Raw genomic sequence first — 48,283 nt, 5'->3', positions numbered from 1 at the left:
GCGACATCCGGAGGGGCGGGGTGGTTTCTGTGTTCCACGCTTTGTTCTTTCTGACCCGGCTGCCGCCCGCCGCCGCCCTCTGTTGAGCCCCCCCGCCCCCCCCCCCCGGTTCCCGGCCCCTGGGCCGCGGTCGTCCGTTCGGGCGTACGGTGATTGCGCTCTCGACGAAATCCGCACATTCGTACGCAGTCCCACCCCTCGCACGTGATGGAACAGACGTCCCACACCCCGGCCCGGCGTCCCGCCTCCGTCCGACAAGTGCGAAGATGGGTTCTCGGCAGGACAGGGCCCCCACCACAGGGCCGACCAAGAGCGGCCGGACACCAGCCGCCGCCCGGTCACTGGAGACCGGCGTACGGCGCACATGCATGGAGGACGTGACGTGGCGAACGACGCCAGCACCGTTTTCGACCTAGTGATCCTCGGCGGCGGTAGCGGCGGTTACGCCGCGGCCCTGCGCGGGGCGCAGCTGGGCCTGGACGTCGCCCTGATCGAGAAGGGCAAGGTCGGCGGCACCTGCCTGCACAACGGATGCATCCCCACCAAGGCTCTGCTGCACGCCGGTGAGATCGCCGACCAGGCACGCGAGAGCGAGCAGTTCGGTGTGAAGGCCACCTTCGAGGGCATCGACATCGAGGGCGTCCACAAGTACAAGGACGACGTGATCTCGGGCCTCTACAAGGGTCTGCAGGGTCTCATCGCCTCCCGCAAGGTGACGTACATCGAGGGCGAGGGGCGCCTCTCCTCCCCCACCTCCGTCGACGTCAACGGCCAGCGCGTCCAGGGCCGCCACGTGCTGCTCGCGACCGGCTCCGTGCCGAAGTCGCTGCCGGGCCTGGAGATCGACGGCGACCGCATCATCTCCTCGGACCACGCCCTGGTCCTGAACCGTGTCCCGCAGTCCGCGATCGTGCTCGGCGGCGGCGTCATCGGCGTCGAGTTCGCCTCGGCCTGGAAGTCCTTCGGCACCGACGTGACGGTGATCGAGGGCCTCAAGCACCTGGTGCCGGTCGAGGACGAGAACTCCTCCAAGCTGCTGGAGCGCGCGTTCCGCAAGCGGGGCATCAAGTTCAACCTGGGCACCTTCTTCTCGAAGGCCGAGTACACCCAGAACGGCGTCAAGGTCACCCTGGCCGACGGCAAGGAGTTCGAGGCCGAGGTCCTCCTCGTTGCCGTCGGACGCGGCCCGGTGTCGCAGGGCCTCGGCTACGAGGAGCAGGGCGTCGCGATGGACCGCGGCTACGTCCTGGTCGACGAGTACATGCGCACGAACGTGCCGACCATCTCCGCCGTCGGTGACCTGGTCCCGACCCTCCAGCTCGCGCACGTCGGCTTCGCCGAGGGCATCCTGGTGGCGGAGCGGCTGGCCGGTCTGAAGACCGTGCCGATCGACTACGACGGCGTGCCCCGGGTGACCTACTGCCACCCCGAGGTCGCCTCCGTGGGCATCACCGAGGCCAAGGCCAAGGAGATCTACGGCGCGGACAAGGTCGTCGCTCTGAAGTACAACCTCGCGGGCAACGGCAAGAGCAAGATCCTCAAGACCGCGGGCGAGATCAAGCTCGTCCAGGTCAAGGACGGTGCCGTGGTCGGCGTCCACATGGTCGGCGACCGGATGGGCGAGCAGGTCGGCGAGGCCCAGCTGATCTACAACTGGGAGGCGCTGCCCGCCGAGGTCGCCCAACTGGTCCACGCCCACCCGACGCAGAACGAGGCGCTCGGCGAGGCCCACCTGGCCCTCGCGGGCAAGCCGCTGCACTCCCACGACTGATCTTCCCGGGAGCCCGTCTCCCGGCTGATCCGTCACTGCGTCGCACCAGGGCGCGACGACCACAGACTTCCGCACATTCGTAAGGAGCAACAGAAACCATGCCGGTTTCCGTAACCCTTCCGGCGCTCGGCGAGAGCGTCACCGAGGGCACCGTCACCCGCTGGCTGAAGGCCGAGGGCGAGCGCGTCGAGGCCGACGAGCCGCTGCTGGAGGTGTCCACCGACAAGGTGGACACCGAGATCCCCTCGCCCGCCGCCGGTGTACTCGCCTCCATCAAGGTCGCCGAGGACGAGACCGTCGAGGTCGGCGCCGAGCTGGCCGTCATCGACGACGGCACGGGCGCGCCCGCCGCCGAGCCGGCCGCGGAGCCCGCCCCCGAGCCGGCCGCCGAGGCCGCTCCCGAGCCCGCCCCGCAGACCACCCCGTCCACCGACCAGGCCGCCCCCGCGCCGGCCCCGACCGCCGAGGCCGCCTCCGGCGGCGGCAGCGCCGAGGGCACCGACGTGGTCCTGCCCGCGCTGGGCGAGTCGGTCACCGAGGGCACCGTCACCCGCTGGCTGAAGGAGGTCGGCGAGGAGGTCTCCGAGGACGAGCCGCTGCTCGAGGTCTCCACGGACAAGGTCGACACCGAGATCCCGTCGCCCGCCTCCGGCGTGCTGCTCGAGATCGTGGTCGGCGAGGACGAGACCGCCGAGGTCGGCGCCAAGCTCGCCGTCATCGGTGCGCCCGGTGCCGCCCCCGCGCAGGCCCCGGCCGCCCCGGCCGAGGAGCCCGCCCAGGCCCAGAAGCCGGCCCCGGCCCAGGAGCCCGCTCCGGCTCCGGCTCCGGCCGCCCCCGCCGAGCCCGCTCCGGCCCCGGCCGCCCCGCAGGCGCCGTCGGCCCCCGCGCCGCAGCAGCAGACCGCGCCCGCGCCCGACCCGGCGCCCGCGGCGCCCGCCCCGGCACCGGCTCCCGCCACCCAGGCCCCGGCGCCCGCCGCGACCTCCGGTGACGACGGCGCGTACGTGACCCCGCTGGTGCGCAAGCTCGCCGCCGAGAACAACGTCGACCTGTCCTCCGTCAAGGGCACCGGCGTCGGCGGCCGCATCCGCAAGCAGGACGTCATCGCCGCCGCCGAGGCCGCGAAGGCCGCCGCCCCGGCTCCGGCCGCGGCTGCCGCCCCCGCCGCCGCCAAGGCTCCGGCGCTGGAGGCCTCCCCGCTGCGCGGCCAGACCGTCAAGATGCCCCGCATCCGCAAGGTCATCGGCGACAACATGGTCAAGGCCCTGCACGAGCAGGCCCAGCTGTCCTCGGTCGTCGAGGTCGACGTCACCCGGCTGATGCGGCTGCGCGCGCAGGCGAAGGACTCCTTCGCCGCCCGCGAGGGCGTCAAGCTCTCCCCGATGCCGTTCTTCGTGAAGGCGGCGGCCCAGGCGCTGAAGGCCCACCCGGCCGTCAACGCCCGGATCAACGTCGAGGACGGCACGATCACCTACTTCGACACCGAGAACGTCGGTATCGCGGTGGACTCCGAGAAGGGCCTGATGACCCCGGTCATCAAGCACGCGGGCGACCTCAACATCGCCGGTATCGCCAAGGCCACCGCCGACCTGGCGGGCAAGGTCCGGGCGAACAAGATCACCCCGGACGAGCTGTCCGGCGCGACCTTCACGATCAGCAACACCGGCTCGCGCGGTGCGCTGTTCGACACGATCATCGTGCCGCCGAACCAGGTCGCCATCCTGGGCATCGGCGCGACGGTCAAGCGCCCGGCCGTCATCGAGACCGCCGAGGGCACCGTCATCGGCGTCCGCGACATGACGTACCTGACGCTCTCCTACGACCACCGTCTGGTGGACGGCGCCGACGCGGCCCGTTACCTGACCGCGGTCAAGGCGATCCTGGAGGCGGGCGAGTTCGAGGTCGAGCTCGGCCTGTAGTCCGCATCCCCCTGCAGGCGCCCCCGTCCGGAGCTCTCCGGGCGGGGGCGCCGTGCTGCCGCCCCCGGGTCCCAGGACCTCGCCGGACCCGCGAGGCGGGCCGCCGGTGACCGCGTGTAAGTCTCGTCTCACCTGCGCGAAAGCGCCCCCGTGCGCCTCTCCCCCGCAGCGGCACGGCCTTATTGTCTAGACGTCAACGCCCTCGGGGCCCGCGCGTTCCAAAGGAGCTCTCATGACCGCGCCCGTCGTCCACTCGCTGCGCGAACAGATCCGCGAGCACATCGTGGAGGGGATCGTCAGCGGGCGCTGGAAGCCGGGCGAGCGGATCGTCGAGCGGCGGATCGCCACGGAGCTGGAGGTCAGCCAGACACCGGTCCGGGAGGCGCTGCGCGAGCTGGAGTCGCTCCGGCTGATCGAGTCGGCCCCCAACAAGGGCGTCCGGGTCCGGAACCTGACCGCGGCCGACCTGGAGGAGAGCTACCCGGTGCGCGCCGGCCTGGAGGCCATCGCCGCGGAGCTGGCGGCCGGACGGCTGGCCGAGGACTGCTCGGCCCTGGAGCCCCACGTCAGCGCGCTCTACGAGGCGGACCGCAACGCCGACGGCACCGCTCAGGTCCGGCACACGGTGGGGTTCCACCGCGAGCTGGTGCGCGCCGCGGGCAACTCCGTGCTGCTGCACACCTGGGAGGGCCTCGGCATCGAGGTGTTCACGGCCCTGTCGATCCGCTGGCTGGGCACCGTCCAGCAGTCCTACGCCGAGGAGCACGAGGCCCTCGTGGACGCCTTCCGCCGCCGGGACCCGATGATCGCGGACCTGGTGAAGGCCCATGTGCTGGGCTGCGCACCGCGGCCCTGACGTATGTGCGTCCCCCTGCTCAGACGTGCTCCCACCTGCGGGAACCTTCGATTTCAAGGCACCCGGTGCCTGCGCTGAAGGCACCGGGTGCCGACTTTGTCGATCTGAAGAGGTTTTCTCCTTCAACCCTTTGATCGATCATCGATCAGGGAGTTACAGTCACCGACGGGCTTCCACCGAGGCCTCAAGCCCTGTCCTGCCAAAGACCTAGGGCACCCCCGAACCCTTGCCGATGAGGGAACCCCCTTCGACTGAGGAAGGCGGCGTAATGACCGACCCCACCGCAATCCAGCCGAGCGAGCTCGACCAGCTCCCGGACCGCGACCCGGAGGAGACCGCCGAATGGCAGGCCTCCCTGGATGCCGTCACCGAGGCGGCCGGGCCGCATCGTGCCGCGTACCTGATGCGCCGCACGCTGGAGCGCGCCGAGGGCAACGGCCTCGCGCTGCCCAAGCTGCTCGAGACCGACTACGTCAACACCATCCCCACCTCCGCCGAGCCCGCCGTGGACGGCGACGAGGAGATGGAACGCCGCATCACCGCGTGGAACCGCTGGAACGCGGCCGCCATGGTGACGCGCGGCTCGAAATACGGGGTCGGCGGCCACATCGCCACCTTCGCCTCCGCCGCCTGGCTCTACGAGACGGGCTTCAACCACTTCTTCAAGGGCAAGGAGGGTGACGGGTCCGGCGACCAGCTCTACATCCAGGGCCACGCCTCCCCCGGCATCTACGCCCGCGCCTTCCTCGACGGCCGGCTGACCGAGCACCACCTCGACCGCTTCCGCCAGGAGTCCGCCGGCGACGGCCTGCCGTCCTACCCGCACCCGCGGCGCCTGCCCTGGCTGTGGGAGTTCCCCACCGTCTCCATGGGCCTCGGCCCGCTCTCCGCGATCTATCAGGCGCGCTTCAACCGCTACCTGACCAACCGCGGCATCAAGGACGTCTCGCAGTCCCACGTGTGGGCCTTCCTCGGCGACGGCGAGATGGACGAGCCCGAGTCGACGGCGGCACTCGCACTCGCCAGCCGCGAGGGTCTGGACAACCTCACCTTCGTCATCAACTGCAACCTGCAGCGTCTCGACGGCCCGGTCCGCGCCAACTTCAAGATCGTGCAGGAGCTGGAGGCCCAGTTCCGCGGCGCCGGCTGGAACGTCGTGAAGTCGCTGTGGGGCAACGCCTGGGACGAGCTCTTCCGGCTCGACACCACGGGCGCGCTGGTCCGCCGTCTGCGCGAGGTACCCGACGCGCAGGTGCAGACGTACCAGACGCGCGACGCCGCCTACATCCGCCAGGACTTCTTCGGCGCCGACCCGGCGCTCGTCGAGATGGCCAAGCTGCTGTCCGACGACAAGATCCTGGAGTGCTTCCACCTCTCCCGCGGCGGCCACGAGGCGCGCAAGGTGTACGCCGCGTACAAGGCCGCCCTGTCGCACAAGGGCGCGCCGACGGTGATCCTGGCCCAGACGGTCAAGGGCCACACCCTCGGCCCGGGCTTCGCCTCGAAGAACGCCAACCACCAGATGAAGAAGCTGTCGACGGACGAGTTCAAGCAGATGCGCGACCTGCTCGAACTGCCCATCTCCGACGCCCAGTTCGTCGACGGCGTGGTGCCCTACGGCCACCCCGGCGCCGACTCCCCCGAGGTCCGCTACCTCCAGGAGCGCCGCGCCGCCCTCGGCGGTCCGGCCCCGGCCCGCCGCACCCACGCGCTCGCGCCGCTGCCCGCCCCCGCCGACAAGGCGTTCACGTCCTTCGACAAGGGCTCCGGCACGCAGAACGTGGCGACGACCATGGCCTTCGTCCGCCTCGTCAAGGACCTGGTCCGCGACAAGGAGACCGGGAAGCGCTGGGTGCCGATCGTCCCCGACGAGGCCCGTACCTTCGGTATGGAGTCGCTCTTCCCCTCCCTCGGCATCTACTCGCCGAAGGGCCAGACGTACGAGCCGGTCGACCGCGACCAGCTGATGTACTACAAGGAGGCCACGAACGGCCAGATCCTCAACGAGGGGATCACCGAGGCCGGCTCGATGGCGGACTTCATCGCCGCGTCCACCGCGTACTCCACGCACGGCGAAGCGATGATCCCCTTCTACATCTTCTACTCGATGTTCGGCTGGCAGCGCACGGCCGACCAGATGTGGCAGCTCGGCGACCAGCTCGGCCGCGGCTTCCTGGTCGGCGCCACGGCCGGCCGCACGACGCTGACCGGTGAGGGCCTCCAGCACGCGGACGGGCACTCCCCCGTCATCGCGGCGACCAACCCGGCGGCGCTGACGTACGACCCGGCGTTCGCGTACGAGGTCGCGGCGATCGTCAAGGACGGTCTGCGCCGGATGTACGGCGACGCGGCTCCGGGCGAGGACCCGAACGTCTTCTACTACCTGACGGTCTACAACGAGCCGATGCCCCAGCCCGCCAAGCCCGCGGGCCTCGGTATCGACGAGGGCATCGTCAAGGGCCTCTACCGCTTCAACACGGCCGAGTCCGCGGGCCTCTCGCCCGCCGCCAACGCCGTGCGCATCCAGCTCCTCGGTTCCGGTACGGCCATCCACTGGGCGCTCAAGGCCCAGCGGCTGCTCGCCGAGGAGTGGGGCGTGGCCGCCGACGTGTGGTCCGCGACCTCCTGGACCGAGCTGCGGCGCGACGCGCTGGAGGCCGACGCGGCGCTGCTGCGCGGCGAGGAGCGGGTGCCGTACGTCCGCCAGGCGCTGCACGCCGCCGAGGGCCCGGTGCTGGCCGTCAGCGACTACATGCGCCAGGTCCCGGACCAGATCGCCCAGTGGGTCGAGCAGGACTACTCCTCCCTCGGCGCCGACGGCTTCGGTCTCTCCGACACCCGCGAGGCGGCCCGCCGCCACTTCGGGGTGGACGCCGAGTCGATCGTCGTCGCCGCGCTGGCCCAGCTCGCCCGCCGCGGCGAGGTCAAGGCCTCCGCGGTGAAGGAGGCGCGGGAGCGCTACGGCCTGTAGGAGCCGTGTACGGACGGAGGGGCACGGCGATCGCCGTGCCCCTCCGCTGTCGGTGCCGCCCGGCATCATGAACCCATGCGCGCTGCCCGCCTGATCAAGATGGTGCTGCTGCTTCAGTCCCGGCCGTCGATGACCGCCGCCGAGCTGGCACGGGAGCTGGAGGTGTCCGAGCGGACCGTCACGCGGGACGCCCAGGCGCTCTCCGAGGCGGGGGTCCCGGTGTACGCGGACCGGGGGCGGACCGGCGGATACCGGTTGATCGGCGGGTACCGGACGCGGCTGACGGGGCTGGCGCGGAGCGAGGCGGAGGCGCTGTTCCTCTCCGGGGTGCCCGGGGCGCTGCGCGAGATGGGCCTCGGCGACGCCGCCTCGGCGGCCCGGCTGAAGGTGTCCGCCGCGCTGCTGCCCTCGCTGCGGGACGCCTCGCGGACGGCCGGGCAGCGCTTCCATCTCGACGCGCCCGCCTGGTTCAGCGAACCGGAGACCCCCGAGCTGCTGCCGGCGGTCGCGGATGCGGTGTGGGACGACCGCCGCATCGGGGCGCGCTACCGGCGCGGCGAGGAGGAGGTGCAGCGCTCCCTGGAGCCGTACGGGCTCGTGCTGAAGGCGGGCGTCTGGTACCTGTGCGCCCGGGAGCCGGGATCGGGCTCCTACCGGGTCTACCGGATCGACCGGTTCACCGCGGTCGCCGCGGTCGCCGCGGACGCGGAGCGCTTCGTCCGGGACGACGACTTCGACCTGCCCGGATTCTGGGCGGAACGGGCCGCCCAGTTCGCGCGGTCGATCCTGCGCGCCCGAGTCGTCCTGCGGCTCTCGGCCCCGGGGGCGCGACGGCTGCCGTACGTCGTCGATGCGGCGTCCGCGCGGGAGGCGCTGAGCGCTCCGGAAGGGCCCGACGAGGACGGCTGGGTGACCGTCGCGCTGGCGGTCGAATCCGAGGAGGTGGCGTACGGCCAGCTCATGACGCTGGGACCGGAGGTCGAGGTGCTGTCCCCCGCCGCCCTGCGGGAGCGCTTCGCCCGGGACGCGCTGCGGCTCGCGGCGCTCTACCGCTGAACGCCGGGGCCCGTCCCGCCCCCTGGCACCGGGAAGATCTTCGTCCGCGGCCGCCCCGTCCCGCCCGAGCGCGAAAAGCCCCAGGTACCCGGCGGTTTTACCGTGGGCATGTGCACGCATAACAATCTGCGGCACTCCACGTGCGTCCCTCCCTTCCAGGCCCGATGCTGGACCCGTGATGGACGAGACGGAGTTCTGGGAGCTGGTGGACGCGACCCGCGAGGCCGCCGAGGGTGACCCCGAGGAGCAGGCCGACCTGCTCGTCGAACGGCTCCTGCGGCTGGATCCGGACTCCGTCCTGGATTTCGCCCGGCACTTCGAGTCCCGCTACAACCGCGCGTACCGCTGGGACCTGTGGGGAGCCGCGTGGATGCTGCTCGACGGGGCCAGCGACGACGCCTTCGACTTCTTCCGGTGCTGGTTGATCGGCCAGGGCCGGGAGGTCTTCGAGGGCGCGGTGCACGACCCGGACTCGCTCGCCGATCTCCTGGACGACTTCGACGAGGAGGTGGACGGAGACGGCGAGGAGCTGGGGTACGCGGCGGACGAGGCGTACGAGCAGCTCACCGGCGTCGTCGCCCCCGATCTGGGGATTCCGCCCGCGCCAGCCGAGCCCGAGGGCACGCCGCTCGACTTCGAGAACGAGGGCCTGCTCGCCGAGCGGTACCCCCGGCTGTGGGAGCGCTTCAAGGACTGAGGCCCCCTGTCCGGCCCGTCCGCCGTCGGCGGCCGGCCGGTCGGCCTCGGCCGCGGCCTGCGGCGGTGGCGCCGCGTCGGCCCGGTCCGGGGCGGACGCCGTGGCCGCCGACGGTCCGAGCACGACCGTCACGACCGCGCACGCCACCGTCCACGGACTGCGCGGGGCCCCACTCCACCGGCCGGTGCCCCGCGGACGACTGCTGCTCGTCTTCCCCCTCCCCCACCTCCGTCGGCTGTACGGAGAGGCTGGGGATGCGGGCTCTGCTGAGCCCTGGGCCCGCTGTGGGGCGGCTGGGGACCTCACCGCCCCTGGAGCCGCGCCGCCAGCTCCCGCATGGCCGGCAGCCGGGCGGTCAGGGCGGCCCCCGGGCAACTCGTCTGGAAGCCCGCGTTGTGGCCGGCCAGCGCCGGCAGCGAGGCGGGGGTGCCCGCCTCGTAGCGGCTGAGGTCGTTGCTGGACACCAGGCGCACCCTGGTCCGCGGGTCGACGTTGCCGAGGCCGAGTTTCCACGCGGCGACCGCGGCGATCGCGTCCGTCATCGCCTTGGGGACCGGGGTGCCCGCGGTGAAGGTGCCGATGGCCGCGATGCCCACCGTGCGGTGGTTGAAGCCCTGGGTGTGGGCGCCGGTGACGGGCCGGTCGACGCCGCCGGCCCGGCCCTCGTAGATCGTGCCGCAGCGGTCGACCAGGAAGTTGTAGCCGATGTCGTCCCACTGGCGGGCGCCGGTCTGGCCCGCGTACAGGTAGCGGATGATGCGGGGCGTGTCGGCGCAGTCGTACCCGTTGGGCGAGTCGGTGTGATGCACGAAGACCGCGGCGATGCGGTCGTCGTAGCGCGGCGGCGGCTGTCCGGGGGCGCGGGGGTCGATCCAGCGCGTACGCGGCACGATGGCGGGGCGCGGCGCCTGGTGCTCCACGGCGGGCCGCGCCGCGACGGGCCGGTCCGCTCCGGAGTCCCCGCCGCCCAGCCCCACGGTGACGAGCACCAGGGCCAGCACGACGGCGAGCCCCGGCAGGAAGAGCAGGGCCACCCGGGCGGGCGTGGGCAGCCGCGCCGGGTCGAAGCGACGCGGGGGCCTCGCCGGGGGCGCGGATGCGGCTGCGCCCCCGGATGCGGGCGGGGGTGTGCCGTCAGGGGGCGCGGACGCGCCGTCGGCCGCAGGTACGGCTCCGCCCTCCGATACGGGCGTGGACGTGCCGCCCGGCGGGGGCGTGGGTGTCCCGTGCGGCGGAGGCGTGGACGTGCCGTGCGGCGCGGGCCCCGTGCGCGGGGGCTCGGCCGGGAGCGGGCGTGCGGCGGTCACCGGGCGTTCGGCGCGGGGAATGCGCAGGCGGCGTACCGCGGCCCGGAGGCGCGCCGCTCGTGGCTCCCGCGTCTCGGCGGTCCGCGCGTGCCGCGCGGTCCGCCGCGGCGCGGCGCCGGGTATTCGTGCCCCCCGCGCTCTGGGGAAGACACGCATTCCTCCACCCTCGCCCCGGTCCGCTCCGTCCGCGACGTGTGCTGTGCCACCCGGTGGAACCATCGTCCCGGTCCGGGACGTTTTTACAGGTCCACGCACGTGTGCCGGTTTCCGGGCCGCACGCGCGCGTGCCTGATCAGTGGGCCCTCCCCACGCGTACTAGGGGGCCCGAGAGAAAGGCGGCTCCGTGGACCTGCTCGACTTGCTGCTGTTGCTGGTGATCCTGGCCTACGCGGCGTCCGGCTACCGGCGTGGCCTGGTCGCCGGCTGCGTCTCGCTGGCCGGTTTCGTGGGCGGTGCCGTCGTCGGGGTGTGGCTTCTGCCGTGGGTGATGGACCTGGTCGCCGCGGGGACACCGGCGGCCACGGTGACCGCCGTGCTGACCGTGCTGATGCCGGCCGTGGTCGGGCACGAGCTGGCGGGACGGCTGGCACTGAAGCTCCGCCGCGAGCTGGACGCCGGCCCGCTGCGGGTGGCCGACGGAGTGGGCGGCGCCGCCGCGAACACTTTGGCGGTGCTGCTGGTGGCCTGGGTCGCCGCCAGCGTCCTGGGCGCGTCCTCGTCCACCGTGGTCACCCAGTCGATACGCAATTCCGCCCTGCTGGGCGCCGTGCAGGACGCGATGCCGGACGCCACCCCCGCCTGGTTCTCGCGGGCCACGTCGGCCCTGACGGAGGCGGGCTTCCCGCAGGTGTTCAACCCGTTCGAGAACGAGCCCGCGGCCGGCGTGGCCAAGCCCTCCGGGGACAGCGTGACGCCGAGTGCGACGAACGCGGCCAAGCGCAGCACCGTGAAGGTCGAGGGCGCCTCCGGGGGCCAGGGCCGCGAGGGCAGCGGCTTCGTGTACGCGTCCCGGCACGTGCTCACCAACGCCCACGTGGTGGCGGGCATCGACCGGCCGACGGTCCGGGTCGGCGGCGTGGGGCGCGCCCTCGACGCGCGGGTCGTGCTCTTCGACCCCGAGAAGGACGTCGCCGTCCTGTACGTGCCGGGTCTGCAGGCGCCCGCCCTGCGGTTCGACGACCGTGCGGAGCGGGGCGACTCGGCGGTCGTCGCCGGTTACCCGCAGGACGGCGGCCTGGACCTGCAGGCGGCGACGGTCGCGAACCGCATCGACGCGACGGGGCAGAACATCTACAACACGGACACGGTGACCCGCGAGATCTACTCCATCCGCTCCACCGTCCGCCCGGGCAACTCCGGCGGCCCCCTGCTGACCACCGACGGGAAGGTCTTCGGCGTCGTCTTCGCCCGCTCGACCTCGGACAGCGAGACGGGGTACGTCCTGACGGTGGACGAGGTCGCGGGCGACGCCGGACGGGCGGCGAGGGCCACGGCACCGGTGGACACGGGCGATCTGGTCACCTCGTGACGGACCGTCCGCGACCGCCGTCGCGGTGGACGGAGCGGCCTGCGGGAGCGGCGGGACGGCCGCGGTCCCCCGTGCCGTCCGTCAGAGCCGACGCCCCATCATGACGTCGTCCACATAGGCGCCTTCGAGCAGGAACTCCTCGGGCAGGACGCCCTCGACCACGAACCCCTCGGACTCGTAGAGCTTCCGGGCCGGCGTGTTGTGGCCGAGCACGCGGAGGGTGAGCCGCCGCGCGCCCAGGCGCCGGGCCTCGTCCTGCGCGGCCCGCAGCAGCGCCCGCCCGACGCCGGTCCCCCGCGCCTCGTCGGCGACCACGAGTCCCTGGATCTGCCGGACGTGCGCGTTGCAGGCGAGGGGGGTCGGGAATCCCAGCCGGATGTAGCCGACGACCTTCCCGGCGAGTTCGGCGACCAGGTGGTCCCGCGGGCCGAACCGCTCGCTGTAGAAGGGCTCGTACGGCGGCCGGGGACGCGGCTGGACGGCGTGCACCGGCGACCAGGTGTCGCGGTCGAGTCGGCCGAGGGCCTCCTCGTCGTCGAGGGTGGCGTGGCGTATGTACGGAACCGGCATGCCGATCACTGTACGACGGGGGCGCGACGGGCCGGACCCGGTGTTTTCCCGGGGCACCCGGCAGGATGGATCCATGAACTCACCGCTTGCAACCGGCTCCCGCATCGCGATCGCCGGCGCCTCCGGACTGCTCGGCTCGGCACTCGCGCGCTCCCTCACCGCGGACGGCCACGAGGTGGTCCGCCTGGTGCGCCGCGCGCCCCGGGCGAAGGACGAGGTCCGCTGGGACCCCCGCGCCCAGCGGGTCGACGCGGCCGGGCTCGCCGGATGCGCGGCGGTGGTCAACCTCGCCGGAGCCGGGATCGCCTCGCGGCGGTGGACGGAGGACTACAAGCGGGAGATCCGCGACAGCCGGGTGCTCGGGACGGCCGCGCTCGCCGAGGCGGTGGCGTCGCTCGACACTCCGCCGCGCGTCCTGGTCAACGGGAGCGCGATCGGCTTCTACGGGGACACGGGCGACCGTGCGGTGGACGAGACGGCGCCGCCCGGGGACGGTTTTCTGCCGTCCGTGTGCGTGGAGTGGGAGGAGGCGACGAGCGCCGCGCAGGAGGCGGGCGTCCGCACCGTGTTCGCGCGCACCGGGCTGGTGGTGGCCCGGGACGGCGGGGCCTGGGGAAAGCTCTTCCCGATCTTCAAGGCCGGGCTCGGGGGGCGAATGGGGGACGGGCGCCAGTACTGGAGCTACATCGCCCTGCACGACGAGGTGGCCGCGCTGCGCCATCTCATCGACACCGAGTCGCTGTCCGGGCCGGTCAATCTGACGGCACCGGAGCCGCTCACCAACGCCGAGGTGACGGCGGCGATGGGGCGGGTGCTGCGGCGGCCCACCCTCTTCCCCGTGCCGGCGCCGGTGTTGCGGACCGCCCTCGGCGGGATGGCCGACGACGTCCTGGGCAGCCAGCGGATCCTGCCCACCCGGCTGCTCGACACCGGCTTCGCGTTCGCGTTCCCGTCGATCGACGCGGCCCTGCGCTCCGCGCTGCGCTGACCGGCGGCTCACGCCGGGCGGGAAAGGCGGCCGTCCCGACCGGCGCTGCGCTCCGCGCCGCGCCGACCGGCGGGCCCGCGCCGGCCGGGAGGGTGGCCGGCCCGACCGGCGTTCGCGGACGAGCGCGCCCGCGCGGCACGAAGATCCGGGGCGAAGCCTCCGGGGGCCAGGCCTCCGGGGGCGCGGAAAGTGCTCCCCCCGTGCGACCGTGCGAGGCCTCCGTGCCCCTTGTCTCGACCGGCGGTCGACTTAACCTCGACCGGAACTCGGGTATTCCGGGCCCCTGTTGGGGGCATGACGTCCCCACAGCCGCGCGACCTCCAGGAGGAGCACGTGCTAGAGCCGGCACGCGAAGCGCACATCTCGCAGGACGTGGACGTCGTGATCGTGGGGGCCGGAGTCGCAGGACTCGCGGCCGCCCACCACCTCACCGCGGCGGGTCTCACCACCGCCGTTCTGGAAGCCGCCCCTCATGTGGGGGGACGCATGTCGACGGAGAAGGTGGACGGGTTCCGGCTCGACCGGCTGGGCCGGCCGCTGTCCACCTCGTATCCCGAACTGCGCCGCACCCCGGGCCTGGAGGCGCTGGCCCTGCGATCGTTCTCACCGGGCGTTCTGCTGCACAGCGACGGCCGGCACCACCGGGTGCACGCCCCCCACGGCCCCCGGAGCGCAAGGGGCGCACTCACCGTCGTGCGCGCCCTGGCGAGCGCCCCCCGGCTGCCGGGCACGGCGCCCCGTCCCGGCGGGCACACCGGGCCCTCGGGGCGGCCCACGGGTCCCCTCGGCCGGCCCGTGGACCAGGCCCGCCTCGGCGCCGCCCTGGCGCGGCTGGCGGCCACCCCGCCCGTCGAACTGCTGGGCCGTCCGGAACTCCCGGCGGCCGAGGCGCTGTCGGCCCGCGGGTTCCCGCCCCGCACGGTCGGCGGCGTCCTGCGGCCCCTGCTCGCCGCCCTGTTGTGCGATCCGTCCCTGACGACGTCCAGCCGCTGCGCGGACCTGGCCCTGCACTCCTTCGCAACCGGACGGCTGTGCCTTCCGGAGGGGGGCTCCGACGCCCTGCCCGAACTCCTCGCCGCCACCCTGCCCGCGGGCACCGTCCGCACCGGAGTGCACGTGACCGCGGTCTCCACGACGTCGGTCACCACCCGGGAGCAGGGCGAACTCCCCTGCCGTGCACTGGTATTGGCGACGGGAGCCCGCGCCGCGGCCGGCCTCCTGCCCGGACTGCGGGTCCCCGCCTTCCATCCCGTGACCGTCGTCCACCACACGGCGGACGAGCCGCCGCTCGCCGACCCGGCGCTGCTGCTGGACGCCGACCGGAGCGGCCCGGTGACGCACACCGCGGTGATCAGCCAGGTCGACCCGACCCGGGCGCCCGCGGGCCGCGCCCTCATCTCCTCGACGGTGCTGGGCACTCCGCCGGACCCGGCCCACCTGGACGCGGCGGTCCGTGCCCAACTGGCCCGTCTCTACGGGACGTCGACCGGCCGGTGGGAACTCCTCGCGGTGCACCACGACCCCGAGGCGGTCCCCGCGACGCCCGCGCCGTACGACCGGTGCCGCCCGGTCCGCCTGCTGGCCGGGCTGTACGTGTGCGGCGACCACCGCGACACCGGTACGGTCCAGGGCGCGCTGCACTCCGGTCGCCGGGCCGCCCGGGCCCTGCTCAAGGACCTGGGCGTCGCACCGGCCGCGGCGTCCCGGCCGCTCCGGAGGGCCGCGTAGCGCGACTCACCCCAGGGCCGACACCCGGTCCCGGTAGGTCCGCACGGGCGCGGCGTCCCGGTACGGCTCCAGCCGGCGTTCGAAGTCGCGCACGTACTCGACCGCCCGCACCGACCGCATCTCCGCGGCCTGTCCGGCGGCCTCGGCCCCCAGCTGGCAGGCCTGGTCGAGTTCGCCGAGCGCCAGTCGCGAGGTGGCCAGCACGACCCGGCAGAACAGCCTGCTGCGCGCGTACACGGGCGCCCGCAGCTGCAGCGACCGCTCGGCGTGCTGGGCGGCGGCGCGGTACTGCTGCAGATCCCGGTGGCAGTGCCCGAACTCGTCGGCGAGCTGCGCCTCGTCGAAGAACCGCGCCCAGTGCGGGACATCGTCGGCGGGCCGGGCCGCCTCCAGGGCCCGCTCCGCCCGCACCAGCGAGGCGGTGCAGGCCCGCACCTCGCCCAGCACGCCGTGTCCGCGCGCCTCGACGGAGTGCAGCATCGCCTGCATCACGGGCGGGGCGGACGAGCCGACGCCCTGCTGCGCCACCCGCGCCAGCTGGACGGCCTCGCGTCCGTGGCCCAGGTAGACGGCCTGCCGGCTCATCGTCACCAGCACGTAGGACCCGTACGCCCGGTCGCCGGCCGCCTGGGCGAGACGCAGCGCCTGGACGAAGTAGCGCTGGGCGAGCCCGTGGGCGGCGATGTCGTACGAGGTCCAGCCGGCGAGGCGGGTGAGGTCGGCTGCGGCCGCGAAGAGGCGGCGGCCGGTCTGCTCGCCGTAGCTGCCGCGCAGCATCGGTTCGGCCTCGTGCTCCAGATACCGCACGAGGGCCTGCCGGGCGTGGCCGCCGCCGTACGCGTGATCGAGCGACCGGAACAACTCGCCGACCGAGCGCAGGGCGGCGATGTCGCCCCCGGTGACCCGCTGGCCGGGTCCGCGCTCGGACTGGCCGCGCTGGCGGGGCACCGCGGGGCGGCCCTGCACGGGCACCCGGAGGCCGACCGGTTCGCCGCGGCCGACGCGGTCGTCGGCGCGCCCGATGAGCCAGTCCCGGCTGGGGACGACCAGTCCCGCGGGAGTGAAGGCGATCTTGCGGAGCTCGGCGTGGCTGCCGGAGTCCTTGCGCCAGAGACCGCTGACGATGTCGACGGCCTCCTCGGGGCTCGCGGCGAACTCCAGGCCCGCGTACACCGGGGCGCAGGCGTCGAGGCCGAGGTCCTGGGCGGTGAGGCGGCGGCCGAGGCGGCGGGTGAAGACCTCGGCGATGAGGGCGGGTGTGGTGCCCCGGGGCTGCTGACCTCGCAGCCAGCGGGTGACGGATGTCTTGTCGTATCTGAGGTCGAGGCCGTGTTCGAGGCCGAGCTGGTCCACGCGACGGGCGAGACCTGCATTGGAGAACCCCGCTTCTGCGATGAGCGCGGCGAGCTGTCGGTTGGGGGTGCGCTGCGCGGGTCGTTCCGTCATCTGCGGTGCGGTCTCCTGCCTTCCGGGCACGTCAAGTGCCCGGATTGCCTGTGAGCAGCCCTTATGGCCTCGTGAACGGCGCGAATGTAGCGGTCTGTAAGCACCCGATCGCACATTTCGACGTTCATTCATCCGATCGTGTGAGGATTGGTCCCGGGGCTGACGGAGGTCGGCCGGACGTACAGTGGCGTAGGCGTGCTTCGTGCCTTACGGGTCCGCCCCGCGTGTCGCGCGGGAGGGTCCCGGGGCCGGTGCCCCGTGCCCTGCGCGCCACCAGTTCGTGCCCGTGGGAGCTTCTAGAAAGGCGCTTGCCGTGAGTGAGTTGCGGTTCGTCCGGATGGGATTCGGTGCGGAGGCCGTCGAGTACCAGGAGGCCTGGGACGAGCAGCGTCGCGTGCACGCCGCCCGTTTCCTGGACGAGGTCCCCGACACCTGCCTGCTGCTGGAGCACCCGCCCGTCTACACGGCCGGCCGGCGCACGGCCGACAGCGAGCGCCCCCTCGACGGCACCCCCGTCGTCGACGTGGACCGCGGCGGCAAGATCACCTGGCACGGCCCGGGCCAGCTGGTGGGCTACCCGATCCAGAAGCTGCCGCGCCCGGTGGACGTGGTGGCGCACCTGCGCCGGCTGGAGGACGCGATGATCCGCGTCTGCGCCGAGTTCGGCGTCGAGACCAGCAGGGTCGAGGGCCGGGCGGGTGTCTGGGTCCTCGGCGACCCGGTGGAGCAGCGCCCCTCCCCCGGCGGCCTCTCCCTCGACTTCGACCCGCGGCTTACCGACGACGAGTTCGACCCCCGCCTGGACGGACCGGAGTACGCGCCCTCCAACGCCGGACAGCGGCGCGAGGACCGCAAGATCTGCGCGGTGGGCATCCGGGTCGCCAAGGGCGTGACCATGCACGGCTTCGCCCTGAACGTGAACCCGGACACCTCCTCCTTCGACAAGATCATTCCGTGTGGCATCCGCGACGCGGGCGTGACGTCCCTCGCCTACGAGCTGGGCCGGGACCTGACCATCGCCGACGTCCTGCCGGTGGCCGAGAAGCACCTGCGGGACATCCTGGAGAACGCGGAGCTCAAGCCGCGCGAGGTGGAGCGGGCCTCGGCCTAGGGAGCTCGGGCCCCGGGAATGCACCCCCGGACCCGAAGGTTGCCCAGACGCAGGGCCGAAAACAGCACGGGCGTACCCTGGTGTACGCCGACGAATCGAAGTTGTAGGGAGCCGGACGTGTCCGCAGTCGCACCCGACGGACGCAAGATGCTGCGCCTGGAGGTCCGGAACAGCCAGACCCCCATCGAGCGCAAGCCCGAGTGGATCAAGACCCGGGCGAAAATGGGTCCCGAGTACAACGCGCTGCAGAAGCTCGTGAAGAGCGAGGGCCTGCACACGGTCTGCCAGGAGGCGGGCTGTCCCAACATCTACGAGTGCTGGGAGGACCGCGAGGCCACGTTCCTCATCGGCGGCGACCAGTGCACCCGGCGCTGCGACTTCTGCCAGATCGACACCGGCAAGCCCGAGGCGCTGGACCGCGACGAGCCGCGCCGTGTCGGCGAGTCCGTCGTCACGATGGACCTGAACTACGCCACCATCACCGGCGTCGCGCGTGACGACCTGGAGGACGGCGGCGCCTGGCTGTACGCCGAGACGGTCCGCCAGATCCACGCCCAGACCGCGGACCGCGAGGCCGGCCGCACCAAGGTCGAGCTGCTCGCCCCGGACTTCAACGCCGAGCCGGACCAGCTCGCCGAGGTCTTCTCCTCGCGCCCCGAGGTCTTCGCGCACAACGTCGAGACGGTCCCCCGGATCTTCAAGCGCATCCGCCCCGGCTTCCGCTACGAGCGCTCGCTGAAGGTCATCACCGAGGCCCGCGACTACGGCCTGGTCACCAAGTCGAACCTGATTCTCGGCATGGGCGAGACCCGCGAGGAGGTCAGCGAGGCGCTCCGGCAGCTGCACGAGGCCGGCTGCGAGCTGATCACCATCACGCAGTACCTGCGCCCGTCCGTGCGCCACCACCCCGTGGAGCGCTGGGTCAAGCCGCACGAGTTCGTGGAGCTGAAGGACGAGGCCGAGCAGATCGGATTCTCCGGCGTCATGTCGGGCCCGCTCGTGCGCTCCTCGTACCGGGCCGGCCGGCTCTACCAGATGGCCGTCGAGAAGCGGGGCACGTACATCGCCTCGCAGGCGGTCTGACAGACGCACGACGGCAGCGACGGCACGGCGTGCCACCCGCGCGTGTGAATCCGCGCACAAGGAACTACCGCCAGGTAATGGCTCATACGGCGCGGTCCCGACCGTCCCCGCAGATGGGGGCATTCGTCGGGGCCGCGTCGGCGTACGGGGCTTCCGCATCGAGGCTTCATGGGCGTTTGACCGGCCGGTCATGCCCTGGTAACACCAATCAGTGACCCTGGTCTTACGCCACGTACAGACTCCGCTTGAGCCGCCGTCCCGAGGGGGGACCTCCATCATGCAGGCCGCGCCCGTTCGCGCCACCGCCATCCCGTCGTTCACCGATGCACTGCGTGCCGTCGAGTCGCTGCTCATGAGCAGCGGACAGCGCACCGCGCGCCGCAACGCCTGGACCTCCGTGCTGGAGGACCGCCGTCGCGCCAAGGACCGGGTCGAGGCACAGCGCGTCCTCGAGGAGGCCGTGGGACCCCGCCTGTCGTAGCGGCGGCACCGCCGTCGTCGGCGCTTCCCGGGCCACGTAGACTCGTGGGCATGGCGAGGAAGGAAACCGCAGCGGACGCTGCGAACCCCGGGCGACTCAAGCAGATCGCCCTGACCTACAAGATGACCCGCAAGGCCGACTCCAAGATCGGTCTTGTACTCGCGGCTGTCGGAATCGTCACCCTCGGTGTCTTCCTCGCGATCGGCTTCTTGATCGGCCACCCGGTCTATCTCGGCATTCTCGGCCTCCTGCTCGCCTTCCTCGCGTCGGCGATCGTCTTCGGACGCCGGGCCGAGCGTGCCGCCTTCGGGCAGATGGAAGGACAGCCGGGCGCTGCGGCGGCCGTGCTGGACAACATCGGCCGGGGCTGGACGACGACCCCGGCCGTGGCGATGAACCGCAGCCAGGACGTGGTGCACCGCGCCGTGGGCAAGGCGGGCATCGTGCTGGTGGCCGAGGGCAACCCGAACCGGGTGAAGAGCCTGCTGGCCGCCGAGAAGCGGAAGATGGCGCGGATCGTCTCCGACGTCCCGGTGCACGACGTGCTCGTGGGCAACGGCGAGGGCCAGGTGGAGCTGAAGAGGCTCCGCACGACCATGCTGAAGCTGCCGCGGGTGCTCACCGGTCCGCAGGTCACGACGACCAACGACCGGCTGCGCGCGATGGGCGACCTGATGAGCAACATGCCGCTGCCGAAGGGGCCGATGCCCAGGGGCATGCGGATGCCGCGTGGCGGAAAGGCCCGCTGACACCCTCACTTCGTGAAAAAGGGGCGCCCGGATCACTCCGGGCGCCCCTTCGTCTTTCGCCGGGTCCGCGCTGTACGCGTGCGTCCACCCGCGAAGCGTCAGATGCGGACCTCGACCGTGCGGGCGAGGCGGTCGTGCAGGCCCCGGCCGTCGCGGTCCCAGATCAGGGCGGGGACGGCCACGCACAGCAGCGCCGTCCGCAGCAGGGCGCGCAGCGGGTTCAGCCGGCCGCCGCTCTCGGGGACGATCCGCAGCCCGAAGAGGCGCTTGCCCGGGGTGAAGCCCACGGTGCCGACGGTGAGCACGCCCAGCACGAAGAAGACGAGGAGGGCCCAGTTGCCCGTCGCCTGGTCGTAGCCCTGGGTGAGCAGCCCGTATGCGATCAACAGGCACAGGGCCCAGTCGACGGCGAGGGCGCCCAGGCGGCGGCCGGGACGGGCGATGGAGCCGGGCCCCTCCTCCGGCAGACCGAGCTGCTCGCCGCGGTATCCGAAATCGGCACCGGCTTCTTCCGCGGCCGCGCGGGGGCCGGACAGCCACGATCCGATTGCTTGCCTGTTGTCCACCCGTCCACGGTACTGCGCCCGGGTATGTGCCTCAGCGGCCGGGGTGTGCGTAGGCTGCAGGTGAACCCGGGCCGGTTAACTTCCGCGAAACAAATGGGTCACGCTTGAGAAATCCCCCGTCCCTATGGTCGGGTCCAGCGTGTGCCACCGCACTGGCCGCACGAACGAACTACCACCCCGGTCCTAGTGGGCGGGAGTAGGAGGAGCTGGATGTTCCAGAACGCCGACGAGGCCAAGAAGTTCATCGCGGACGAGGACGTCAAGTTCGTCGATGTCCGCTTCTGCGACCTGCCGGGTGTGATGCAGCACTTCACGATCCCGGCCCAGGCCTTCGACCCGGCCGAGGAGCTGGCCTTCGACGGCTCCTCGATCCGCGGCTTCCAGGCCATCCACGAGTCCGACATGGCGCTCCGCGCCGACCTGTCCACCGCGCGCGTCGACCCCTTCCGCCGCGACAAGACGGTCAACATCAACTTCTTCATCCACGACCCGATCACGGGCGAGCAGTACTCCCGCGACCCGCGCAACGTGGCGAAGAAGGCAGAGGCCTACCTCGCCTCCACCGGCATCGCCGACACCGCCTTCTTCGGTCCCGAGGCCGAGTTCTACGTCTTCGACAGCGTGCGCTTCAAGACCGCGGAGAACGAGAGCTTCTACCACATCGACTCCGAGGCGGGCGCCTGGAACACCGGTGCGGTCGAGGACAACCGCGGTTACAAGGTCCGCTACAAGGGCGGCTACTTCCCGGCCCCGCCGGTCGACCACTTCGCCGACCTGCGTGCCGAGATCTCCCTGGAGCTGGAGGCCGCGGGCCTCCAGGTCGAGCGCCAGCACCACGAGGTGGGCACCGCCGGCCAGGCCGAGATCAACTACAAGTTCAACACGCTGCTCGCCGCTGCCGACGACCTCCAGCTCTTCAAGTACATCGTGAAGAACGTCGCATGGCGCAACGGCAAGACCGCGACCTTCATGCCGAAGCCGATCTTCGGCGACAACGGCTCGGGCATGCACGTCCACCAGTCGCTGTGGGCCAACGGCGACCCGCTGTTCTACGACGAGGCCGGTTACGCGGGCCTGTCGGACACCGCCCGCTTCTACATCGGCGGCATCCTCAAGCACGCCCCGTCGCTGCTCGCCTTCACCAACCCGACGGTGAACTCGTACCACCGCCTGGTCCCGGGCTTCGAGGCGCCGGTCAACATGGTCTACTCGCAGCGCAACCGCTCCGCCGCGATGCGCATCCCGATCACGGGCTCGAACCCGAAGGCCAAGCGCGTCGAGTTCCGTGCCCCGGACTCCTCCGGCAACCCGTACCTCGCCTTCTCGGCGCTGCTGCTCGCCGGTCTCGACGGCATCAAGAACAAGATCGAGCCGGCCGAGCCGATCGACAAGGACCTCTACGAGCTGGCTCCCGAGGAGCACGCGAACGTGGCGCAGGTCCCGACCTCGCTCCCGGCCGTCCTCGACGCCCTCGAGCGGGACCACGAGTTCCTCCTCCAGGGCGACGTCTTCACGTCCGACCTGATCGAGACGTGGATCGACTACAAGCGCACGCACGAGATCGCGCCGCTCCAGCTGCGTCCGCACCCGCACGAGTTCGAGCTCTACTTCGACGTGTAAACCGTCACGGTGCTCGGCCGGAGCCCCGTCGTCGCCTCCGGGCGGCGGCGGGGCTCCGTCGTGCCGCGGGCGGGTGCCGGAGCACAATGGAGAGCGGGACGGGTGTCCCGATGCGGGGTGATCCAGATGCGGAGCCGATTCCGGAGCGACCCGCGGCTGACCGTGCGGATGACGGTCACGCTGTTCCTGCTCGGACTGCTGTACGTGGCCTTCGTCGCCGCGCTGATCGTGCTGCTGAAGTCCTGGGTGCTGGTCGTGGTCGTCGCCGCCGCGCTGCTGGGCGCGCAGTACTGGTTCTCCGACCGGATCGCGCTCTACGCGCTGCGCGGCCGGATCGTGGAGCCCGCGGAGTATCCGCGCCTGCACGGGACCGTCGACCGGTTGAGCGCCCTCGCCGACATGCCCAAGCCGCTCGTGGCCGTCTCCGAGCTGGACATGCCGAACGCCTTCGCCACCGGACGGAACGCCGACCACGCCGTGCTGTGCGTGACCACGGGGCTGCTGCGGCGCCTGGAACCGGACGAGCTGGAGGGGGTCCTCGCGCACGAGCTGTCGCACGTGGCGCACAAGGACGTCGCCGTGATCACGGTCGCGTCCTTCCTCGGGGTGATCGCGGGGCTGATCGTACGGTTCGCCTTCTACTCGCAGGTTCTCGGTGCGGGCCGGCGGGACCAGAACACCGCGGCCATGTTCGTGATCGTGATGACGGTCGCCGCGGCCGTGTACGCGGTCAGCTTCCTGCTCGTCCGCGCGCTGTCCCGGTACCGGGAGCTGGCGGCGGACCGGGCCGCGGCCCTGCTCACCGGGCGGCCCTCGGCCCTGGCGTCCGCGCTGACCAAGGTGACCGGGGACATCGCCCGGATCCCGACCAAGGACCTGCGCACGGCCCAGGCCTTCAACGCCTTCTACTTCACCCCCGCCCTCGGCTCCGCGCCCGGTCTGCAGCGCATCTTCTCCACCCACCCGAGCCTGGAGCAGCGGCTGGAACAGCTCGGACGCATCTCCGCCGAGCTGGGCGGGGTCGCGGCGCCCGGGAAGGCGGACTGAGCATGGGGTTCCTGGACGTGCTGCTCGGCCGTACCCGGGCGGTGGACCCCGACCTCGACCGGCTGTTCGGCCTGCCGTCCGCGGCCGTGACCCTGCAGGCGGCCACCGGATTCGTGCCGACGGGGACCGGCGCGGTGTGCTGCGCGGCCGTCGAGGGCGCCGCGTTCGGCGCGGCTCAGGGCGAGGCGCGGGCGCTGCTGGACGCGGAGGCGGGACGGATGCCGGTGGAGCTCGACCGGGACGACTACGGGTACGCGTGGCTGGTCTCCCGGCGGTCGCCCGAGGACCTGCCCGCCCTGGTGAACGATCTGCACGCGGTCAACGGCGCGCTGGAGAGCGCCGGCTTCGGACCCCAACTGCTCTGTTCGGTGGCCGGGTTCGAGGAGGCCGGCGGACGACGGCTCGGCCTGGTCTACCTCTACAAGCGCGGCAGCTTCTACCCCTTCGCGCCGCTGCCCGGCGCGGAGCAGCGGCGCGACAACGCGCTGGAGCTGCAGATCAGGGCGGTGCTCGCCGGTGATCTGCGGATCGAACGGGATCTGGGCCGGTGGTTCCCGGTCTGGGGCGCCCCGGGGCTGGGTTAGTTCCCCGGGGTGATCCCGGACCGGGCCCCGCCCCGGTGGGGTGGCCGGTGCCGTGCCGCTCGGCCGGCGGGAGGCCGGCCGGGGATCAGCCGCCTTTCCCGCGCTCCTGACGGCGCGCTTCGAGCGGACGTTCGCGGCGGTAGCGGCGCTCCCACCTGGCCTGCCGGTCACGGCGGTCACGGTAGGCGCGGTAGCTGGAGTCCGCGCGGCCCGCGGACCCTCCCGGGGCTCCGGCAGCGGGTGCGCCCGGCGAGGAGGCGGTGGTCGCGCCTCCTCCGGCGCCCCCGTACCTGACGTACAGGAAGAGCAGGGCGATCGCGGCCAGCCACAGGACGTGGTGGGAGAAACCTAGGACGACCAGGATCATGGTCGCCGAAATGATCAAGGTGCCCATGACGGGACTCCTTGGGGGCGTGGGTTCACTGGATCGTGACGGGTGCTCCGACAGGGCGCCGGGAACGGGCGGCCGTCCGTCGGTGCGTAGAGACTAGCCCCGAGTCCGCGCCCTGATGCCGGTCCGGCGGGAAGCGGTGTTCGGCGGCTCCGGAATGCTTGCCCAGCGTAGGGAAGCGGTCCCGGGGCGTGCATCCTCATTTCCTCCGGGCGGGCCGCGGGGCACCGGTGTCAGACGCCGGGGGCCGCCCTGACCACGCCGGCGGCCACGGCCGCGCACAGGGTCCCGTGGTCCAGGGCGTTCTGGTCCGCGTAGTGCAGGGCGAAGTCCGCGACGGCCCGTTCGAAGGTGTCGGCGCCGCCGAGGTAGCCGGCGATGGCGACGCGGTCGCCGGAACGCGCGTGGCCGCGGGCGAGTACCGTCCCGCACAGCCGGGCGTAGTCGCGGAGTTCGTCCGGACTCATCCCCGCGACGTCCGCGGCGCCCTTCATGTCGCGGAGCAGACGCCAGTAGTACGGCCGTCCCTGCGGACCCGACATCCAGCCGAGGAAGAGGTCGCCGGACGCCTGGAGCAGCCGTTGGCCGGCAACGACGCGGTGGCCCGGGTGGTCGTAGGGCCCGTTGGGCAGGTGCTCCTCCAGCACGGACCGGCCGGCCTCCTTGATCTGCAGGAGCAGCGGGTCGTCCGCGTCCCGCCCGACGAGCAGGACGACGAAGCAGCGGACTCCGACGCTGCCGACGCCGACGACCTTGCGGGCGGCGTCCGCGAAGCGGTAGCGGTCCAGGAGCAACCGTCGCTCCCCGGAGAGCGTGGAGCGGTAGTCGCTGAAGATCTTGCGGAGTGCGGCCGTGTCGGAGGGTCCCGCCGGTTCCAGCAGAGGCGGGTCCTGGACCAGGCGCGGCACGCCGTCGACGGTCTCGGTGAGTCTGCCGAGCGCCTGCAGGCTGGTCCGGCGGCGGGCGCGGGCGAGGCTGGCCTCGATGCGTCCGCGGTGGTCGGCGGAGCGGACCAGCGGCAGCAGCAGGTCGGTGTCGATGCGTTCGTACCAGACGGCCAGCTCGCCCCGGCCGGCGAGCCGGCGGACGGCGTGGCGGTACTCGGCGGCGCAGGCGTGTGCGGCGCGGCGGGCCCGGGCCTCGCTGTGCCCGTTCTCGCGGGCGGCCACCACGAGGCTGACGGCCAGCCGCTTCACGTCCCACTCGAAGGGCCCGGGGAAGGTCTCGTCGAAGTCGTTCAGGTCGAAGAGCAGCGCGTGTTCCGGTGAGGTGTACAGGCCGAAGTTGAGCAGGTGCGCGTCGCCGCAGAGCTGGACGATGAGGCCGGTGTGCGGCCGGGCGGCGAGGTCCGCGGCCATCACGGCCGCGCCGCCGCGCAGGAACGCGAACGGGGATGCCGACATCCGCCCGTACCGGATCGGGAGCAGCTCCTGGAGGCGGTCGCGGCCCTGGCGTTCGAGTACGCCGACCGGGTCGGGGCGGTCCACGGCGGCCAGCCATTCGCCGTGCGCGGAGCGCGGGATGCGTTTGCGGACCGCCCTGCCCTTCTCGGCGCGGTCGGCGGGCGCGGTCATGAGCCGCGGCGTGCGGCCACGGAGGCCGTCACGACGAGCTTTCGTCCACGCTGACCGGCCATCGCCGCCGCCTTTCCCCGCTCCTGCCCGCTCTGCCCCGGTCGCCCCAGTGAAGGCCGCCTGAGGGGGCGGGCGCATGCCGGGTACGGCAATCGGGTGACGTGTCCGCCGGGGCGGCCGCTTGTTCGACAGGATGGGGAAGGGCCGGGGCGCGGTACCCGGGTGGCGGAACGGTTGGAGGCGACGTGGGAGCACGGCTGCGGCACATCCCGGCGGCGGAGCGGCGGGCCCGGCTGGCGCTGCGGCACCGGCTGGCGGGCCCGGCGCGCGCGGCCGCTCCCGAGGAGGTCGCGGGGTCGCTGGTCGCCCTGCACGGGACCGATCCGGCCACGGTGTACCTCGCGGTGGGCGCCCGGCTCGCCGAGTCCGGCGGCACCGTGGGCGAGGTGGAGCGGGCGCTGTACGAGGACCGCACGCTGGTGCGGATGCACGGCATGCGGCACACGGTGTTCGTGTTCCCCACGGCGCTGGCGCCCGTGGTGCACGCCTCGACGGGACTCGCCCTCGCCGCGAAGGCGCGGGCGGGACTGGTGAAGGACCTGGGGAACGGCAGCGACGGGCGGCTGACCGGGGAGTGGCTCGCCGAGGTCGAGGCCTCCGCGCTCGCCGCCCTGGCCCGGCGCGGCCAGGCCACGGTGAACGAACTCGCCGCGGACGAGCCGCGGTTGAGGGAGCGGTTCACCTACGGGGCGGGCCGGAGCTACGAGAGTCCGCAGACCGTGTCGTCGCGGCTGATGCGGGTCCTCGGCGTCGAGGGGCGGGTGGTGCGGGGGCGTCCGCTCGGCGCGTGGACATCGAGCCAGTTCCGGTGGGCCGTGGCTCCGCCGCATCCCGAACTGGCGCCCGCCGAGGCCCGGTCGGAGCTGCTGCGGTGCTGGCTGCCCGCATGCGGACCCGCCTCGGAGGCGGATCTGAAGTGGTGGACGGGATGGAAGGTCACGGACGTGCGCCGGGCGCTGGCGGCGGTCGGCGCGGTGGCCGTCTCGCTCGACGACGGAACCACCGGGTACGTGGCGGCCGGTGACGAGGGGCCGGTGGACGGGCCCGGGGAGCCGTGGGCCGCGCTGCTGCCCGGCCTCGATCCGACGGCCATGGGGTGGCAGCAGCGCGACTGGTTCCTGGCGCCGGACCTGCGGCCCGCCCTCTTCGACCGGAGCGGGAACGTGGGACCGACGGTGTGGTGGAACGGACAAGTCGTCGGGGGCTGGGCCCAGCGGCCCGACGGGGAGGTCGTGTGGCGGGTGCCGGAGACGGAAGGGCTCGGCCGGGAGGGCCGTGACGCCGTCGCCGCGGAGGCCGCCCGGCTGTCCGCGTGGCTGGGCACGGCCCGGGTCACGCCCCGGTTCCGGACGCCGCTGGAGCGGGAACTGGCGGCGGGGTGAGGCCTCTTCGCCCCGCCGCCCCTTCCCGTCCCGCAGCGGGACGCCGCGCTGGGATCAGCGGGCGTACCGCATCAGCGCCCTGACCATGTGGCACGTGGTGTCCGACGGCGGGTGGACGCCGATGAGCGCCGCGGCGCCGCGGATCGTCTCGTTGCGGGCCTGGTTCGGCACGTAGACACCGGAGTCGAGCAGGGCGATCGCCAGACGCATCGCCTTCAGCCGGCGGTTGTGGGTGACGTACCAGTCGCGGGGGCGGCCCGGCGGCAGCGGGCGCTTCTCCACGGGCTCGTACGGCGAGTCGAGCGGGACCGCCCTCCGGGCGGTGGACTGGGTGGGCTTCGGCTTCAGTGCGGCAGCGGGCACGGGCATCCTCCTGTCGCGGTCAGGGCCTCGCCGGAACCTCCGGCGGCACCCTCGAACACTGCTTCTATTCTACTGCGCGGCACTGACAAAAGCCGCTGGCCACAAGGGCTTTGACGGAAGCTGTGACGCAGGTGGGAGGGGGTGTTCCGGGTACCGTGTGAGCATGGAGATCTGGATCAACCCGGCCTGTTCGAAGTGCCGCAGCGCCGTCGGCCTGCTCGACGCCGAGGGCGCCGACTACACCGTGCGCCGCTACCTGGAGGACGTGCCCGCCGAGGACGAGATCAGGGACGTCCTGGAGCGCCTCGGACTCGAACCGTGGGACATCACCCGCACCCAGGAGGCCGCCGCCGCGGAGCTCGGGCTCAAGGAGTGGGCGCGGGACGCCGGTTCACGGGCTCGGTGGGTCACGGCGCTGTCGGAGCATCCCGAACTGATCCAGCGTCCGATCATCACCGCGGACGACGGCACCGCGGTGGTGGGCCGTACGGAGGAGGCGGTGCGGGACGCCCTGTCCCGCTGACCGGGCGCCACCGCCGGGTGTGGCCCACGTCACTCGGGCCGGTTCCGTGACCATTGAGTGACCTCGTTCGGTATCTCGTACATAGCGGCGTACACGCTCCCCCCGCATCCAGGAGGCGCGCATGTCGCGTAGGAGAACGCTCAGCACCAAGAAGAAGCTCGCCCTGCTGGTCAGTGCCGCCGCCGTGGCCGGAGGCGGGGCCTTCGCCCTGGCGGCCACGTCGAACGCCTCGCCGGTCCAGAACGCGCAGAACTCGACGGTCTGCCAGGGACTGGCCACCGCGGTCGGCAACAACCAGCGGTTCATCGACGCCCAACGGGCCGCCCCCGACGCGCAGTCGGAGGCGCGGATCGCCAACCGCGAGGCCGTCATCAAGGAGATCGGGCGCCAGCAGGAGGCGTCCGGCTGCGAGGTCGGGGAGTCGGCTCAGGACTCCCAGGCCACCCAGCCGGCGACCACCGCGCCCGCCGGGACGGCTCCCGCGGAGACCGCGCCCGGCGGCGGCGCCGGGGACGCGGGCCAGGACGCGGGAGGCCAGGAGGCGGGCGGTGAGCAGGCCGGCGGCGCGGCCGGTGAGCAGGTGTGCGCCGGTTCGACCGTCACGCTCTCCGGCGAGAACGGCGCCCCGGCCGCGTCCAGCAACCAGTTCCCGGCGGGAACCCGGCTGAAGGTGACCAACCTGGACAACAACAAGTCCACGACGGTGGAGGTCACCTCGGTGTCGGGCAGCTGCGTCCTGCTGAACAACGCGGCGTTCGAACAGGTCCGGGAACCCGGCAAGTTCCTGATCCGCAAGGCCCGCATCGAGCGCGTGGGCTGACCCCGCGGAGTCCGCGGCGGTGCCGTGGCGCCCTTCCGCAGGGTCGCGCGCGCGAACGGGCCCCGCGGTCGCCGCAGCCGGTTCCGCTTCCGTGCGGCGGGCACCGCCCGTCGTACGGGAGCGGCCCGGTGGAAGGTCGCCGCACCACCGGCGCCGGACGGCCGCAGGCCGCCGCCCCCCGCGCTCGGCGCCGGCTCCACCGGGCCGGCGGGCTCGGCCGGAGCCGTCTCACCGGGCCCCCTCGACGCGGTCCGCGGCTCGCCCCCAAGGGCCGCGGACCGCTCCCGCCGACGCACCGGTCTCTCACCGGAGGGACGACTCGCCCTGACGGAGGGCCAGTTGTGCCTCGGCCTCGGCCAGGATCTCGGTCATCCGCACCCCGAACGCCAGGTCGCACGCGTGCGGCCGTCCGGTGCGCACCGAGTCCACCAGCGCGTCCAGCGCCGCGAGGAACGAGCCGATCGCGTCCCCCCAGTCCGGCAGGGCGGCCACTCCGTGCTCGCCCACGAGATCGACGCTCACCCCCGCGGCCCCCGGCGGCGCGCTCAGCCCCAGGGTCGCCGTGCTCGACGCACCGGACGCGTGCCGCAGGACCAGATGCGCGGTGTCCCGGGGTCCGCGGGCCGCGGTCACCACGGTCACCTCGCCGAGCACCGGCACGAGCAGGGACAGCGCGTGCGGACCGACGTCCCACAGACCGCCCTTCTCCCGCCGCCAGGGCGACGCGGCGTACGGGCTGTCGCTGCCGTCCGCGAACAGCGAACCGAGCCAGCGCACATGGGCGGTGTACCAACCGCCTTCCGCCGCCCGGTCGTCGATCCAGGCGGCGGTTCCGGCGGCGAAGCGCAGCGTGCAGAACACCACGGACGCGACCCCGGCCCGCGCGGCGGCTCCGGCCGTGTCCCGGGCGGCGGCCACGTCCGTCGCCGCCGGTTTGTCCAGCAGGAGATGGCAGCCGGCCGCGGCGGCCCGCGCGGCGAGCGGTGCCTGGACGTCCGGCGGCAGGGCGAAGGCCGCGACGTCGCAGGAGGCGAGCAGTTGGTCGGCGCCGGTCTCGCCCGTGTACGCGGTCGTGCCGTGCGCCTCGGCCAGTGCCTTCGCGGCCTCGGGCCGTCTGGCCCACACTCCGGCGAACTCCACGCCGGCATGCGCGGCGATGGCGGGTGCGTGGGTGCGCTCGGCCCACGGGCCGGCGCCGAAGAGTCCGATACGCAGCTGATTCGAGCGGGTCGTCATGCGGGACAGTGTGCCCGGCGTCCGGCGGCTCGCACGCCGCCCTCCGGCCCCTCCCGGGCCGGGCGCTTCTCGTATACGAACGGGCACAGGCCTGGTCCGCCGGCGCGGCGGACCCGCCCCTGCCTGCTCGGACACGGGGCCGAGCGGGTGGCCGGAGGCTAAAATCCGGGCACCACGGGGGGCGGCGCGGCTGGGCGGCGCCCGCGGCAGGTGAGCGGTAGGAGCAGCCCGCATGACGCGCGTGTTCATAGCTTCCTCGACGGAGGGCCGGCCGTTCGCGCAGGCCGCGGCGGCCGTCCTGGCACGGCAGGGGGTGGAACCGCTGCTGTGGTGGAGCCAGCAGTGCTTTCCGCCCGGGATGACGCTGCTCGACTCGCTGCTGCGGCTGCTCAACGAGGCGGACGGGGCGCTGATCATCGCCACGCCGGACGACCGGACCACGCGGCGCGGGGCGACGACCTACGCCCCCGCGAGCAACGTCCTTCTGGAGTACGGCCTGTTCACCGGCCGGCTGGGTCAGTCACGGGTGGCCATCGTGACCGTCGGCGATCCCGACCTGCCGTCGGACCTGGGCGGAGTCGTCCATCTGCGGCTGGGCTCGCCCGCCGCGTACCAGGACCCCTCGGTGTACGAGTCGGTGGAGATCGAGCCGAAGATCGTGCCGTGGCTGCGCACCCTGGACGCGGTGAGCAGCAACGGGGCGCGGATCGCGGGTCTGCTCACCCGCCTCGCCCCGCAGGCGAAACCGCGGGACCGGATACGGCTCAAGGCACGGGTGCTGTGCGACCAGCTGGACTCGCGGGCCTTCCCGAGGCTGCCCGAGGCGCAGGTCCTCGACATACTGCGGCGCTACGCCCTGACGTACGGGCACGAGGAGCGGGTCGGGCACACGGTGAAAACACCGGTCGCGGGCTATCTCGACCTGACACGTGTCGCTCCGGAATCCCTCGACCAGCGGGTTCTGGCAGGGCATCTCGCCTACCATGTGGCCGAACTCGTCAACCGAAAGGCAATGCGACCGACGCTGCTCGCCGTTTCCAAGGTGGCGGCCACCGGAATTTTGAGTGCCGCGGCCGACTTGCTACCCTTCCCAGCGGTCTATGTGAGCCCGTACGGACCCAACCGCGACAACCCGGTCGAGGGTTTTTACGAGAAGGGCGATCGCGCCGTCCTGTTGCACGATGTGGCACTGAGTGGTCATCATCTGGTCGATTGCATGACCGCTCTCCGGTCCGCAGGCATCAATGCCCGACATATCGTTGCGCTCGCCGAACACGACGGTCGCAACGAGGCGCTCGACTCATTGCTCGAAGAAAACGGGATCATCATGCACACCGCCGTGAAGTTCTCTCCTGGCACCGGCCGCCACCCGCAGGCGGTCGAGACGATCCAGCCCCTGGGCATCCCCGGGGCGCCGGAGCCGGAGCCGGAGACCACCTCGCAGTGCCTGCTGTGCGATGTGCTGGACGACGCCGAAGCCACCCCCTTCCGCGGCCTGTTCGGCCGGGACGAGCTGTCGTGCGAGCTGCTGGCGCAGGGCGACGGGTTCGTGGTCGTCGCCGACGTCGCCCCCCTGACCCGGGGGCATGTGCTCATCGTCCCGGACGAACACGTCCTGTCGATGTCGGCTCTGCCCGCGGCCTCGTTGGAGACCCTGGACATGCTGCGCCGGCAGGTCACCTCGGTCATTCGCGACGGCTACGCGTCGGACGTCGTCGCATTCGAGCACGGAATGTGCGACCCGAATACGAGTTCCGCCTGCGGAATCGACCACGCGCATCTGCACGTCCTGCCACTGGAGCAGTCCGTCACCCGGAACTTCCGTGAGCGATTCACCTGCCGGGAAATCGGATCCCTGTCCGATTTGCCGGAGGCCAACGAGGCGCGACAGGAATACCTCCTGCTGATCGACCAGGAGGGCGCGCACCATTTCGCCGCGACCGACGTGTCGACGAGTCAGTACTTCCGCCGGATGATCGCCGACACGACCGGTGAACTGCTGTGGAAATGGAACGACAAACTGCTGCTGGGCGACCGGGCGGAGACCCGCGGCCGGATTCTGGAACTGCACCGGGTGTTCGCCGCTCGGGGCTGAACGGGCCCTCACCCGCCGCCGGACCGGGCCACCGGTCCGGCGTAACGTGGGGTTCACACACGGGCAACGGCCGGGAAATCACGTATTGCGAAGCTGCGCGGCATACCGCTGCACCGCAAAGGATGAGGCCCCGTGACCTTCAAGGCTGAGTACATCTGGATCGACGGCACCGAGCCGACGGCCAAGCTCCGTTCCAAGACGAAGATACTGGCCGACGACGCCAAGGGTGCCGAGCTGCCGATCTGGGGTTTCGACGGATCGAGCACCAACCAGGCCGAGGGCCACGCCTCGGACCGCGTACTCAAGCCGGTCGCCTCGTACCCGGACCCGATCCGCGGCGGTGACGACGTCCTCGTCATGTGCGAGGTCCTGAACATCGACATGACGCCGCACGAGTCCAACACCCGTGCCGCGCTGGCCGAGGTGGCGGAGAGGTTCGCCGCGCAGGAGCCGATCTTCGGCATCGAGCAGGAGTACACCTTCTTCAAGGGCTCGCGCCCGCTCGGCTTCCCCGAGGGCGGCTTCCCGGCCGCGCAGGGCGGCTACTACTGCGGTGTCGGCTCGGACGAGATCTTCGGCCGCGACGTCGTCGAGGCGCACCTGGACAACTGCCTCAAGGCAGGCCTGGGCATCTCCGGCATCAACGCCGAGGTCATGCCCGGCCAGTGGGAGTTCCAGGTGGGCCCGCTGGCCCCGCTGGAGGTCTCCGACCAGCTGTGGGTCGCGCGCTGGCTGCTCTACCGCACCGCCGAGGACTTCGGCGTCTCCGCGACGCTGGACCCGAAGCCGGTGAAGGGCGACTGGAACGGCGCGGGCGCGCACACCAACTTCTCCACCAAGGCGATGCGCGAGGGCTACGACGCGATCATCACCGCGTGCGAGTCGCTGGGCGAGGGCTCGAAGCCGCTCGACCACGTCAAGAACTACGGCGCCGGCATCGACGACCGTCTGACGGGTCTGCACGAGACCGCCCCGTGGAACGAGTACAGCTACGGCGTCTCCAACCGCGGTGCCTCGGTCCGCATCCCCTGGCAGGTCGAGAAGGACGGCAAGGGCTACATCGAGGACCGTCGTCCGAACGCCAACGTCGACCCGTACGTGGTGACGCGCCTCCTCGTCGACACCTGCTGCACCGCGCTGGAGAAGGCCGCCCAGGTCTGATCCCCCGCCGCCCGGGAAGGGGCGCCCGCCGGACCGGCGGGCGCCCCTTCGGCGTTCCCCGGCGGAGCGGGGACGGCGGGATCCCGCCCGGGCGGCGTATCACGTGCCGAGAAGGTCCGTACAGGATCTGCTCCGGACGGGGGTCATCTGCTTCAATGGGGCCATGGCAGGCTTCCAGGAGTACACCGCGACGGGTCGCCACGACCTCGAGCCCTTCTGGCCCTCCCGTCAGCACCACGACTTCGACCGGGTGTGTTGTCGCGCGATGAACGCGCGGGCCCTCTAAAGCCGTCCACCCCGGCCTTCGGCCAGCGCGCACGACGTACGTCTCCCGACCGCCGCGACCACGAACTCGCGGCCGTCGCCTCACACGACGACTCCTCGCGCGAAAGAGCTGACCTCTCATGGCGAACACCCGTACCTTCTCCACCGCCGGCACCCTCACCTCCTCGGCCCCGGCCGGTCCACGCCACCGGCTGCGCGCCGTGGACCGGGACGAGGTGGTCGACGTCGCCGACTTCCTGCCGCCGGGGGCCACCTGGCTGCCCGCTCCCCAGCACACCCTGCCGACGCTGCCGGGCCGGCCGCCGATGGTCGGCTACCTGGTCCTCGTCCCGGCCGACCAGCAGCCGCTGCTGCCGGTCGCCGTGCCCGACGTCCCGGAGACGGGGAGCGTCGCGGCGGACGCCGCAGAGTCCCTCGTCCGGATCGATCCCGGGCAGCGCACCGCGCATGTCGACGGCCGTCAACTCGACCTGACATACCTGGAGTTCGAGCTGCTCGCGCATCTCGTCGCGCATCCGCACCGGGTGCACACCCGCGACCAGCTCGTCACCACCGTGTGGGGCTACGGGCATGTGGGCGACGGCCGCACCGTCGACGTCCACATCGCGCGGCTGCGGCGCAAGCTCGGCGCGGAGCACCGCAAGGCGATCCAGACGGTGCGGCGGGTGGGCTACAAGTACGCCCCGCCGACCGTGCGCTGACCTCGACTTCCCTGTCGGCAGAACTCCGTTCCGTCCGGCCGGTGCGGCGGGCAGAGTCCTCGGCATGAGACTTCTGACGCTGGGCGGTACGGAGTTCGTGGGGCGCGCGGTCGTGGAGTCGGCGCTCGCCGCCGGCTGGGACGTGACCGTCTTCCACCGGGGGCGGGGGCAGTCCCCCGACGGCGTGCGGACCCTGCACGGCGACCGCACCGCGCCCGACGGCCTCGCGGCGCTCGCCGAGGGCGAGTGGGACGTGGTCGTCGACACCTGGTCCGCGGCACCCCGGGCGGTACGGGACACGGCACGGCTGCTGGCCGGCCGGGTCGGGCGGTACGTGTACGTGTCCAGCTGCTCGGTGTACGCCTGGCCGCCGCCCGCCGGGTACACCGAGGACGCGGCGCCGGTCGGGGACGCGTCGGCGGACGCGGAGCAGACGGACTACGCCCGCGACAAGCGGGGCGGTGAACTCGCCGTGCTGGAGAGCTTCGGCGCCGAGCGCTCGGTGCTCGTGCGCTGCGGGCTGATCCTCGGGCCGTACGAGAACATCGGGCGGCTGCCGTGGTGGCTGAACCGGATCGCGCGCGGCGGACCGGTGCTCGCGCCCGGCCCGCGGGACCTCCCCCTCCAGTACGTCGACGTCCGCGACCTCGCCGACTGGGTCCTGGGGGCGGTCGAGCAGGAGGCGAGCGGGGCGTACAACCTGGTGGCGCCGCGGGGACACACGACGACGCGGGAACTCCTGGAGGAGTGCGTCCGGGCGACCGGGGGCCGGGCGGACCTGCGGTGGACCAACCCCGAGACGATCGCGGAGGCGGGGATCGCGCCCTGGACGCAGCTGCCCGTCTGGGTGCCGCCGGACAGCGACCTGCACGACGCCCTGCACGGGGCGGACGTGTCCCGTGCCCTCGCGACCGGGCTGCGGGCCCGTCCCGTGGCGGAGACCGTCGCCGACACGTGGAGCTGGCTGCAGGCCCTCGGCGGCGTCGCACCGCAGCGGTCCGACCGGCCGGTGGTGGGCCTCGATCCCGCGGTGGAGGCGAAGGTGCTCGGGGTGTGACCCGGGTGCCGGACGGCCCTGGGCCGGGGTGCACCTGAGTACACCCCGGCCGGGTGGCCAGGCCCAGTGACCCGGGGCACCCGCTCGGCGAGACTGGGCGCATGGAGACGACGCGGGCCGCGAGTGGTGACGTCCGGGCCAGGACACGGGAGGCCGTCCTGGCGGGGGCACGGGGACTGGCCCTGGCCGTGGGGGGATTCGCCGCGTCGGTCGTCCTGTTCGTGCTGAGCGTCGTGTCGGTCGCGCTGGTGCCGATCGGGATCGGGATCGTCACGACGCCCTGGGTGCTGACCGGCGTGCGGGCGCTCACGGACCGACAGCGGAGCCTCGCCGCCCGGTGGTGCGGGGTGCGGATCCCGACGGGTTACCGGCCGCTCGCGGCGGGCGCCAACCCCTGGGCGCGCTGCTTCGGCATGCTCGGCGACCCGGCCACCTGGCGGGATCTGCGGTGGCTGCCGGTCGCCATGACCGCCGGCTTCGTGACGGCGCTGCTGCCGGCGGCGCTGCTGCTGTACCCGCTGGAGGGCTTCGCGCTGGCCCTCGGTCTGTGGCGGGTCTTCACGGACGGCACCCGGGTCGGCTGGTGGTACGGATTCGTGCCGGTCTCCGGCCCGGCCACCGCGCTCGCCGCCGGTGCGCTGGGTGCCGTGCTCCTCCTCGCGGCCCATCGGTTCTGCCCCGCGCTCCTGCGCCTCCACTTCCTGCTGGCCCGCTCCGTCCTGGCCTCGGGGCAGAGCGAACTGGCCCAGCGGGTAAGGGTGTTGACCGACAGCCGGCGGGACGCCGTGGACGTGTCGGCGGCCGAGCTGCGAAGGATCGAACGGGACCTGCACGACGGAGCGCAGGCGCGCCTCGTCGCGATGGGCATGGATCTCGGGACCGCGGAGGCGCTGATCGAGAAGGACCCGGCCGGGGCCAGGGAGATGCTCGCGCGGGCCCGCCGGTCCTCCGCCGACGCTCTGGCCGAGCTGCGCGACCTGGTGCGGGGCATCCATCCGCCGGTTCTCGCCGAGCGCGGACTGGGCGACGCGGTAAGGGCGTTGGCGCTGCGGCTGCCCCTCGCGGGAGAGGTGGCGGTGGATCTGGACGGCCGCGTGGACGCCCCCGTGGAGTCGGCGGCGTACTTCGCGGTCAGCGAGGTGCTCACCAACGTGGTGAAGCACGCGGGCGCCGACCGGTTCTGGGTGGACCTGCACCACACGGAGGGCATGCTGCGGATCTGCGTGACCGACAACGGCGGCGGCGGGGCGGTCGTCGGAGCGGGCTCCGGGCTCTGGGGGGTGGAGCGGCGGCTCGGTACATTCGACGGTGTCCTGGCCGTCAGCAGTCCCGCGGGCGGTCCCACGATGGTGACCATGGAGATCCCGTGCGCGTTGTCCTAGCCGAGGACCTGTTCCTGCTGCGCGACGGGCTGGTCCGGCTGCTGGAGGCGTACGGCTTCGAGATCGCCGCGGCCGTGGAGAGCGGCCCCGAACTCAGCCGGGCGCTCGCCGAGTCGGCACCGGACATCGCCGTGGTCGACGTACGGCTGCCGCCCTCGCACACGGACGAGGGGCTGCAGTGCGCGCTGGAGGCACGCCGCAGGACACCGGGGTTCCCGGTGCTGGTGCTCTCCCAGCACGTGGAGCAGCTGTACGCACGGGAGTTGCTCGCCGACGGCACGGGCGGCGTCGGCTACCTGCTCAAGGACCGGGTCTTCGACGCGGAGCAGTTCATCGACGCCGTACGGCGGGTCGCGGCGGGCGGCACGGCCATGGATCCGCAGGTGATCCAGCAGCTGCTGTCCCGGCGGGCGACGGGTGACGGCGGGCTCGGGCGGCTCACCCCGCGCGAGCGGGAGGTGCTGGAACTGATGGCGCAGGGGCGCTCGAACGCGGCCATCGCGAGCCAACTCGTGGTCACGGAGCGGGCGATCGCGAAGCACACGTCCAACATCTTCGCCAAGCTGGACCTGGAGGTGTCGGACGACGACAACCGGCGCGTCCTCGCGGTGCTCGCCCATTTGGACCGAGGGCGCTGAGCGCGGGCGGGATCGCGGACGCGGCGCCGCGGGGCGGGGCACCACAGCGACCGGGGAATCCCCCGCACCGAACGGCACTGAACATGGTTCAAACCTGCGCGGGGAGATCAACTCACTTGATTTGGCGGCGTTCTGAGCCCTCTTGTGCCGGAATCGTCCTCATGGGTTTCCAACTTCTTCCGGGGTTTCTGAACACCCCACACGCCCCACGCGTATGGAAGGGAGCCGCTTCACTCCTGTCGGGCGCCTCGCTGCCCCGCAAGGAAGTCAGAGGAGTTCCATGGGACGCAACACACGAAAACGCCGTTCACCGCTTGCCGTCCGCGCCATAGCCGCATCGGCGGCGCTGGCGATCGGTGGTGGCGGGCTGGTCTGGGCGAATTTCTACGCTTCCGCGCATGAGGAGAACTCGGCGCAGAACGACACCAAGGCCGCCGCCGCTCAGGTGGCCACCATCAAGTGCCCGGACGTCGGACAGCAGTTGACCAAGGTCCCGTACCGCGCGCGCTCCGGCGTCGACAGGGAGCTGGCGACCCTCGACAAGCAGATCACCGAGGCCTACGCCCGGCTCGCCGCCACGCGCGACGCCGCGACCAAGGACGCCGGCTTCGTCCAGAACTCGATCCTGGGCCCGCTGAAGGACAAGCGGACCGCCACGATCGAACGCATCAAGATCGACTTCAAGCGGGTGGGCGCCGCCGCGCCGAGCTCGCTGGACGCCCTCGCGCCGTGCACCGGGGTGCCCGCGGATCCGCCGCAGACCACCGACGGCCAGGCCGGTGACGGCCAGGACCAGAACGGTGACGGCCAGGCCGACGGCGGTCAGGACCAGAACGGTGACGGCCAGGACCAGGGCGACGGTCAGGACCAGAACGGTGACGGCCAGGACGGCGGTCAGCAGCAGGGCAACGGCGGACAGGCCGGCAACGGTCCCGTCGCGGCCGACTTCGTCGACATCACGACCGTCCAGCCGAACGTGGCCCGCAAGCCGCGGACCCGGTCCGGCGGTTCGTCCGGCACCTTCACCAGCTCCTGCGGTGTGAACGCCAACAAGAAGTTCAACACCGACAACGTGATCGTGGCGCCCGGTGTCACCAACGGCGCTCACCACCTGCACGACTACGTCGGCAACCAGTCCAACGACGCCTTCGCCAACAACGACACCTTCGCCGCGGCCGAGACCAGCTGCGCGAACCAGGGTGACAAGTCGTCGTACTACTGGCCGGTGGTGCGTGTCCAGGACGGCACCCAGGACTTCGACCAGAACAACGACGGCGGCGGCAAGGAAGGCAACGTCGGCCGGATCCAGCAGACCAAGCAGGCGTCGATCAAGTTCGTCGGCAACCCGCGCAGCAAGGTCGTCGCGATGCCGAAGTTCCTGCGCATCATCACCGGCGACGCCAAGACCCTCACCAACGGTCTCGCGAACGCCAACGCGCACTGGAGCTGCACCGGCTTCGAGAACAAGGTGCAGCTGACCGAGCAGTACCCGATCTGCCCCGAGGGCAGCAGCGTGGTCCGCTCGTTCGCCTTCCAGAGCTGCTGGGACGGCCAGAACATCGACAGCGCCAACCACCGGACGCACGTGGCGTTCGCCGACGCCCAGGGCAACTGCGCCAACGGCTTCAAGGCGATCCCGCAGCTGACGATGCGCCTGGTCTACGACGTCCCGGCGCCGACCATCGAGAACGGACAGGTCAAGAACGCCTACGCGGTGGACGGATTCCCCGAACAGCTGCACAAGGCGAGCACCGACCACGACGACTTCATCAACGTCTTCGACGAGAACCTGATGAACAAGATGGTCAACTGCATCAACACGGGCAGGAAGTGCAAGTGACCGGCTGAGCCGGTCAGCCGAAGGGCCGGTGGCGGGAGATCCCGCCACCGGCCCTTCGCCGTTCCTCCGGCGCGGTCAGCCGCTGTGGTGACCGGAGTGCGCGGTCTCGTCACCCGCGCCGCCGCTGCCGCCCGAGTGGTGCGAGGCCCCCTCCTCACGGGTCCCGCCGAGCCGGCCGCGCAGTGCGGTGACCGTCTTCGCCTCGCCCACGGCGACCCACTTGCTGCCGACGAGGTACGAACCGCCGTAGTCCTTGGCGTCGTTCAGCCATTCACGCTGGCCCCGGTCGGTGGCGAAGGTGGCGAGAATGAACTTGCCGTCGGTGTTCCTGCAGACGGCCTGGCGGATCTCTGCCGCGTCCGTCTGGATGTCCGGCTTGCACTTCGCCTCGGAGGCCAGGTGCTCCAGGCTGCCGGTGGCCGTGGCCGGGACCTTGTCGTCCCCGGCGCCGGCGTCGCCGGACCCGCCGCAGCCGGTGAGCAGCAGCAGTGCCGCCACGGCCCCGGTCGCTCCGACCGCGAGCCTCTCGCGCGTCACCCTCATACGTTCCTCCGGTCCCTTCCGGCGACGAGAACTCGCCGGCTTCGTACGCACCGTTTCAGCACGGACACCGGTCCGGTCCCGCGCCGCACCCGTCGGGACGGGGGGCGCACGGACGAGCGGTCCGCCGCGGCGCACGGTGCCGGGCACGGCCGGTGCCGCCGGCTCGGGACCGCCCCCGTGGTGACGGTCCCGGCCCACGCCGCAGGGAGCCCCGGCGGGGGCCCCGCCTTCGATACGGCTCCCGCACGCCCCGTGCTCAATCGCCGCCGCCCGGACCTGCCGGACGGTCCCGCCCAGTCTGGTCGCCCCCGGGGCCCGACGGCACCGATTCGGGGCGACGGGTGCCGCGGGACCCCTCCGCGGTGGCGGGCCCGGCGGTTGCGCGGGCGGGGCCGACCGCCCTCGGTCGGCGCGTGGGCGGGAGAGCGGACCTGCCGTCGGGCCGCGGAGCGGACCTTCCGTCGGGGCGGTGCGCGGGCCGGGGAGCGGTACGGCCGGAAGATCACCGGCCCGATGGTCCGCCGGGGCACGCCTGTGCGAGGGTGGGCCCGTGAACGACGACTGGGAAAAGCGCGTGGCTGCCGCCTGGGCCACCTTCGACGACTACGACCAGGCACACGCGGCGGACTTCCGGGCGGTGATCGACGACCTCGTCGCCGAACTGCCGGACGACAGTCCCGTCGGCCTCTTCGAGCAGGCGGGCGCCTGGGACTCGACGGGTCACTCGGACCGGGCGGTCCCGCTGTACCGCCGGGCCCTGGACGGCGGCCTCGACGGCTACCGCGGCCGGCGCGCCAGGATCCAACTCGCCAGTTCGCTGCGGAACATCGGGGAGCCGGAGGAGGGCGTCCACCTCCTCACCCCCGAACTGGTCGCCCCCTCCGACGAGTTGGACGACGCCGTGCGCGCCTGTCTCGCGCTGTGCCTGGCCGACCTGGGCCGCGAGCGCGAGGGCCTGGCCCTGGTGCTGGGCGCCCTGGCTCCGCATCTGCCGCGCTACCAGCGGTCGATGGCGAACTACGCGCGGCTGCTCGTGGAGCCCGACGCGTAAAGCCCCGGTCCGCTTCCCGCGGGTCCAGGTGACCAACACACCGTTCGCTCGTTCTGCTGAACGTGCAGTCACAGGATGTAGCCCCGCGCCCCGCGCCCGAATCGGCCGTCGACATCGAGCAGGCCGAGGCCGCGCTCGTCGAGCACTATCCGCGGCTCGTCCGGCTCGCCTATCTGGTGCTGCCGCCGGGCCTCGGCCGCAACCGCCGGGTGCTGACGGCGCACGCCCTGACCCAGCGGGCCCTGCCGCGCGGGCGGACCGCCGCGACCCTGATCCCCGCGCAGTCGGGGGCCCGCGAGGGTGACCCGGGCTATGTCGTCGTGCGCCTGCACGTGGTGCGCGGCGCACTGGACGCGGGCCTCCCCCTGAAGCGGATGGCCTGGCCCAAGCGGTCGCAGCTGCCCCCGCTGCTTCCACAGGTGTGGGGCCTGCGGCTCTTCCCGCGCTCGGGCGGCGCCGACGAACTCGCCCTGGACCAGCGGCTGTCGGAGCTCACCGGACCCGCCCGAGCGGCCTTCGTGCTGCGCGCGCTGGAGCGACTGTCCGACGCCGATGTGCGCGAGGTGCTCGACGCCGCGGGCGTCGCGGAGCCGGGTGCGGCGCTCACCGAGGCGGGCAACGTGACGGCCCGGGACGGGCTGCTGCTCTCCCCCGAGTTCGACCCGTGCTCGCTGCACGCCCGGCCCACCGACCTGATGCGGCGCAGGCAGCACATGCGGGCCGCGCTCGCCGCGGCGGCGGCCGTCGCGGTCTGCGGCGCGCTGCTCGGCCTGCCCGGCGACGGCTGGGGCCCGGACGGGGCCGCCGCACCCGCGTACGCGCAGAACCCGGCCGCGGAGGCGGCACTGGACCCGGCGCAGGTGGTCAAGGTGCCCGCGACCGCCTGGCAGTCGTCCGCGCGCACCGACTTCTCCGTGTGGCCCGCGCGCGGCGGCCTCACCGGGGACGAGGCGCTGCTGCGGCGGGCGCTCGCCGTGTGGGCCCGCCCCGGGGAGACCGTGCAGGTCTCGGCGACGCCGGGCACGCCCTCCGGCGCTCCCCCCGGGCCGCCGCAGCTCCTGTACGCGGGCGACGTGGACTCCGCGCGCGTGGTGCTGCTGTACGACGGTCTGCGCATCGTCCGGTACGCCGAGCCGAAGGACGCCACGAGCGGCGCCGCCCTCGACTTCGCGCGGGTGGACGGTGCGAGCGACGCGGAGTCGAGCGCGGTGGTCCTCGACCGGGCGGACGGCAACGTCCGGTATCTGACGGCGCCGTGGGTGCGCGCCGCCGCGACACGGGACCTGCTCCGGCCGGCGGACGCCCCGGTCGACCTGGGGCTGTCGGCGGACGGCGTGACCGGTCCGCTGGCCAGCCCCGCACAGCAGACCGGCGCGTGCCGCTCCTGGCAGACGCTGCAGCTGACGGGCGGCCCGGGCGCGGCCGGCCCGCGCCTGCTGAGCGACCTCGGGGAACTCACTCCGGCCCATCTCACCGCGGGACGGCCGGCCGCGCCGCACGAGGCCTCGCCGGAGAGCTGGTCGCCCTTCGCCTGCTCCCTCGCCTCGGTGCGCTCCCAGGGCGTACGGGCCGTGAACGCCTGGCAGTTCGCACGGCAGCCGCTGCCCGACGCGAGCGGGTCGGGCGACTGGGTCTGCACCCGCGCGGAGACCTGGCGCGGTGCGGACGCCCGGGTGCTGGCGCAGTTCCGCACGCCCGGCGGGCGCTTCGGGGCGGTCGCGGCGAAGGCCGAGGACTCTCCCGCCTGCGGGTCGCGCGAGCCGCACGTCCTGGCCGGGGTGCTGTGGAAGTCGGCGGCCGGGTCCTGGTACCTGCTCGCCGCCGGCAGCAGGGACACGGCCTCGATCAGTGCGACGGGCGGGGTCCGGGGCACGGCCCAGGGCAGTCGGCTCGCCGTCCGGGCGAAGCAGGGGGCGCAGGCCGAACTGACGGGGAAGCTGGCGAACGGCAGGTCGGTCACCGGACTGCGCTGACCGCCGCCCGCCCCGCGGTTGCGGGCGGCGCCGACCGCGGCGCCGCCCGGCCGCCCTCCCGTCCCGACGGCAGGCCTGCTGACATTCGCGTCAACAAGTCCCCGCACAGGGGTTCACCCGCGGCCTACCCGTCAGTACATTGACGCCATGTCCAACAAGCAGACGACGGCCCGGCTGCCCCGGCCGGTCGAGTCCGAGCGGACCCCGCTCACGGCGCGGAAGGTGTCCTTCTCCTGGGCGGACACCCCGCTGCACTGGGTGCCGGACGATCCGTTCACCACGCACACCATCAACGTGCTCCACCTGCTGCTGCCCGCGGGTGAGCGCTGGTTCGTGCACGTGTACAAGCAGGTGCTGCCCCTCATCCGGGACGACCGGCTGCGTGAGGACGTCATCGGCTTCATCGGGCAGGAGGCGATGCACTCGCAGGCCCACGACGAGGTGCTGCCGCACCTCAAGGAGCTGGGCCTCGACCCCACGCCGTACACCGCGCAGGTCGACTGGCTCTTCGAGAAGCTGCTCGGCGACCGCACCCTCCCGCCCGGCCGGGCCGCCAGGTGGTGGCTGCTGGAGCGGGTCGCGGTCATCGCGGCGATCGAGCACTACACCGCGTTCCTCGGCAACTGGGTGCTGAACGCCGAGGAGCTGGACCGGCGCGGAGCCGATCCGACCATGCTGGACCTGCTGCGCTGGCACGGCGCGGAGGAGGTCGAGCACCGGTCCGTGGCGTTCGAGCTGTTCCAGCACCTCGACGGCGGCTACCGGCGCCGGGTGCGCACCTGGGCGACCGCCTTCACGGCCCTGGTCTTCCTGTGGCAGCGCGGGACGCGGTTCTTCATGGAGAACGACCCCACCTTGACGGCGGGCCGGGCCGGCTTCAAGGACTTCTACGCGAGCGGGAAGGAAGGCGTGCTGCCGTCGACCGGGGACATGCTCAAGTCCATTCCCCGCTACCTCAGCCGCACCTACCACCCGTCCCAGGAGGGCTCGACCGCGCAGGCGGTCGCCTATCTCGCCGCCTCCCCCGCGGCGACGGCGGCGACGGCGGCGGAACGGAGTGCCTCGTGACACCCCGGCTGCGCACCCTCGTGGCCGTCGCCGGCACCGCGCTGCTGGTCCGGCGCGCACTGCGCCGCCGGATCGTGGCATCGCCGCTGTGGCCGCTGCCCGCCCTGGCGGAACCGGTCTCGGGCCGGCCCCGCTCCCGGGCACTGCGCCTGCGGGTCACCCGGCACGAGCGGATCGCCGACGGCGTCGTCCAACTGCGCCTGGAGGGCTACGCGCTGCCCGCCTGGACCCCGGGCGCCCACCTCGACCTGGTACTGCCCTCCGGGCTCGTGCGGCAGTACTCCCTGTGCGGGGATCCCGAGGACACCTCGTCGTACACCGTGGCGACCCGGCTCGTGGACGAGGCCGAGGGCGGGCGCGGCGGTTCGCGCGAGGTGCACGGACAGCTCCAGGAGGGCATGGAGGTCGAGGTGCGCGGACCGCGCAACCGCTTCCCGCTCGTGACGGCCCCCGCGTACGTCTTCGTGGCCGGCGGCATCGGGATCACGCCCCTCCTGCCGATGCTGCGCTCCCTCGGGGAGGACGTGCCGTGGCAGCTGCTGTACGGCGGACGGACCCGGGCGTCCATGCCGTTCCTGGAGGAGATCGAGAAGCTGCGGGGCGGGCGGGTCACCGTCGTCGCCGAGGACGCGGACGGACGGCCCGACCTCGACGGGCTGTTCGGCGGGCTGCCCGAGGGCGCCGCGGTCTACTGCTGCGGCCCCGACGGACTGATGGACGCGGTCGCCGCCCGTCTCCCCGAGGGCGCGTCCCTGCATCTGGAGCGATTCACCGCGAGCGCCCCGGCCGGGGGCGACGACGCCTTCGAGGTCGAACTGCGCCGCAGCGGCCGTACCGTGACCGTCCCCGCCGGCTCCACCGTGCTCGCCGCCGTGCGCGAGGAACTGCCCGACACCCTGTACTCGTGCGGGCAGGGGTTCTGCGGGACCTGTCAACAGCGCGTCCTCGAAGGGGAGATCGACCACCGGGACGAGCTGCTGACGGACGCGGAGCGTGACGACTCGATGCTGATCTGTGTGTCGCGGGCACGTGGTGGACGCATCGTGCTGGACATGTGAACACCCCCGGCCGGACCGGCCCGTTCCGGGCCGGATCCGATCGGTAAGGTGGTCGTATGACAACCGGGGTACGCCGCAGGATGGGCGTCGAGGAGCGACGGCAGCAGCTGATCGGCGTCGCCCTCGACCTGTTCAGCCGACGCTCGCCCGACGAGGTCTCCATCGACGAGATAGCCTCGGCCGCGGGCATCTCGCGGCCGCTGGTCTACCACTACTTCCCCGGCAAACTGAGCCTCTACGAGGCCGCGTTGCAGCGGGCCTCCGACGACCTCGCGGGGCGTTTCGTCGAACCCAGGGAGGGGCCGCTCGGCGCCCGGCTGCTGCGCGTCATGCACCGCTTCTTCGACTTCGTGGACGACCACGGGCCCGGCTTCTCGGCGCTCATGCGCGGCGGCCCGGCGGTCGGCTCGTCGACCACCAACGCGCTGATCGACTCGGTGCGCCAGGCCGCGTACGTCCAGATCCTCGCGCACCTCGGGGTCGAGAACCCGCCCGCCCGGCTCGAACTGGTGATCCGCTCGTGGATCTCGCTCGCCGAGTCGACGGCGCTGCTCTGGCTGGACGGGCGGCGGATCCCGCGCGACGAGCTGGAGGCGCAGCTCGTACGGGACTTCGCCGCGCTCGCCGCGGTCAGCGCGGCCTACGACGCCGAACTGGCCGCGCTGCTGCGGCGGACGTTCGCGCACGAACCGGCCGACGGCCCCTTCACCGACCTCGCGGTCCGGCTGATCTCACTGGCCTCGCCCCCGGCACCGTAGTCCCGCGGGCTCAGACCTCGAACTTGCGGTAGGACGGGTCGAGGTCGCGCACCTCGGCCGAGGCGTGCAGGGCGAGATCGCCGGCGGGCTTCACATACGTCCTGAGCAGCTCCAGCACGGCCTCGGTCAGCTTCGCCTTGGTCTCGTCGGTCCGCCCGGCGAGCAGCCCCAGTGTGACGTGCACGACGGCGTGCCCGTCGCCGTCGGCACCCACGACCGTGTCCTCGGTGGGGCGGAACTGCGTCTTGCAGGCGGCGATCTTCGCGGCCGCCGTGTCCACGACCTCCGCGTGCAGTGCCTGCGCGAACCCGCTGCGGTCGAAGGCGTCGGCGAGCGTCGCGGAGTAGTCGACGGTGATCTGCGGCATGGGCACTCCTGTTCCAGGGGGACGTCCCGGTCACCCTAGCCGCAGCGCGAGCAGCGCGATGTCGTCCTCCCGGTCGCGGCCGAAGCAGTCCAGGAGCGTGTCGCAGAGGGCGGCGGCACCGGGCGGGGCGTCGGCGGCGGCGGTGCGCAGCTGCTCCATGGAGACGGCGAGGTCGGTGCCCCGCGTCTCGATCAGGCCGTCCGTCACCATCAACAGCCGGTCGGTGGGCATCAGGACGGCCTCGGTGGGCGCCGGGTGGTCCAGCCCGAGGCCGAGCAGCGGACCGCTCGCCTTGATGTAGGAGGCGGTGCCGTCGTCGCCCACGACCAGCGGCGGGATGTGGCCGGCGTTGGCGATCCGGACCCGTCCGCTCGCCGGCTCGACCAGGGCCAGGCAGACCGTGGCGGTGAGGTCGGGATGGTAGTGCTGGAGCATCCGGTCGAGCCGCCGGGCCAGGGCGCCGGGGTCGGGGTCCTCGACGCAGTACGCGCGCAGGGCGTGCCGGATCTCGACCATCACGGTGGCCGCGTCCAGTGAGTGCCCGACGACGTCGCCGACCGCGGTGAGCACGCCGCACGAGGTGCTCAGCGCCGCGTAGAAGTCCCCGCCGATCTCGGTCTGCCGGGAGGCGGGCACGTACCGCACGACGACGTCCACGCCGGGCAGTTCGGGCAGCCGGTGCGGCTGCGGCAGGAAGCTGTGCTGGAGGGTCAGCGCGACGTGGCGCTCGACCTGGTACATGAGCAGCGGCTCGGCGGCTAGCGCGGTGGCCTGGGCGAGCCGGACGACCAGCGCCTCGGTGCGCGGGTCGGTGACCGTGGAGCGCGGGTGCCGCGCGGGCACGGCGAGGCAGACCGGCGCCCGCTCGTGGTGGGTCCGGGCGAGCACCAGGCGGGCGTCGTCGCCGACGCCGGGCCGGAAGAAGCCCGAGGGCCACAGCGGTGCGGGCACGACGGTGCTGCGCACCCCGGTGTGGCCGTTCATGAAGGAGCGGATCAGCCCGGCCACCGCCTCGTGCGAGCTGCCGTCCGGCGGGGTTCCCCGGGGGCGCGGCTGGGCCCGGGCGGGCGAACGGCCGCCGGATCTGCCCTCGTACAGCTCACCGTCCTCGGCGAGCACGAAGACGGCGGCGGGGGTGCCGGTGAGCCGTGCGGTCCCCTCGGCGGCGGCGTCGGCGAGTTCGGTGAGGCAGCGTGCGGTCTGCACGGCGACGATCGCCTCGGACAGCAGGGTCAGGCGGCGCACGAGGGCCTCGGCTCCCGAGCGGATCCTTGCGCCCCGCACGGCCGCGCGGACGACCGCCTCGATCTCCTCGGGCTCGGCGGGCACCGACAGATAGGCCTCGCCGCCCGCGTCCAGGCCCCGGCAGCGGTAGCCCGGTTCGGCGGACGCGGCGGAGAAGTGCACGACGGGCAGCCCGGCCGTGGAGGACTGGGCCTTGAGCCGCCGGCACAGCTCGAGGCCGTTCATGTCCGGGAGTCCGACGTCCACGAGCGCCACGTCGGGCAGAGTGCCCGCGCGCAGCCGCGCGTCGAGTTCGCCGAGCGCCTCCCCCGCACTGGCGACGGGGACGACGTGGTGACCGGCACGACGCAGTACGGCAGCCAGCGCGTAGCGGCTGGCCGCCGCGTCGTCGACCACGAGCACGGTGGACGCCGTGCCGGCGGCCTCCGTGTCGTAGCCGTCCATGCGAAAGCCCCTCGGGGCACGGAGGTGGGGGGGGGGGGGGGGGGGGGGGGGGCCACCCCCCCCCCCCCCCCCCCCCCCCCCCCCCCCCCCCCCCACCCCCACCCCCCCCCCCCCCCCCCCCCCCCCCCCCCCCCCCCCCCCCCCCCCCCCCCCCCCCCCCCCCCCCCCCCCCCCCCCCCCCCCCCCCCCC

43 protein-coding genes are annotated in these 48,283 nt (G+C 73.0%); 32 read left to right on the top strand and 11 right to left on the bottom strand.

What is annotated here, in order from left to right; genetic code table 11:
• Positions 1-382: 382 nt before the first annotated feature.
• The 6 genes from lpdA (at position 383) to ACZ4NT_RS35455 (ending at position 9,270) form a co-directional block, all read left to right on the top strand.
• Entirely contained in the window at positions 383-1,771 is a 1,389-nt protein-coding gene (gene lpdA, locus ACZ4NT_RS35480; RefSeq protein ID WP_467729310.1) for a dihydrolipoyl dehydrogenase, read from the top strand.
• A gap of 98 nt (positions 1,772-1,869) precedes the next feature.
• The gene (sucB, locus tag ACZ4NT_RS35475) at positions 1,870-3,690 is read left to right on the top strand and encodes a 2-oxoglutarate dehydrogenase, E2 component, dihydrolipoamide succinyltransferase (RefSeq protein WP_121403434.1); all 1,821 of its coding nucleotides are present in this window, start codon (positions 1,870-1,872) and stop codon (positions 3,688-3,690) included.
• A 232-nt stretch (positions 3,691-3,922) separates the two neighbouring features.
• The gene (locus tag ACZ4NT_RS35470) at positions 3,923-4,546 is read left to right on the top strand and encodes a GntR family transcriptional regulator (RefSeq protein WP_121403433.1); all 624 of its coding nucleotides are present in this window, start codon (positions 3,923-3,925) and stop codon (positions 4,544-4,546) included.
• Between the two features lie 268 nt (positions 4,547-4,814).
• Positions 4,815-7,517: a pyruvate dehydrogenase (acetyl-transferring), homodimeric type gene (gene aceE, locus ACZ4NT_RS35465; protein WP_467729307.1), complete on the top strand. Its 2,703-nt coding sequence runs from the start codon at positions 4,815-4,817 to the stop codon at positions 7,515-7,517.
• Positions 7,518-7,592: 75 nt separating this feature from the next.
• Positions 7,593-8,573: a helix-turn-helix transcriptional regulator gene (locus ACZ4NT_RS35460; protein WP_467729305.1), complete on the top strand. Its 981-nt coding sequence runs from the start codon at positions 7,593-7,595 to the stop codon at positions 8,571-8,573.
• A 178-nt stretch (positions 8,574-8,751) separates the two neighbouring features.
• Complete coding sequence (locus ACZ4NT_RS35455; RefSeq protein WP_467729317.1) at positions 8,752-9,270, top strand: DUF4240 domain-containing protein; 519 nt, start codon at positions 8,752-8,754, stop codon at positions 9,268-9,270.
• A 302-nt stretch (positions 9,271-9,572) separates the two neighbouring features.
• Here the strand turns inward: ACZ4NT_RS35455 and ACZ4NT_RS35450 are convergent, their stop codons facing one another.
• Complete coding sequence (locus ACZ4NT_RS35450; RefSeq protein WP_467729315.1) at positions 9,573-10,322, bottom strand: peptidoglycan recognition protein family protein; 750 nt, start codon at positions 10,320-10,322, stop codon at positions 9,573-9,575.
• A gap of 598 nt (positions 10,323-10,920) precedes the next feature.
• Here ACZ4NT_RS35450 and ACZ4NT_RS35445 point away from each other — a divergent pair.
• A complete protein-coding gene (locus ACZ4NT_RS35445) occupies positions 10,921-12,105 on the top strand; it encodes a MarP family serine protease (protein WP_121403429.1) in 1,185 nt (394 codons plus the stop codon).
• Between the two features lie 81 nt (positions 12,106-12,186).
• On the opposite strand, the gene ACZ4NT_RS35440 is transcribed toward ACZ4NT_RS35445, so the two are convergent.
• Complete coding sequence (locus ACZ4NT_RS35440) at positions 12,187-12,675, bottom strand: GNAT family N-acetyltransferase (RefSeq protein ID WP_183116869.1); 489 nt, start codon at positions 12,673-12,675, stop codon at positions 12,187-12,189.
• A gap of 73 nt (positions 12,676-12,748) precedes the next feature.
• Here ACZ4NT_RS35440 and ACZ4NT_RS35435 point away from each other — a divergent pair, with 73 nt between their 5' ends.
• Both ACZ4NT_RS35435 and ACZ4NT_RS35430 read left to right on the top strand, forming a co-directional pair.
• Positions 12,749-13,663: a TIGR01777 family oxidoreductase gene (locus ACZ4NT_RS35435; protein ID WP_121403427.1), complete on the top strand. Its 915-nt coding sequence runs from the start codon at positions 12,749-12,751 to the stop codon at positions 13,661-13,663.
• 333 nt (positions 13,664-13,996) lie between these two features.
• The gene (locus tag ACZ4NT_RS35430) at positions 13,997-15,391 is read left to right on the top strand and encodes an NAD(P)/FAD-dependent oxidoreductase (protein WP_467729313.1); all 1,395 of its coding nucleotides are present in this window, start codon (positions 13,997-13,999) and stop codon (positions 15,389-15,391) included.
• 6 nt (positions 15,392-15,397) lie between these two features.
• Here the strand turns inward: ACZ4NT_RS35430 and ACZ4NT_RS35425 are convergent, their stop codons facing one another.
• Positions 15,398-16,837 (bottom strand): regulator, encoded by a 1,440-nt coding sequence (locus tag ACZ4NT_RS35425; RefSeq protein ID WP_121403425.1) that lies wholly within the window; start codon positions 16,835-16,837, stop codon positions 15,398-15,400.
• 313 nt (positions 16,838-17,150) lie between these two features.
• On the opposite strand from ACZ4NT_RS35425, the gene lipB reads away from it, so the two are divergent.
• The 4 genes from lipB to ACZ4NT_RS35405 all read left to right on the top strand — a co-directional run bounded on the left by lipB (position 17,151) and on the right by ACZ4NT_RS35405 (position 20,261).
• Complete coding sequence (gene lipB, locus ACZ4NT_RS35420) at positions 17,151-17,948, top strand: lipoyl(octanoyl) transferase LipB (RefSeq protein ID WP_121403424.1); 798 nt, start codon at positions 17,151-17,153, stop codon at positions 17,946-17,948.
• Between the two features lie 117 nt (positions 17,949-18,065).
• Complete coding sequence (gene lipA / locus ACZ4NT_RS35415; RefSeq protein ID WP_121403423.1) at positions 18,066-19,031, top strand: lipoyl synthase; 966 nt, start codon at positions 18,066-18,068, stop codon at positions 19,029-19,031.
• Between the two features lie 277 nt (positions 19,032-19,308).
• Complete coding sequence (locus tag ACZ4NT_RS35410) at positions 19,309-19,512, top strand: SCO2195 family GlnR-regulated protein (RefSeq protein WP_121403422.1); 204 nt, start codon at positions 19,309-19,311, stop codon at positions 19,510-19,512.
• Between the two features lie 50 nt (positions 19,513-19,562).
• Entirely contained in the window at positions 19,563-20,261 is a 699-nt protein-coding gene (locus ACZ4NT_RS35405) for a DUF4191 domain-containing protein (RefSeq protein ID WP_121403421.1), read from the top strand.
• 98 nt (positions 20,262-20,359) lie between these two features.
• Here ACZ4NT_RS35405 and ACZ4NT_RS35400 read toward each other — a convergent pair whose 3' ends face one another.
• Positions 20,360-20,827 carry an RDD family protein gene (locus tag ACZ4NT_RS35400; RefSeq protein ID WP_121403420.1) on the bottom strand — a complete coding sequence of 156 codons (468 nt, stop codon included), beginning with the start codon at positions 20,825-20,827 and terminating at the stop codon, positions 20,360-20,362.
• Positions 20,828-21,037: 210 nt separating this feature from the next.
• Here ACZ4NT_RS35400 and glnA point away from each other — a divergent pair, with 210 nt between their 5' ends.
• From glnA to pspAB, 3 genes are all read left to right on the top strand, one after another.
• Positions 21,038-22,447 carry a type I glutamate--ammonia ligase gene (gene glnA, locus ACZ4NT_RS35395; protein WP_121403419.1) on the top strand — a complete coding sequence of 470 codons (1,410 nt, stop codon included), beginning with the start codon at positions 21,038-21,040 and terminating at the stop codon, positions 22,445-22,447.
• Between the two features lie 126 nt (positions 22,448-22,573).
• Positions 22,574-23,494: a zinc metalloprotease HtpX gene (gene htpX / locus ACZ4NT_RS35390; protein WP_467729299.1), complete on the top strand. Its 921-nt coding sequence runs from the start codon at positions 22,574-22,576 to the stop codon at positions 23,492-23,494.
• A 2-nt stretch (positions 23,495-23,496) separates the two neighbouring features.
• Entirely contained in the window at positions 23,497-24,078 is a 582-nt protein-coding gene (pspAB, locus tag ACZ4NT_RS35385) for a PspA-associated protein PspAB (RefSeq protein WP_467729297.1), read from the top strand.
• An 85-nt stretch (positions 24,079-24,163) separates the two neighbouring features.
• On the opposite strand, the gene ACZ4NT_RS35380 is transcribed toward pspAB, so the two are convergent.
• The gene (locus ACZ4NT_RS35380; protein WP_467729295.1) at positions 24,164-24,472 is read right to left on the bottom strand and encodes a hypothetical protein; all 309 of its coding nucleotides are present in this window, start codon (positions 24,470-24,472) and stop codon (positions 24,164-24,166) included.
• A gap of 230 nt (positions 24,473-24,702) precedes the next feature.
• Entirely contained in the window at positions 24,703-26,043 is a 1,341-nt protein-coding gene (locus ACZ4NT_RS35375; protein ID WP_121403416.1) for a DUF2252 domain-containing protein, read from the bottom strand.
• A 245-nt stretch (positions 26,044-26,288) separates the two neighbouring features.
• On the opposite strand from ACZ4NT_RS35375, the gene ACZ4NT_RS35370 reads away from it, so the two are divergent.
• Entirely contained in the window at positions 26,289-27,485 is a 1,197-nt protein-coding gene (locus ACZ4NT_RS35370; RefSeq protein WP_467729293.1) for a winged helix DNA-binding domain-containing protein, read from the top strand.
• Positions 27,486-27,539: 54 nt separating this feature from the next.
• Here the strand turns inward: ACZ4NT_RS35370 and ACZ4NT_RS35365 are convergent, their stop codons facing one another.
• A complete protein-coding gene (locus ACZ4NT_RS35365; protein ID WP_121403414.1) occupies positions 27,540-27,848 on the bottom strand; it encodes a hypothetical protein in 309 nt (102 codons plus the stop codon).
• 163 nt (positions 27,849-28,011) lie between these two features.
• Between ACZ4NT_RS35365 and ACZ4NT_RS35360 the strand changes: the two genes are divergently transcribed.
• Together ACZ4NT_RS35360 and ACZ4NT_RS35355 are read left to right on the top strand one after the other, a co-directional pair.
• The gene (locus ACZ4NT_RS35360) at positions 28,012-28,371 is read left to right on the top strand and encodes an ArsC/Spx/MgsR family protein (RefSeq protein WP_467729291.1); all 360 of its coding nucleotides are present in this window, start codon (positions 28,012-28,014) and stop codon (positions 28,369-28,371) included.
• Positions 28,372-28,492: 121 nt separating this feature from the next.
• The gene (locus ACZ4NT_RS35355) at positions 28,493-29,191 is read left to right on the top strand and encodes an RlpA-like double-psi beta-barrel domain-containing protein (protein ID WP_467729289.1); all 699 of its coding nucleotides are present in this window, start codon (positions 28,493-28,495) and stop codon (positions 29,189-29,191) included.
• Between the two features lie 303 nt (positions 29,192-29,494).
• Here ACZ4NT_RS35355 and ACZ4NT_RS35350 read toward each other — a convergent pair whose 3' ends face one another.
• Positions 29,495-30,427 carry a Gfo/Idh/MocA family protein gene (locus ACZ4NT_RS35350; RefSeq protein WP_467729287.1) on the bottom strand — a complete coding sequence of 311 codons (933 nt, stop codon included), beginning with the start codon at positions 30,425-30,427 and terminating at the stop codon, positions 29,495-29,497.
• 232 nt (positions 30,428-30,659) lie between these two features.
• On the opposite strand from ACZ4NT_RS35350, the gene ACZ4NT_RS35345 reads away from it, so the two are divergent.
• The 8 genes from ACZ4NT_RS35345 to ACZ4NT_RS35310 all read left to right on the top strand — a co-directional run bounded on the left by ACZ4NT_RS35345 (position 30,660) and on the right by ACZ4NT_RS35310 (position 39,586).
• On the top strand, positions 30,660-32,522 hold the full coding sequence (locus ACZ4NT_RS35345) for a TIR domain-containing protein (RefSeq protein WP_467729285.1): 1,863 nt from the start codon (positions 30,660-30,662) through the stop codon (positions 32,520-32,522).
• Between the two features lie 132 nt (positions 32,523-32,654).
• Positions 32,655-33,683: a glutamine synthetase gene (glnII, locus tag ACZ4NT_RS35340; protein ID WP_467729283.1), complete on the top strand. Its 1,029-nt coding sequence runs from the start codon at positions 32,655-32,657 to the stop codon at positions 33,681-33,683.
• 163 nt (positions 33,684-33,846) lie between these two features.
• Positions 33,847-33,969 (top strand): hypothetical protein, encoded by a 123-nt coding sequence (locus ACZ4NT_RS35335; protein WP_467729281.1) that lies wholly within the window; start codon positions 33,847-33,849, stop codon positions 33,967-33,969.
• A 118-nt stretch (positions 33,970-34,087) separates the two neighbouring features.
• Positions 34,088-34,669 (top strand): winged helix-turn-helix domain-containing protein, encoded by a 582-nt coding sequence (locus tag ACZ4NT_RS35330; RefSeq protein WP_121403407.1) that lies wholly within the window; start codon positions 34,088-34,090, stop codon positions 34,667-34,669.
• A 64-nt stretch (positions 34,670-34,733) separates the two neighbouring features.
• Positions 34,734-35,726, top strand: coding sequence for an NAD-dependent epimerase/dehydratase family protein (locus ACZ4NT_RS35325; RefSeq protein ID WP_121403406.1), 993 nt, complete (start codon positions 34,734-34,736; stop codon positions 35,724-35,726).
• Positions 35,727-35,827: 101 nt separating this feature from the next.
• Positions 35,828-37,108, top strand: a complete 1,281-nt coding sequence (locus tag ACZ4NT_RS35320; protein WP_121403405.1) for a sensor domain-containing protein — start codon at positions 35,828-35,830, stop codon at positions 37,106-37,108.
• The gene (locus tag ACZ4NT_RS35315; protein WP_121403404.1) at positions 37,093-37,746 is read left to right on the top strand and encodes a response regulator transcription factor; all 654 of its coding nucleotides are present in this window, start codon (positions 37,093-37,095) and stop codon (positions 37,744-37,746) included. Before ACZ4NT_RS35320 ends, ACZ4NT_RS35315 begins: the two co-directional genes overlap by 16 nt.
• A gap of 280 nt (positions 37,747-38,026) precedes the next feature.
• The gene (locus tag ACZ4NT_RS35310) at positions 38,027-39,586 is read left to right on the top strand and encodes a DUF1996 domain-containing protein (protein WP_467729276.1); all 1,560 of its coding nucleotides are present in this window, start codon (positions 38,027-38,029) and stop codon (positions 39,584-39,586) included.
• Between the two features lie 75 nt (positions 39,587-39,661).
• Here the strand turns inward: ACZ4NT_RS35310 and ACZ4NT_RS35305 are convergent, their stop codons facing one another.
• Positions 39,662-40,129: a hypothetical protein gene (locus ACZ4NT_RS35305; RefSeq protein ID WP_467729274.1), complete on the bottom strand. Its 468-nt coding sequence runs from the start codon at positions 40,127-40,129 to the stop codon at positions 39,662-39,664.
• 532 nt (positions 40,130-40,661) lie between these two features.
• On the opposite strand from ACZ4NT_RS35305, the gene ACZ4NT_RS35300 reads away from it, so the two are divergent.
• From ACZ4NT_RS35300 to ACZ4NT_RS35280, 5 genes are all read left to right on the top strand, one after another.
• Entirely contained in the window at positions 40,662-41,180 is a 519-nt protein-coding gene (locus ACZ4NT_RS35300; RefSeq protein WP_183116945.1) for a tetratricopeptide repeat protein, read from the top strand.
• Between the two features lie 62 nt (positions 41,181-41,242).
• Positions 41,243-43,153 carry a hypothetical protein gene (locus ACZ4NT_RS35295; protein WP_467729272.1) on the top strand — a complete coding sequence of 637 codons (1,911 nt, stop codon included), beginning with the start codon at positions 41,243-41,245 and terminating at the stop codon, positions 43,151-43,153.
• Between the two features lie 147 nt (positions 43,154-43,300).
• Positions 43,301-44,221 (top strand): metal-dependent hydrolase, encoded by a 921-nt coding sequence (locus ACZ4NT_RS35290; protein WP_467729270.1) that lies wholly within the window; start codon positions 43,301-43,303, stop codon positions 44,219-44,221.
• Positions 44,218-45,279, top strand: coding sequence for a PDR/VanB family oxidoreductase (locus tag ACZ4NT_RS35285; RefSeq protein WP_121403398.1), 1,062 nt, complete (start codon positions 44,218-44,220; stop codon positions 45,277-45,279). Before ACZ4NT_RS35290 ends, ACZ4NT_RS35285 begins: the two co-directional genes overlap by 4 nt.
• A gap of 56 nt (positions 45,280-45,335) precedes the next feature.
• Positions 45,336-46,037 (top strand): TetR/AcrR family transcriptional regulator, encoded by a 702-nt coding sequence (locus ACZ4NT_RS35280; protein ID WP_121403397.1) that lies wholly within the window; start codon positions 45,336-45,338, stop codon positions 46,035-46,037.
• Between the two features lie 10 nt (positions 46,038-46,047).
• Here the strand turns inward: ACZ4NT_RS35280 and ACZ4NT_RS35275 are convergent, their stop codons facing one another.
• Positions 46,048-46,404 (bottom strand): 5-carboxymethyl-2-hydroxymuconate Delta-isomerase, encoded by a 357-nt coding sequence (locus tag ACZ4NT_RS35275; protein WP_121403396.1) that lies wholly within the window; start codon positions 46,402-46,404, stop codon positions 46,048-46,050.
• Positions 46,405-46,434: 30 nt separating this feature from the next.
• Positions 46,435-48,093 carry a SpoIIE family protein phosphatase gene (locus ACZ4NT_RS35270; RefSeq protein ID WP_467729267.1) on the bottom strand — a complete coding sequence of 553 codons (1,659 nt, stop codon included), beginning with the start codon at positions 48,091-48,093 and terminating at the stop codon, positions 46,435-46,437.
• Positions 48,094-48,283: the final 190 nt, after the last annotated feature.

This window comes from Streptomyces sp. NPDC026417, assembly GCF_055567695.1.
Note: the sequence above shows the minus strand (reverse complement) of the source record. Positions and strands in the feature narration are given on the sequence as shown.

Coding starts and splice junctions, on each gene's coding strand:
- sucB (WP_121403434.1), top strand. CDS start 1,870: ATGCCGGTTTCCGTAACCCTTCCGGCGCTCGGCGAGAGCGTCACCGAG.
- ACZ4NT_RS35470 (WP_121403433.1), top strand. CDS start 3,923: ATGACCGCGCCCGTCGTCCACTCGCTGCGCGAACAGATCCGCGAGCAC.
- aceE (WP_467729307.1), top strand. CDS start 4,815: ATGACCGACCCCACCGCAATCCAGCCGAGCGAGCTCGACCAGCTCCCG.
- ACZ4NT_RS35460 (WP_467729305.1), top strand. CDS start 7,593: ATGCGCGCTGCCCGCCTGATCAAGATGGTGCTGCTGCTTCAGTCCCGG.
- ACZ4NT_RS35455 (WP_467729317.1), top strand. CDS start 8,752: ATGGACGAGACGGAGTTCTGGGAGCTGGTGGACGCGACCCGCGAGGCC.
- ACZ4NT_RS35440 (WP_183116869.1), bottom strand. CDS start 12,675: ATGCCGGTTCCGTACATACGCCACGCCACCCTCGACGACGAGGAGGCC.
- ACZ4NT_RS35435 (WP_121403427.1), top strand. CDS start 12,749: ATGAACTCACCGCTTGCAACCGGCTCCCGCATCGCGATCGCCGGCGCC.
- ACZ4NT_RS35425 (WP_121403425.1), bottom strand. CDS start 16,837: ATGACGGAACGACCCGCGCAGCGCACCCCCAACCGACAGCTCGCCGCG.
- ACZ4NT_RS35410 (WP_121403422.1), top strand. CDS start 19,309: ATGCAGGCCGCGCCCGTTCGCGCCACCGCCATCCCGTCGTTCACCGAT.
- ACZ4NT_RS35405 (WP_121403421.1), top strand. CDS start 19,563: ATGGCGAGGAAGGAAACCGCAGCGGACGCTGCGAACCCCGGGCGACTC.
- glnA (WP_121403419.1), top strand. CDS start 21,038: ATGTTCCAGAACGCCGACGAGGCCAAGAAGTTCATCGCGGACGAGGAC.
- htpX (WP_467729299.1), top strand. CDS start 22,574: ATGCGGAGCCGATTCCGGAGCGACCCGCGGCTGACCGTGCGGATGACG.
- pspAB (WP_467729297.1), top strand. CDS start 23,497: ATGGGGTTCCTGGACGTGCTGCTCGGCCGTACCCGGGCGGTGGACCCC.
- ACZ4NT_RS35380 (WP_467729295.1), bottom strand. CDS start 24,472: ATGGGCACCTTGATCATTTCGGCGACCATGATCCTGGTCGTCCTAGGT.
- ACZ4NT_RS35375 (WP_121403416.1), bottom strand. CDS start 26,043: ATGACCGCGCCCGCCGACCGCGCCGAGAAGGGCAGGGCGGTCCGCAAA.
- ACZ4NT_RS35360 (WP_467729291.1), top strand. CDS start 28,012: ATGGAGATCTGGATCAACCCGGCCTGTTCGAAGTGCCGCAGCGCCGTC.
- ACZ4NT_RS35355 (WP_467729289.1), top strand. CDS start 28,493: ATGTCGCGTAGGAGAACGCTCAGCACCAAGAAGAAGCTCGCCCTGCTG.
- ACZ4NT_RS35350 (WP_467729287.1), bottom strand. CDS start 30,427: ATGACGACCCGCTCGAATCAGCTGCGTATCGGACTCTTCGGCGCCGGC.
- ACZ4NT_RS35345 (WP_467729285.1), top strand. CDS start 30,660: ATGACGCGCGTGTTCATAGCTTCCTCGACGGAGGGCCGGCCGTTCGCG.
- ACZ4NT_RS35335 (WP_467729281.1), top strand. CDS start 33,847: ATGGCAGGCTTCCAGGAGTACACCGCGACGGGTCGCCACGACCTCGAG.
- ACZ4NT_RS35330 (WP_121403407.1), top strand. CDS start 34,088: ATGGCGAACACCCGTACCTTCTCCACCGCCGGCACCCTCACCTCCTCG.
- ACZ4NT_RS35325 (WP_121403406.1), top strand. CDS start 34,734: ATGAGACTTCTGACGCTGGGCGGTACGGAGTTCGTGGGGCGCGCGGTC.
- ACZ4NT_RS35320 (WP_121403405.1), top strand. CDS start 35,828: ATGGAGACGACGCGGGCCGCGAGTGGTGACGTCCGGGCCAGGACACGG.
- ACZ4NT_RS35310 (WP_467729276.1), top strand. CDS start 38,027: ATGGGACGCAACACACGAAAACGCCGTTCACCGCTTGCCGTCCGCGCC.
- ACZ4NT_RS35305 (WP_467729274.1), bottom strand. CDS start 40,129: ATGAGGGTGACGCGCGAGAGGCTCGCGGTCGGAGCGACCGGGGCCGTG.
- ACZ4NT_RS35290 (WP_467729270.1), top strand. CDS start 43,301: ATGTCCAACAAGCAGACGACGGCCCGGCTGCCCCGGCCGGTCGAGTCC.
- ACZ4NT_RS35280 (WP_121403397.1), top strand. CDS start 45,336: ATGACAACCGGGGTACGCCGCAGGATGGGCGTCGAGGAGCGACGGCAG.
- ACZ4NT_RS35275 (WP_121403396.1), bottom strand. CDS start 46,404: ATGCCGCAGATCACCGTCGACTACTCCGCGACGCTCGCCGACGCCTTC.
- ACZ4NT_RS35270 (WP_467729267.1), bottom strand. CDS start 48,093: ATGGACGGCTACGACACGGAGGCCGCCGGCACGGCGTCCACCGTGCTC.